Origin of the sequence: Streptomyces avidinii (assembly GCF_045161815.1) — a bacterium.
GTDB lineage: Bacteria > Actinomycetota > Actinomycetes > Streptomycetales > Streptomycetaceae > Streptomyces > Streptomyces avidinii.
Genome location: NZ_CP108863.1, coordinates 4,790,001 through 4,847,074, shown reverse-complemented (window position 1 = coordinate 4,847,074; position 57,074 = coordinate 4,790,001). Strand labels below are relative to the sequence as shown.

At 69.2% G+C, this 57,074-nt stretch carries 49 protein-coding genes, 5 rRNA genes and 1 pseudogene (1 of these 55 only partly in view); 24 read left to right on the top strand and 31 right to left on the bottom strand.

All coding sequences use genetic code 11. The features are described from left to right. Positions 1-51: 51 nt before the first annotated feature. The 3 genes from OG373_RS21695 to OG373_RS21685 all read right to left on the bottom strand — a co-directional run bounded on the left by OG373_RS21695 (position 52) and on the right by OG373_RS21685 (position 2,593). Entirely contained in the window at positions 52-768 is a 717-nt protein-coding gene (locus OG373_RS21695) for a DUF2993 domain-containing protein (RefSeq protein ID WP_405439774.1), read from the bottom strand. 63 nt (positions 769-831) lie between these two features. Continuing rightward, a complete protein-coding gene (locus OG373_RS21690) occupies positions 832-2,328 on the bottom strand; it encodes a hypothetical protein (protein ID WP_405439772.1) in 1,497 nt (498 codons plus the stop codon). Between the two features lie 10 nt (positions 2,329-2,338). Next, positions 2,339-2,593: a MoaD/ThiS family protein gene (locus OG373_RS21685; RefSeq protein ID WP_397738833.1), complete on the bottom strand. Its 255-nt coding sequence runs from the start codon at positions 2,591-2,593 to the stop codon at positions 2,339-2,341. A 461-nt stretch (positions 2,594-3,054) separates the two neighbouring features. Here OG373_RS21685 and OG373_RS21680 point away from each other — a divergent pair, with 461 nt between their 5' ends. Both OG373_RS21680 and OG373_RS21675 read left to right on the top strand, forming a co-directional pair. Beyond that, on the top strand, positions 3,055-3,891 hold the full coding sequence (locus OG373_RS21680) for a response regulator transcription factor (protein WP_405439770.1): 837 nt from the start codon (positions 3,055-3,057) through the stop codon (positions 3,889-3,891). A gap of 24 nt (positions 3,892-3,915) precedes the next feature. Continuing rightward, positions 3,916-4,938 (top strand): LacI family DNA-binding transcriptional regulator, encoded by a 1,023-nt coding sequence (locus tag OG373_RS21675; protein WP_030728501.1) that lies wholly within the window; start codon positions 3,916-3,918, stop codon positions 4,936-4,938. 36 nt (positions 4,939-4,974) lie between these two features. Here OG373_RS21675 and OG373_RS21670 read toward each other — a convergent pair whose 3' ends face one another. Next, complete coding sequence (locus tag OG373_RS21670) at positions 4,975-6,054, bottom strand: MerR family transcriptional regulator (protein WP_405439768.1); 1,080 nt, start codon at positions 6,052-6,054, stop codon at positions 4,975-4,977. Between the two features lie 141 nt (positions 6,055-6,195). On the opposite strand from OG373_RS21670, the gene OG373_RS21665 reads away from it, so the two are divergent. The 3 genes from OG373_RS21665 (at position 6,196) to OG373_RS21655 (ending at position 9,707) form a co-directional block, all read left to right on the top strand. Continuing rightward, positions 6,196-7,443 (top strand): S1C family serine protease, encoded by a 1,248-nt coding sequence (locus tag OG373_RS21665; RefSeq protein WP_405439766.1) that lies wholly within the window; start codon positions 6,196-6,198, stop codon positions 7,441-7,443. Positions 7,444-7,542: 99 nt separating this feature from the next. Then, positions 7,543-8,274: a response regulator transcription factor gene (locus tag OG373_RS21660; protein ID WP_405439764.1), complete on the top strand. Its 732-nt coding sequence runs from the start codon at positions 7,543-7,545 to the stop codon at positions 8,272-8,274. Beyond that, on the top strand, positions 8,271-9,707 hold the full coding sequence (locus tag OG373_RS21655) for a sensor histidine kinase (protein WP_405439762.1): 1,437 nt from the start codon (positions 8,271-8,273) through the stop codon (positions 9,705-9,707). The genes OG373_RS21660 and OG373_RS21655 overlap by 4 nt, the downstream gene beginning before the upstream one ends. On the opposite strand, the gene OG373_RS21650 is transcribed toward OG373_RS21655, so the two are convergent. Both OG373_RS21650 and OG373_RS21645 read right to left on the bottom strand, forming a co-directional pair. Continuing rightward, positions 9,687-10,571 carry a phosphatidylinositol-specific phospholipase C gene (locus OG373_RS21650; protein ID WP_405439760.1) on the bottom strand — a complete coding sequence of 295 codons (885 nt, stop codon included), beginning with the start codon at positions 10,569-10,571 and terminating at the stop codon, positions 9,687-9,689. The two genes, OG373_RS21655 and OG373_RS21650, sit on opposite strands and share 21 nt — an antisense overlap. A gap of 75 nt (positions 10,572-10,646) precedes the next feature. Continuing rightward, entirely contained in the window at positions 10,647-11,216 is a 570-nt protein-coding gene (locus tag OG373_RS21645; protein WP_405439758.1) for a TetR/AcrR family transcriptional regulator, read from the bottom strand. 122 nt (positions 11,217-11,338) lie between these two features. Between OG373_RS21645 and OG373_RS21640 the strand changes: the two genes are divergently transcribed. Further along, positions 11,339-12,121, top strand: coding sequence for an alpha/beta fold hydrolase (locus tag OG373_RS21640; RefSeq protein WP_405439757.1), 783 nt, complete (start codon positions 11,339-11,341; stop codon positions 12,119-12,121). A gap of 89 nt (positions 12,122-12,210) precedes the next feature. Here OG373_RS21640 and OG373_RS21635 read toward each other — a convergent pair whose 3' ends face one another. Continuing rightward, positions 12,211-14,028, bottom strand: a complete 1,818-nt coding sequence (locus OG373_RS21635; protein ID WP_405439756.1) for a bifunctional metallophosphatase/5'-nucleotidase — start codon at positions 14,026-14,028, stop codon at positions 12,211-12,213. Positions 14,029-14,198: 170 nt separating this feature from the next. Between OG373_RS21635 and mshD the strand changes: the two genes are divergently transcribed. The 7 genes from mshD (at position 14,199) to pstB (ending at position 23,037) form a co-directional block, all read left to right on the top strand. Then, positions 14,199-15,125, top strand: a complete 927-nt coding sequence (mshD, locus tag OG373_RS21630) for a mycothiol synthase (protein ID WP_397738849.1) — start codon at positions 14,199-14,201, stop codon at positions 15,123-15,125. Between the two features lie 289 nt (positions 15,126-15,414). Further along, the gene (locus OG373_RS21625; protein WP_405439755.1) at positions 15,415-17,691 is read left to right on the top strand and encodes an RNA degradosome polyphosphate kinase; all 2,277 of its coding nucleotides are present in this window, start codon (positions 15,415-15,417) and stop codon (positions 17,689-17,691) included. Beyond that, complete coding sequence (locus OG373_RS21620) at positions 17,672-18,646, top strand: CHAD domain-containing protein (protein ID WP_405439754.1); 975 nt, start codon at positions 17,672-17,674, stop codon at positions 18,644-18,646. The genes OG373_RS21625 and OG373_RS21620 overlap by 20 nt, the downstream gene beginning before the upstream one ends. Before the next feature lie 247 nt (positions 18,647-18,893). Continuing rightward, entirely contained in the window at positions 18,894-20,030 is a 1,137-nt protein-coding gene (pstS, locus tag OG373_RS21615; protein ID WP_405439753.1) for a phosphate ABC transporter substrate-binding protein PstS, read from the top strand. Between the two features lie 128 nt (positions 20,031-20,158). Continuing rightward, positions 20,159-21,148, top strand: a complete 990-nt coding sequence (pstC, locus tag OG373_RS21610) for a phosphate ABC transporter permease subunit PstC (protein WP_405439751.1) — start codon at positions 20,159-20,161, stop codon at positions 21,146-21,148. Beyond that, positions 21,148-22,230, top strand: coding sequence for a phosphate ABC transporter permease PstA (gene pstA / locus OG373_RS21605; protein WP_405439750.1), 1,083 nt, complete (start codon positions 21,148-21,150; stop codon positions 22,228-22,230). Before pstC ends, pstA begins: the two co-directional genes overlap by 1 nt. Before the next feature lie 30 nt (positions 22,231-22,260). Beyond that, positions 22,261-23,037, top strand: coding sequence for a phosphate ABC transporter ATP-binding protein PstB (gene pstB / locus OG373_RS21600; RefSeq protein ID WP_052875692.1), 777 nt, complete (start codon positions 22,261-22,263; stop codon positions 23,035-23,037). Between the two features lie 139 nt (positions 23,038-23,176). Here pstB and OG373_RS21595 read toward each other — a convergent pair whose 3' ends face one another. Both OG373_RS21595 and OG373_RS21590 read right to left on the bottom strand, forming a co-directional pair. Next, complete coding sequence (locus OG373_RS21595; protein WP_405439749.1) at positions 23,177-24,175, bottom strand: anion permease; 999 nt, start codon at positions 24,173-24,175, stop codon at positions 23,177-23,179. A 5-nt stretch (positions 24,176-24,180) separates the two neighbouring features. Then, positions 24,181-24,801, bottom strand: coding sequence for a DUF47 domain-containing protein (locus OG373_RS21590; protein WP_008742369.1), 621 nt, complete (start codon positions 24,799-24,801; stop codon positions 24,181-24,183). A gap of 194 nt (positions 24,802-24,995) precedes the next feature. Between OG373_RS21590 and OG373_RS21585 the strand changes: the two genes are divergently transcribed. Continuing rightward, the gene (locus OG373_RS21585) at positions 24,996-25,322 is read left to right on the top strand and encodes a metal-sensitive transcriptional regulator (RefSeq protein ID WP_405439748.1); all 327 of its coding nucleotides are present in this window, start codon (positions 24,996-24,998) and stop codon (positions 25,320-25,322) included. Between the two features lie 129 nt (positions 25,323-25,451). Here the strand turns inward: OG373_RS21585 and OG373_RS21580 are convergent, their stop codons facing one another. Both OG373_RS21580 and OG373_RS21575 read right to left on the bottom strand, forming a co-directional pair. Beyond that, positions 25,452-25,598 (bottom strand): hypothetical protein, encoded by a 147-nt coding sequence (locus OG373_RS21580; RefSeq protein ID WP_162498481.1) that lies wholly within the window; start codon positions 25,596-25,598, stop codon positions 25,452-25,454. Between the two features lie 180 nt (positions 25,599-25,778). Continuing rightward, positions 25,779-26,624, bottom strand: a complete 846-nt coding sequence (locus OG373_RS21575; RefSeq protein ID WP_405439747.1) for a hypothetical protein — start codon at positions 26,622-26,624, stop codon at positions 25,779-25,781. A 131-nt stretch (positions 26,625-26,755) separates the two neighbouring features. Between OG373_RS21575 and OG373_RS21570 the strand changes: the two genes are divergently transcribed. Both OG373_RS21570 and OG373_RS21565 read left to right on the top strand, forming a co-directional pair. Beyond that, a complete protein-coding gene (locus tag OG373_RS21570) occupies positions 26,756-26,971 on the top strand; it encodes a hypothetical protein (protein WP_405439746.1) in 216 nt (71 codons plus the stop codon). 76 nt (positions 26,972-27,047) lie between these two features. Next, on the top strand, positions 27,048-27,260 hold the full coding sequence (locus tag OG373_RS21565; protein ID WP_405439744.1) for a hypothetical protein: 213 nt from the start codon (positions 27,048-27,050) through the stop codon (positions 27,258-27,260). Positions 27,261-27,442: 182 nt separating this feature from the next. Here OG373_RS21565 and OG373_RS21560 read toward each other — a convergent pair whose 3' ends face one another. The 5 genes from OG373_RS21560 to OG373_RS21540 all read right to left on the bottom strand — a co-directional run bounded on the left by OG373_RS21560 (position 27,443) and on the right by OG373_RS21540 (position 32,700). After that, the gene (locus OG373_RS21560; RefSeq protein WP_397738869.1) at positions 27,443-28,171 is read right to left on the bottom strand and encodes a phosphatase PAP2 family protein; all 729 of its coding nucleotides are present in this window, start codon (positions 28,169-28,171) and stop codon (positions 27,443-27,445) included. Between the two features lie 201 nt (positions 28,172-28,372). After that, positions 28,373-29,380, bottom strand: a complete 1,008-nt coding sequence (locus OG373_RS21555; RefSeq protein ID WP_405444146.1) for an NlpC/P60 family protein — start codon at positions 29,378-29,380, stop codon at positions 28,373-28,375. A 76-nt stretch (positions 29,381-29,456) separates the two neighbouring features. Continuing rightward, positions 29,457-31,163, bottom strand: a complete 1,707-nt coding sequence (locus OG373_RS21550; RefSeq protein WP_405439742.1) for a serine/threonine-protein kinase — start codon at positions 31,161-31,163, stop codon at positions 29,457-29,459. Positions 31,164-31,235: 72 nt separating this feature from the next. Further along, entirely contained in the window at positions 31,236-32,039 is an 804-nt protein-coding gene (locus tag OG373_RS21545; RefSeq protein ID WP_405439740.1) for a thioesterase family protein, read from the bottom strand. Between the two features lie 52 nt (positions 32,040-32,091). Then, positions 32,092-32,700 carry a LysE family translocator gene (locus OG373_RS21540; protein ID WP_397738874.1) on the bottom strand — a complete coding sequence of 203 codons (609 nt, stop codon included), beginning with the start codon at positions 32,698-32,700 and terminating at the stop codon, positions 32,092-32,094. 81 nt (positions 32,701-32,781) lie between these two features. Between OG373_RS21540 and OG373_RS21535 the strand changes: the two genes are divergently transcribed. Beyond that, positions 32,782-33,621, top strand: coding sequence for a pentapeptide repeat-containing protein (locus OG373_RS21535; protein WP_405439738.1), 840 nt, complete (start codon positions 32,782-32,784; stop codon positions 33,619-33,621). A gap of 316 nt (positions 33,622-33,937) precedes the next feature. Here the strand turns inward: OG373_RS21535 and OG373_RS21530 are convergent, their stop codons facing one another. Continuing rightward, positions 33,938-35,092 (bottom strand): alpha/beta fold hydrolase, encoded by a 1,155-nt coding sequence (locus OG373_RS21530; protein WP_405439736.1) that lies wholly within the window; start codon positions 35,090-35,092, stop codon positions 33,938-33,940. 297 nt (positions 35,093-35,389) lie between these two features. On the opposite strand from OG373_RS21530, the gene OG373_RS21525 reads away from it, so the two are divergent. From OG373_RS21525 to OG373_RS21500, 6 genes are all read left to right on the top strand, one after another. Next, a complete protein-coding gene (locus tag OG373_RS21525) occupies positions 35,390-35,698 on the top strand; it encodes a hypothetical protein (RefSeq protein ID WP_008742356.1) in 309 nt (102 codons plus the stop codon). Between the two features lie 102 nt (positions 35,699-35,800). After that, positions 35,801-36,637 (top strand): hypothetical protein, encoded by an 837-nt coding sequence (locus OG373_RS21520; RefSeq protein WP_405439735.1) that lies wholly within the window; start codon positions 35,801-35,803, stop codon positions 36,635-36,637. After that, positions 36,627-37,940, top strand: coding sequence for a hypothetical protein (locus OG373_RS21515; protein WP_405439732.1), 1,314 nt, complete (start codon positions 36,627-36,629; stop codon positions 37,938-37,940). The genes OG373_RS21520 and OG373_RS21515 overlap by 11 nt, the downstream gene beginning before the upstream one ends. Next, on the top strand, positions 37,937-39,499 hold the full coding sequence (locus tag OG373_RS21510; RefSeq protein ID WP_405439731.1) for an SCO6880 family protein: 1,563 nt from the start codon (positions 37,937-37,939) through the stop codon (positions 39,497-39,499). The genes OG373_RS21515 and OG373_RS21510 overlap by 4 nt, the downstream gene beginning before the upstream one ends. A 19-nt stretch (positions 39,500-39,518) precedes the next feature. Further along, a complete protein-coding gene (locus OG373_RS21505; RefSeq protein ID WP_030390875.1) occupies positions 39,519-40,934 on the top strand; it encodes an ATP-binding protein in 1,416 nt (471 codons plus the stop codon). A gap of 2 nt (positions 40,935-40,936) precedes the next feature. Further along, on the top strand, positions 40,937-42,421 hold the full coding sequence (locus OG373_RS21500) for a type VI secretion protein (RefSeq protein WP_405439730.1): 1,485 nt from the start codon (positions 40,937-40,939) through the stop codon (positions 42,419-42,421). Here the strand turns inward: OG373_RS21500 and OG373_RS21495 are convergent. The 5 genes from OG373_RS21495 to OG373_RS21475 all read right to left on the bottom strand — a co-directional run bounded on the left by OG373_RS21495 (position 42,418) and on the right by OG373_RS21475 (position 49,584). Beyond that, positions 42,418-42,990, bottom strand: coding sequence for a GNAT family N-acetyltransferase (locus OG373_RS21495; RefSeq protein WP_405444145.1), 573 nt, complete (start codon positions 42,988-42,990; stop codon positions 42,418-42,420). The two genes, OG373_RS21500 and OG373_RS21495, sit on opposite strands and share 4 nt — an antisense overlap. Positions 42,991-43,127: 137 nt before the next feature. Then, positions 43,128-43,244 (bottom strand): 5S ribosomal RNA (gene rrf, locus OG373_RS21490). A gap of 76 nt (positions 43,245-43,320) precedes the next feature. After that, a 23S ribosomal RNA gene (locus OG373_RS21485) occupies positions 43,321-46,443 on the bottom strand. A 282-nt stretch (positions 46,444-46,725) separates the two neighbouring features. Continuing rightward, positions 46,726-48,250 (bottom strand): 16S ribosomal RNA (locus OG373_RS21480). The 16S, 23S and 5S rRNA genes sit together here, the layout of an rRNA operon. Positions 48,251-49,071: 821 nt before the next feature. Further along, complete coding sequence (locus OG373_RS21475; protein WP_405439729.1) at positions 49,072-49,584, bottom strand: Imm21 family immunity protein; 513 nt, start codon at positions 49,582-49,584, stop codon at positions 49,072-49,074. Positions 49,585-49,700: 116 nt separating this feature from the next. Between OG373_RS21475 and OG373_RS21470 the strand changes: the two genes are divergently transcribed. Further along, on the top strand, positions 49,701-50,222 hold the full coding sequence (locus OG373_RS21470) for a putative immunity protein (protein WP_405439728.1): 522 nt from the start codon (positions 49,701-49,703) through the stop codon (positions 50,220-50,222). Positions 50,223-50,256: 34 nt separating this feature from the next. On the opposite strand, the gene OG373_RS21465 is transcribed toward OG373_RS21470, so the two are convergent. From OG373_RS21465 to OG373_RS21425, 9 genes and pseudogenes are all read right to left on the bottom strand, one after another. Further along, entirely contained in the window at positions 50,257-50,718 is a 462-nt protein-coding gene (locus OG373_RS21465) for a hypothetical protein (protein ID WP_405444143.1), read from the bottom strand. A gap of 1 nt (position 50,719) precedes the next feature. Further along, positions 50,720-50,848, bottom strand: coding sequence for a hypothetical protein (locus tag OG373_RS21460; RefSeq protein ID WP_405439727.1), 129 nt, complete (start codon positions 50,846-50,848; stop codon positions 50,720-50,722). 184 nt (positions 50,849-51,032) lie between these two features. Continuing rightward, positions 51,033-51,458: pseudogene (locus tag OG373_RS21455) on the bottom strand (DUF4259 domain-containing protein); the annotation flags it as partial. A 56-nt stretch (positions 51,459-51,514) separates the two neighbouring features. Then, entirely contained in the window at positions 51,515-51,922 is a 408-nt protein-coding gene (locus tag OG373_RS21450; RefSeq protein WP_405439725.1) for a transposase, read from the bottom strand. Continuing rightward, a complete protein-coding gene (locus OG373_RS21445) occupies positions 51,807-52,394 on the bottom strand; it encodes a hypothetical protein (RefSeq protein ID WP_405444387.1) in 588 nt (195 codons plus the stop codon). Before OG373_RS21445 ends, OG373_RS21450 begins: the two co-directional genes overlap by 116 nt. Positions 52,395-52,448: 54 nt before the next feature. Beyond that, a complete protein-coding gene (locus OG373_RS21440) occupies positions 52,449-52,922 on the bottom strand; it encodes a nuclear transport factor 2 family protein (RefSeq protein WP_405439723.1) in 474 nt (157 codons plus the stop codon). Between the two features lie 293 nt (positions 52,923-53,215). Continuing rightward, positions 53,216-53,938 (bottom strand): alpha/beta hydrolase, encoded by a 723-nt coding sequence (locus OG373_RS21435; protein WP_405439721.1) that lies wholly within the window; start codon positions 53,936-53,938, stop codon positions 53,216-53,218. Between the two features lie 782 nt (positions 53,939-54,720). Beyond that, a 5S ribosomal RNA gene (gene rrf / locus OG373_RS21430) occupies positions 54,721-54,837 on the bottom strand. A 76-nt stretch (positions 54,838-54,913) separates the two neighbouring features. Beyond that, positions 54,914-57,074, bottom strand: a 23S ribosomal RNA gene (locus OG373_RS21425) (it continues 962 nt past the right edge of the window).

Below are 57,074 nucleotides of genomic sequence, written 5' to 3'. Positions count from 1 at the left end.
CCCCGGGACTCGTCGTACGGCCCGTCCTTCTGCGGATCGGACCGCGCTGTCTCACGATCCGGCCACCACCACGTTCGCGCCGCCCAGCGTGAGGTGCACACCGGCCTCGTCCGAGGTCAGGGACGAGAGGTGCAGTCCGGCCGGCATGCCGGCGTCGAGATTGCGGTCGAAGTCGGTCTTCCGGCGGATCAGCTTCTCGACCCCGGGAACGCTCCCGCCGGGCACCTCGTCGGCGCGGACCCGGACGATCTTGCCGCCCTTTCCGTCCGGCGCGTCCTCCAGGGTGACGGTCGACACCACGCTGTGCGTCAGCGTCTTGCCGAGCACCTCCACCGACGCGGTGACCTTCACCTTGCCGGGCGCCCCGCCGTAGGAGAGGGTCGCGCCGGTCTGCGAGGCCGCCGTCAGGTCGGCGTACGTGATGAGCGCGGTGCCCTCGGCCCGCGTCGCGGTGCCGCCGCTGTAGTCACCGTTCAGCTTCACGCCGCGGAAGCTCGCGTCCAGCTCCGAGAGCCGCGTCTTGCGGCCCTCGGCGGCGACCTCCACGCCCCGGAGCTTCAGGTCGACCCGCTCCAGGTCGCGGCCGGCCAGCTGGGTGAGGAAGGGGAACCCGTCGATCTCCACCTCCGAGGAACCGGCCAGGCCCTGCCGTGCCTGTATTCGGTCGGCCAGCCGGTTCTCGACGTATCCGACCGCCCAGCGGTCCACGCCCACGAACAGGGCTCCCAGCACCACTCCGATGATCACAACGACGCGCAGGAAACGCACGTTCCCTCCCCCTACTAGTCGGTACGTGCGTTCTAGTTGACCATGCCCCCTGTCGGGCAGGGATCAGCCCACCACCCGGCCGATCAGGTACACGGCGGGCGCGGCGGCGGCGAGCGGCAGCGCCACACCGGCCGTCATGTGCACGAACTTAGACGGGTAGTCGTACGCGGCCACCCGCAGCCCGACCAGGGCACACACCCCGGCGACGAGACCGATCAGGGCCCCGCCCACACCGACCGAGGTCATCCCGCCGACCGCGATACCGGCGCCGGCGGCCGCGGCCAGCGAGACGACGACCGAGGGGACCGTGGGCAGCGGCAGCGCACGGGCGAAGACGGCGACCGCGACGGCCGCGGCGCCGACCGTGGCGGCGGCGGAGTCGGCCGCGAGGTAGCCCGCGCAGATGATGGCGAGGGCGGCCGAGGCCACCGAGGCCATCAGCCCGTACATCCGCTCGTCGGGATCGGCGTGGCTGCGCAGCTGGAGGACGAGCGTGAGCAGCACCCAGGCGCCGAGGGTGCCGACGATCGCGCCGGGTCCGTACGGGGAGTCCACCGCGAGCACGGCCGCGTCGGCGACGACGGCTCCGGCGAAGGCGAGGGCGATGCCCTGGCGGGCCGGCCACATGCCGTTGAGGCGGAACCAGCCGGCCGCGGTGAGGCCCTGGAGGGCGATCAGCGGCAGCAGCAGGACGTACTGCCCGAGGGCGGCGGCCCCGGCGAGCAGCAGCCCGAGGACGGCGGTCAGTATGGCGGACTGCGGGCCGGGGTCGATGATCGGCGACCGGCCCTCGGCACGGGCCTGGGCGGGGTCGACGGCGCGCAGGGTGTTGCCGGCGAGGGTGGGCGGGGACCAGGAGGTGATCTCCTGCGGCTGACCGGGGGCCTCGGCCGGGTCCTCGCCCGGGGCGGCGGCCGCCTGGGGCGGGAGGTAGGCGGTCTGCTCGGCGGCGGGCAGCTCCTCGATCACCGGCGGCAGATACGCGGTCTGCTCGACCGGCGGCGACTGCTGCTCGGCGCCGGGGCCGGGGTACGGCGGCAGGTAGGCCGTCTCGGCGCCCTGCGGCCAGTCCTGCACCGGCGCGGGGGCGGGAGCGGGGGCCTCGTCGCGGAACCAGCCCTCGGGCGCGACCGGCTGCTGCGGGTACGCCTCCTGCACCGGCTCCGGCGCGTAGCCCTGCCACGGGGCCGGGGCGGGCGCGGGGGCCGGGGCCGGGGCCGGGGCCGGGGCCGCCGGAGCCTCTTCGCGGAACCAGCCCTCGGGCGCGACCGGCTGCTGCGGGTACGCCTCCTGCACAGGCTCCGGTACGTAGCCCTGCCACGGGGCCGGGGCGGGCGCGGGGGCCGGGGCAGCGGCCTCCTGGGCCTCGTCACGGAACCAGCCCTCCGGAGCCACCGGCTGGCCGGGCACCGCGCCCAGCGGCGGGTGCACCGGCTGGTAGCTGGTGTCCCAGGTGTCGGACTGCCAGGTCTGGGTCCCGTACGGATCCTGCGCTTGCTGCTGTTGCTGCTGTTGCTGCTGGGCGTACTGCTGTCGCTGCTGTTCCTCAGGCGTACTCATCGGCTCCCGCTCACCCGCCCGCGAACGGCGGGAGCACCTCTACGGTGCCCCCCTCGGTCAGCGGGACGGAATCATGCGGGCGCTTGCCCACAGGCTCGTCGTTCACGAGGAAGGAGCAGCGCAGCAGGACCCGGGTCAGCTCCCCGGGGTGGCGTTGCCGCACGGCGTCGAGCGCCTCGGCGAGTGTGCCCGCCGAGTACGGCTCCTCCGCCGTCTTGGCCGCGGCCTTGGCCGCCGCCCAGTAGCGGATGGTTCCGGTTGCCACTGCAGCTCCTATCGTCGGCTCTCTACCGTCGGCCTCCATGATGGCCCCTCCCGCCGATGAGCCCGGCGTGCCCCGACGCGCCGGGTGTGCGCCCGGGTGACCCCGCGGTGCCGCTCGGCGGGCCCCCGATCCGGTGAAACCCGGGCATACGCAGGTCGGGAGCGTGGCACGAACCACAGAAGCGGAAGAGGAAGAAGCCTCGGCCACGCATCGACGGGTGGGCTATTCTGCTTGGCGAGAGGATCCGGGCAACGTTGCCCCCGGGTCCTTTTGTGCTTTCAGCGCGTTGAACGAACCGAGAACAGTGGTATCCATACGGACCCCAGGGCGCGGGGACCGCAGGGACACCGGGCAAGCCGTACGAAGCATTACCGCGCACGTCCTCGACGGGACCGAGGAGGAACCGACGTGATGGACCAGCGAACCGTGCACCACCGTCCGACCCGGGCAGGTGGTCGGTCGTGAGCTCACTCCTGCTGCTCACCAACGCCCTGCAGCCGTCCACCGAGGTGCTGCCCGCCCTCGGCCTGCTGCTGCACAACGTCCGGGTGGCCCCGGCCGAGGGCCCCGCCCTGGTGGACACCCCGGGCGCCGATGTCATCCTCGTGGACGGCCGCCGCGACCTGCCGCAGGTGCGGTCGCTGTGCCAGCTGCTCCGCTCCACGGGACCCGGCTGTCCGCTGATCCTCGTCGTCACCGAGGGCGGCCTGGCGGCCGTCACGGCCGACTGGGGCATCGACGACGTCCTGCTGGACACCGCCGGCCCCGCCGAGGTCGAGGCGCGGCTGCGGCTGGCCACCGGCCGTCAGCAGCTCGGCTCGGACGACTCCCCGATGGAGATCCGCAACGGCGATCTGTCGGTGGACGAGGCGACGTACTCCGCCAAGCTCAAGGGGCGGGTGCTCGACCTCACCTTCAAGGAGTTCGAGCTGCTCAAGTACCTGGCCCAGCACCCGGGCCGGGTCTTCACGCGCGCCCAGCTGCTGCAGGAGGTCTGGGGCTACGACTACTTCGGCGGCACCCGGACGGTCGACGTGCACGTACGGCGGCTGCGCGCCAAGCTCGGCCCCGAGCACGAGTCCCTGATCGGCACGGTCCGCAACGTCGGCTACCGCTTCGTCACGCCGGAGAAGGTCGAGCGGGCGGCGGCGGAGGCCGCGGCCCAGGCGGCTGCCAAGGTCGCCGCCTCGGCCGCCTCGGCTGCCGCGCAGCCGGCCGACGGGACGGCCGCGTCCGTCACCCGATCGGCCGAGGACACTGTGAGGATCCACTCGGCCGGACGCCCTGCCCAGAGGTAGGTCACCCCGCGTAGACTGCCGCGCGTGGCCAAGGTGACGCGGGATGACGTTGCACGACTTGCGGGTACGTCTACCGCCGTCGTGAGCTACGTCATCAACAACGGACCCCGGCCGGTCGCCCCGGCCACGCGCGAGCGTGTCCTCGCCGCGATCAAGGACCTGGGCTACCGCCCGGACCGGGTCGCCCAGGCGATGGCCTCGCGGCGCACCGACCTCATAGGCATGATCGTCCCGGACGCCCGTCAGCCGTTCTTCGCGGAGATGGCGCACGCGGTCGAGCAGGCCGCCGCCGAGCGCGGAAAAATGGTGCTCGTCGGCAACTCCGACTACCGGGACGAGCGCGAGGTCCACTACCTGCGGGCCTTCCTCGGCATGCGGGTGTCGGGCCTGATCCTGGTCAGCCAGGGCATGAGCGAGCGCGCGGCGTCGGAGATCGAGGCCTGGGACGCGCGGATCGTGCTGCTGCACGAGCGCCCGGAGGCGATCGACGACGTCGCCGTCGTCACCGACGACATCGGCGGCGCCCAGCTCGCCACCCGCCACCTGCTGGAGCACGGGCACGAGTACGTGGCCTGCATCGGCGGCGTCGAGAACACCCCGTCCGTCGGCGACCCGGTCGCCGACCACGTCGAGGGCTGGCGGCGGGCCATGCAGGAGGCCGGCCGCTCGGTCGAGGGCCGGCTCATCGAGGCCCCGTACAACCGCTACGACGCGTACACGGTCGCCCTGGAGGTCCTTGCGCGGCCCGACCGCCCGACGGCCATCTTCTGCGCCACGGACGACCAGGCGATCGGTGTGCTGCGGGCCGCGCGCGAGCTGCGCATCGACGTGCCCGGGGAACTGGCCGTCGCGGGCTTCGACGACGTCAAGGAAGCCGCCCTCACGGACCCGCCGCTGACCACGATCGCCTCGGACCGCCCGGCGATGGCCCGCGCGGCCGTGGACCTGGTTCTGGACGACGGCCTGCGCGTGGCCGGCTCCCGACGGGAACGGCTGAAGCAGTTCCCGTCGGCGCTGGTGATCCGCCGCTCCTGCGGCTGCCGCTGACCCCGGATCCACACCGGGTCGGGCGGGTCGGGCGGGTCAGGCGTCGAGCGTGCAGGGCATCAGCAGGGAGAAGGCGTCCTCGGTGCCCGGCCGCAGCAGGACGAGCGGGGCCCTGGGGCCGACGTACTCCAGCTGCATCTCCTCCCCGGCGGCGAGCGCGTCGAGGAGGAAGGCGGGGTTGACCCCGACCCGGTCGCCCGCGGCACCGACCCCCTCGGCCGCCCCGATGCCGTCGCTGTCGTCGGCGGCGGCGACGGTCACGGTGTCCGTCAGGACGAGCGCGCACCGTTCGCCTTCCTGCCCGGCGAGGGCCCGCCGCAGGGCCGGCACGTCCAGCGTGATGCGGCGCCCCTCCGGAAGCCTCGTCAGACGGCGGTAGTCGGGGAACTCCTCGCCGAGGCCCTGCCCGGCGACCCGGCGGCCCTGGGTCTCCAGTTCGACCGCGTCGCCGTCCACGGTGAGGACGGCCTCGCAGCCGTCGGCCAGCAGGGCCCGCATGGCATCGGCCAGCGGGGTGGGCACGGTCGTCCGGACCCGCTCGCCGGCGTGGCCTTCGGTGGGCGCGCAGGCCACCGCCATCCGGTAGCGGTCGGTGGCCACGAGGTGCAGGTCCGCCCCCTCCACGTCGAAGAGGATCCCGCCGAGCACCGGCAGCTCGGGGTCGTTGCCGACGGCGAACCGTACGGCGTCCAGCGCGGCCGCGAACTCCGTGGCGGGCACGGTGAGCCGGGCGGTGCGGGTCGGGGTGGTGGTCGTGGTCATGCTGCTCTCCTTGTGTTCCAGTAGCGCGCGGACCGTGGAGAGCGCCCCACGCGCATCGGCGAGCTCGCGTTCGAGCCGTCGCAGGTGGCCGTCCAGCAGCCGGGGCACCAGACCGGTGTCCCCGGAGTCCGCGCCGGCCCAGCCCGCCAGGACGAGCCGGACGTCCGCGAGCGGCATCCCCGCCTGCCGGAGCCGGGCCAGCAGCCGGGCCTCGTCGAGCTGTTCGGGCGCGTACCAGCGGTATCCGGTCACCGGATCCACCCGGGCGGGCACCAGGACGCCGGCGCGGTCGTAGAACCGCAGCGCGCTCACGCCCAGCCCGCTGTCCCGGCCCATCTCGCCAATGCTGTGCATCTCGCTCTCCACGCCCGTGACTCTGCGACCTCCACCAGGTCGAGGGTCAAGGCCGGTCCTTATATCGGTCATACGCGGTTCTGTCGGGCTTCTCAGGCCGGACTCAGGAAGCTCTCATGATCGGTGGACAGAGTCGTAGTCATGACCGAGAGCTTCCGCCGCGAAGGCGAGTACCCGCAGGAGAACAGCCCGGCCCAGCACGCGCCGTTCGGCGAGGACTGGCAGCGCGGGCGGGACCGGCTGGCGCACGAGACCGGGGTCGGGGCAGCCGCCCCGACCCCGGCCCGGGCCGGGGCCTACCCGCCGCCGCCCGCGTACCCGCCCGCCGCACCCGGGTGGCACGAGGCGCACCGGCCGCCGGTCATCCGGGGCGAGACGGTCCCGGGAGCGACCGCCACGGGCGGCGGCGGAGAGGGCGGCGGCCCGCACCAGCCCGCCCACGCCGCCCCCGCACCCCGCGCCAAGCGGCCCGTCACCCTGCTGGCCGCCGTCGCGCTCGCCGCGGCCCTGGTCGGCGGGGGCACCGCGGCCGCCGTCCAGCAGCTGATGGAACGGCAGGCCGGCACCTCCGGCGGGGTCAACGGCACCAACGTCTCGCAGTCCAGCAGCGGTACCGTCGCCGGTGTCGCCGAGCAGGTCAGCCCCTCGGTCGTCCGTATCGACGTCCGCACCGGATCCGGTCAGGGCACCGGGTCCGGCATCGTCATCACCGCCGACGGCGAGATCGTCACCAACAACCACGTGGTGAGCGGCGCCTCCGAGATCCAGGTGACGATGAGCGACGGCAAGAAGCACTCCGCCAAGATCGTCGGCACCGACCCCGACAAGGACCTCGCACTGATCAAGCTCCAGGGCGCGTCCGGGCTCACCCCCGCCGAGCTGGGCAGCTCCGGCGGCGTCAAGGTCGGCGACCAGGTCGTCGCCATCGGCTCCCCCGACGGCCTCACCGGCACCGTCACCAGCGGCATCGTCTCCGCGCTGAACCGCGAGGTGAAGGTGCCGAAGTCGGAGCAGCAGTCCCCGCAGAACCGGCAGCAGGGCGAGGACAGCTGGCCGTTCTCCTTCGACGGCCGCCAGTTCAACGGGGACACCGGTTCCGACACCACCTCGTACAAGGCGCTCCAGACCGACGCCTCGCTCAACCCCGGCAACTCCGGCGGCGCCCTGGTCAACATGAACGGCGAGATCGTGGGCATGCCCTCCGCGATCTACTCGCCCTCGACCGGCAGCTCCGCCGCCGGCAGCGTCGGCCTCGGCTTCGCCATCCCGGTCGACACGATCAAGGCCGACCTGGACTCCCTCCGCAAGGGCGGCCCGGGCGGGGCGGGCTCCTCGAACACCGGCACCGGCACCGGCGGCGCCGCGAACGGCTTCGGCACCGGCTTCTAGGCCGTCAGCGGGCCCGTCCGGCCGCCCGTCCGTGCGAGTCTGGAGGCGCCGTCCTGTGCCGCACCCGCCGGCCGACCACCACCCCTGGGAGACCCATCCATGAACCCCGCCGAAGGCGAAGCGCGGATCCTCGTCGTGGACGACGAGCCGGCCGTACGCGAGGCCCTGCGCCGCAGCCTCGCCTTCGAGGGGTACGCCGTACAGACCGCCGTCGACGGGATCGACGCCCTCGACCGGGCGGCCTCGTACGCCCCCGACCTGATCGTCCTGGACATCCAGATGCCCCGGATGGACGGGCTGACGGCCGCCCGTCGGCTGCGGGCGGCCGGCAGCGTCACACCGATCCTGATGCTCACCGCACGGGACACCGTCGGCGACCGCGTCACCGGCCTCGACGCGGGCGCCGACGACTACCTCGTCAAGCCGTTCGAGCTCGACGAGCTCTTCGCCCGCGTCCGCGCCCTGCTGCGCCGCAGCTCCTACGCGGCCCCGCAGACCGGCACCGAGACCCCGGAGGACGCCCTGACCTTCGGCGACCTGCGCATGGACCTCGCGACCCGCGAGGTCACCCGGGCCGGACGGCCGGTGGAGCTGACCCGGACCGAGTTCACCCTGCTGGAGATGTTCCTCGCGCACCCGCGCCAGGTCCTGACCCGCGAGCAGATCCTCAAGACCGTCTGGGGCTTCGACTTCGAGCCCAGCTCCAACTCCCTGGACGTGTACGTGATGTACCTGCGCCGCAAGACCGAGGCGGGCGGCGAGCCGCGCCTGGTCCACACCGTGCGCGGGGTCGGCTACGCCCTGCGGGCCGGCGAGGGCGGGCCCGAGTGAGCCCGGCGGCCAGATTCCGCACGCTGCCGCTGCGCTCCCGGCTCGCCCTGCTGGTCACGGTGGCGGTGGCGCTGGCCGTCGCGGGCGTGGCGGCGGTGTCCTGGGTGATGGTCCGCACCCAGCTGCGCGACCAGCTGGACAGCTCGCTGCGCGCCACCAACGCGGAGGCGCAGGCCAACCAGGTCTACCGCTCGCTCGGCTGCGTGTCCGTGACGGGCGCGCTCCCGGAGCGGCCCGCCAACAACCTCAGCGCCCAGGTGCAGATCGTGCGGCCGGACGGCAGCCACTGCTGGGTCGACGGCCGCAGCACCCTGCGGATCAGCGCCACCGACCTGGAGGTCGCCCAGCGGCGGCGCGGAGCCGCCCTCTACGACGCGACCACCTCCGACGGGGTGGCGGTCCGCGTCTACACCCAGCCGGCCCTGCTCGACGGGCGGGCCGCCGCGCTGACCGTGGCCAAGCCGCTCGCCGACATCGACAAGCCCCTGTCCACCCTGGCCTGGGTGCTGCTCCTGGTCTGCGGCATCGGTGTGGTCGGCGCGGGCGCGGCCGGCCTGTGGGTGGCCCGTACGGGGCTGCGGCCCGTCGACGAACTGACCGGCACCGTCGAGCACATCGCCCGGACCGAGGACCTGACCGTACGGATCCCCGACGAGGGGGACGACGAGATCGCCCGCCTGTCGCGGTCCTTCAACTCGATGACGGCGGCCCTCGCCTCCTCCCAGGAGCGCCAGGCCCAGCTGATCGCGGACGCCGGGCACGAGCTGCGCACCCCGCTGACCTCGCTGCGCACCAACATCGAACTGCTCGCGCGCAGCGAGGAGACCGGCCGGGCCATCCCGCCCGACGACCGGCGGGAGCTGCTGGCCTCGGTCAAGGCGCAGATGACGGAACTGGCCTCGCTGATCGGCGATCTGCAGGAGCTGTCCCGGCCGGACGCGGCCTCCCCCGGCCCGCTCGGGGTGGTCGCCCTGCACGAGATCGCCGGGTCCGCGCTGTCCCGGGCCCGGCTGCGCGGTCCGGAGCTCCGCTTCGAATCGGACCTGCGGCCCTGGTTCGTACGGGGCGAGGCGGCCGCGCTGGAGCGGGCCGTGGTCAACGTCCTGGACAACGCGGTGAAGTTCAGCCCGCCGGGCGCCGCCGTCGAGGTGACGCTGCGGGCGGGCCGGCTGACCGTACGGGATCACGGCCCGGGCATTCCGGCCGAGGAGCTGCCGCACGTCTTCGAGCGGTTCTGGCGGTCCCAGTCGGCCCGCGCGCTGCCCGGCAGCGGCCTGGGCCTGTCGATCGTGGCCCGTACGGTGGCGCGCGCGGGCGGCAGCGCCGAACTGCGGGCGGCGGCCGACGGCGGGGCGGGTACGGAGGCGGTGCTCCGTATTCCGGGGGCGCCGATGCCACCGCCCTCCGATCCGTCAGTTGTGCCGGATCAGTGAGGCGACCAGGCCGGAGCGGGTGTTCGGGAAGTCCATCGCGGCGATGCCGAGCCCGGTCCGGCCGGCCATTTCCCCGCCGTCGACGAAGCCGTGGACCTGCGGGCCCAGGCGGTCGGAGTTCCAGCGCGGCGGCATGTACGCCGAGGTGCTGACGTAGTTGACGAAGAGCTTGCCGGGCTGCTGGACGGCCTTGCGGAAGTGGTTCTCGATCAGGCCGCGCTTGGCGAAGGGCTCGGCGTTCCAGTCGTCCTGGATGTCGAAGACGTTGCCGTCGCCGTAGCGCAGGCCCGGCAGGCCGCCGTTGTCGGCGAGCAGGACCACCTTGCCGCGGGCCTGTCCGAGGGTGGGCAGGGAGTCGGCGATCCGGAACAGCGGGCGCCAGCCGCGGTTGTTCAGGTAGTCGTCGAAGACGGCGCGGAAGGCGGCGTCGCTCTCCCCGGAGTACTCCTGCTTGAGGCGCATCAGGACGGTCTCGGAGGGGTGCGCGGCGAGGAAGTTCCAGCAGGCGACGAGGACGTCGCCGAACATCAGGTCCTGGTAGAAGGACCCGTGGTGGATGGCGAAGGAGCCGCCGGTGACCCGGCAGCGGACGTCGAGGAAGCGGATTCCGGAGTCGAGCTGCTGGGCGATCGAGGTGTTCTGGCAGGCGACGTAGAGGCCTCCCTTGGTGGCGCCGGAGTCGTGGGTGCCGGGGATGGTCATCCGCTGGAGGGCGGTGGAGTCGCCGAGGCCCGCCATCCAGTCCTGGGTGCCGAGTGCCGCCGCCGAGGCGGGAGCGGCTCCCAGCCCGACGGCCGCGCCCGCGGCCAGTGCTCCGGTCAGAAACGCCCGCCGGTCCATGCCCGTGCCCATGCCGATGCCCATGCCCGCCCCTTTGCCGACCCGATGATGGCCGGATTATGGCGTGCACACGTCAGCTTTGCTACCTGTCGGTAAGGGTCAGCTTTCGAGCAGCTCGACCATGGACCGCAGCCCCTGCAGGAGCTCGCGGCCATCGGGTGCCTGCCCCGGATCGGTCAGGGCCTGCACCATCACCCCGCTGAGCAGCGCGATGTGCATCGAGCCGAGGGAGCGTACGTCCGCCTCGGAGACCTCCTCCGGCGGCACCCCGCGCAGGGCCGCGGCCACCGTCCGGCGGTTGCGGCGCTGCCCCTCGGCGAGGATCGCGAGCAGCTCGGGCGAGGACTGGGCGTGAACGAAGGCCTCGACGGAGGCCAGCCAGAGCCAGCGCATCTCCCCGAAGTCGCGGATCTTGCGGTCCCAGGTGTCGGCGTAGCGCTCCCCCGCGCTCTCGCCCTCACCGGCGAGACGGCCGGACCCCGCGGCCCACTCCTCCATGGCGGCGAACAGGGCCTGGTTGAGGAGGGCGTCCCGGGATCCGAAGTGGTAGCCGATCGCGGCCATGCTCACCCCCGAGGCCGTGGCGATGTCGCGCACGGTCGTGCGCAGGTAGCCCTTCTCCTCCAGGCAGCGCCGGGCTCCGGCCAGCAGGTCCTCGCGATTTCCCATGCGGGGATCGTAGCCGCGCAGGCATTTGGGCAAGCGCGCAAGACAGATGTATTGCGCGCTTGCCCAACTCCTGGCAGGCTTCAGCCATCGGAAGATCCGCGGGACAACGGGAGGCAAGAGCCATGCGCCACGAGCTGAAGACCGACGACCGGACCCTCTCCTACCTGGACTTCGGCGGCCCCGGCCGCCCGCTCCTCGCACTGCACGGCGGCATGTCCGAGGGCGCCGCCTTCACCGGCCTCGCCGAGACCCTGCGCGGCCGGTGGCGGGTCATCGCCCCCGACCAGCGCGGCCACGGGGACTCCGACCGCGCGCCCGACTACCGCCGCGAGGGCTACGTACGCGATGCCGTCGCCCTGCTCGACCACCTCGGCCTCGACGCGCCCGTCGCCCTCCTCGGCTACTCCGTCGGCGGGCTCAACGCCTACCACCTGGCCGCCGCCCACCCCGACCGGATCTCCGCACTCATCGGCGTCGACGCCACCGTCGAGATCCGCATCCCCACCGGACCGCACTGGTACGACTTCCTCGACGGCCTCCCCTACACCGCCGCCACCCGCGAGGAACTCCTCGCCGCCGCCGGGCCGGCCGCGCCCTTCGTCGCCGACGGAATGCGACCGCTCCCGGACGGGAGCGGCTGGCGCCTGGCCTACCACCCGCAGGACATGCTCGACTCCATCCGCGCCTGCGAGGGCGACCACTGGGACACCTGGCTCGCGAGCACCTGCCCGGCCCTGCTGATCCACGGCACCCGCAGCCAGGCCCTCGGCCGGGCCGTGGCCGACGCGATGACCGCCCGGCGCCCGAAGACCTCGTACACGCCCCTCGACGGCGACCACTTCGTGCCGTTCACGGACCCGGAGGGCTTCCACGGGGCCGTCAAGGGGTTCCTGGCCACCCTCTGATCCCCGTGCCACGGGGGTGCACGGGGAAATGCCGGAGGGGCGGTGGGCCGACCGGCCCACCGCCCCTCCGGGCTTACCGCACGCGCGTGTTACTTGATGACGGTGATCCGGTTCGCCGCCGGCGGGGCGATCGGGGACGCCTGCGAGGAGTTGTTCGTCAGGTAGGCGTTGAAGCAGTCCAGGTCGGACGCGCCCACGAGCTTGTTCTTGTGCTCCTTCAGGACGGTGAAGCCGTCACCGCCGCCCGCGAGGAACTCGTTCATCGCGACCCGGTAGGTCTTGGCGGGGTCGATGGCCGCGCCGTTCAGCTTCACCGAGTCGACGACGATGCGGTCGACGCCCGCCTTCGTCATGTCCAGCGTGTACGTGAAGCCCTTCGACACCTGCAGGATCTTCGGGTTCGCCCCGTTGACCGGGCCGCTGACCTGCTGCTGGAGCGCGGTGATGAGCTGCGCGCCGGTCAGGTCCACGATGTTCATCATGTTGGTGAACGGCTGGACCGTGAAGGACTCGCCGTAGGTCACCACACCGTCGCCCTCGCTGCCCGAGGCCTTGTAGGCGAGGTCCGAACGGATGCCGCCCGGGTTCATGACGGCCAGCTGCGCGCCGCCCTTGTCCGCCGGGGCGAGCGCTTCGAGCTGCGCGTCGGCGATCAGGTCACCGAGCGGCTTCTCGGGCGCCTCGGAGCCGCGGCCGGGGATGTCGGCCGAGATGAAGCCCTGCGGGCGGTTGGCGATCGGGGCCGCCAGCGCGTTCCAGCGCTGGATCAGCTCGGTCATGTCCGCGGCCTTGGGCTGGTCCCGGGTGACGACCTTGTTGACCGGCTTGGGCGAGGTGATCGGCGTACGGACGATGTCCTTGGTCTGCCGGTCGTAGGTGAGCGTGGTGTCGGTGAACAGGCGGCCGATGGAGGCGGCCGAGGTCACCGTACGCGGGTTGCCCGCCGGGTCGGGGATGTTGCAGGCGTAGGCCTGGTGCGTGTGACCGGTGACCAGCGCGTCGACCTTGGAGTCCACGTTCTTGGCGATGTCCACGATCGCGCCCGAGATGCCGGCGCCGGCGCCCGGGACGTTGCAGTCGTAGTTGTACGCGCCGTTGGCGGGCAGGCCGCCCTCGTGGATCAGCGCCACGATCGACTTCACGCCCTGCTTGTTCAGCTCGGCGGCGTACTTGTTGATCGTCTCGATCTCGTCGCCGAACTTGAGGCCCTTGACGCCGTCGGCGGTCACGACGTCCGGAGTGCCCTCCAGGGTGACGCCGATGAAGCCGATCTTCACGTCCCCCTTCTTCCAGACGTACGTGGGCGACATCAGCGGACGCTTGGTCTTCTCGTCCGTGACGTTGGCGGCCAGGTACTGGAACTGGGCGCCCGTGAAGTCCTTGCCGAACTCGAAGCAGCCCTCGACCGGGTGGCAGCCGCCGTACGCCATGCGGCGCAGCTCGGTCTTGCCCTCGTCGAACTCGTGGTTGCCGACACTGGACACGTCCAGGCCCAGCTTGTTCAGCGCCTCGATGCTCGGCTCGTCGTGGAAGAGCCCGGACAGCATCGGGCTGCCGCCGATCATGTCACCGGCCGCAGCCGTGACGGAGTACTCGTGACCCTTGCGGGCCTCGCGCAGGCCGGTCGCGAGGTACTCGACCCCGCCCGCGGGTATGGACTTGGTGGTGCCGTCGGCCTGACGCTCGGTCACGTTGCCGGAGGACCCCTGCGGGGGCTCCAGCGTGCCGTGGAAGTCGTTGAACGACAGCATCTGCACATCGACGGTCCGGCTCTTGGCCGCACCGCCACCACTCGCGGCACCGGCCGGAAGTGCGGCCGCGACCATCGCCCCGGCCCCGGCCGTGACGGCGAGAGCGGCGAGGGTCAACCGGCGGGTTCGGCGGTGCCGTTGTGGCGTCGCTGACATTTAGTCCCCTTATGTGACAGCGGTAGGACATGGGAAGTCCGCCGAAGCCTATGGTCAACGCGCGTAGCTCTACCAGGGGGTAACGGGTATCGCGTTGGTTACGTGCAGAAGAAGCACCGACCACGCGCCCGCACTCCGCCCCTTTCCCACGGCGGTCGTAGGCTCGTGCCATGACTGACGCAGCAGCGGCCCTGGAACCGGGACGGCAGATTCAGACCCTCGACGAGCTGACGGGGGAACAGGCGAGCGCCGTACTCGAACTCATCGAGGACGCGGCACGTACGGACGGCACCACCGCCGTGTCCGAACAGGGACGGCTCCAGCTGCGCGGCGGACCGCGCGAGGGGATCCGGCACTTCCTGCTCACCGAGGGCGGCCGGCTCGCGGCCTATGGCCAACTGGAGGACACCGACCCGGTGGAGGCCCCGGCCGCCGAGCTCGTCGTACACCCGGCCCTGCGCGGGCGCGGGCACGGGCGGGCGATGGGCACGGCCCTGCTGGCGGCCTCCGGCAAGCGGCTGCGGGTATGGGCCCACGGCGGCAAGTCGGCCGCCCGGCACCTCGCGCAGGTCCTCGGCCTGACCCTGTTCCGCGAGCTCCGCCAGCTGCGCCGGCCACTGGCCGGCGGCGACCCGCTGCCGGAGCCGGTGCTCCCGCCCGGCGTGAGCGTACGGACCTTCGTGCCCGGCACCGACGACGCCGCCTGGCTCGCGGCGAACGCGGCCGCCTTCGCCCATCACCCCGAGCAGGGCTCGCTCACCCAGCGCGACCTCGACGACCGGATCGCGCAGCCGTGGTTCGACCCCAAGGGCTTCTTCCTCGCGGAGCGCGACGGGGAGCTCGTCGGCTTCCACTGGACCAAGGTCCACGCTGCGGAGCGGCTGGGCGAGGTCTACGTGGTCGGCGTCCGCCCGGGCGCCCAGGGCGGCGGCCTCGGCAAGGCCCTCACGGCGATCGGCCTGCGCCACCTGGCGGCCCAGGGCCTCCCGACGGCGATGCTCTACGTGGACGCCGACAACCCGGCGGCCCTCTCCGTCTACGAGGGCCTCGGCTTCAGCACCCACGAGGTCGACCTGATGTACCGCACGGAAAGCTGACCCGTCCCGACCCCGCCGGCGTTCGAGGCGCGGGTCCGGGCAGCGCCCGGCGGGGGCCCGGGGGCGGAGCCCCCGCAACGGCTCCGCACCCGCGCACGCCGGGGCGCAGGGGCCCCCGCCACCCCCGCCGGGGAGGCGGTTCGTGCACCACGCCGGACCCGGGAAGCCACACGCCATTAACCGGGCATTCAGAAGCGCTTGCGACTCTCCCCCAATGCAGCCCCGACTCCGACTGACGGCCGACTCGTCCGACGTGCCTGTCCTCCCGCGTGCGCGGAAGAATGGAGTCATGAGCCACCAGCCCAGCGCAGGTCCCACCGAGGTCCCCGCCCAGCACCCGTCTCACACCCCCGGCAGCCCCTCCGGCGCCGCCCCCGGCCGGGCCGTCACCGGAGCCCATGCCCGCATAGGCTCCATCTCCGCGCACCGCCCGCACGTCGACCTCGAACCCGATCTCGACGCCGATCTGGACGCCTACGACGACAAGGACGGCGACGAGCTGCCCCCGGGCCGCTTCCTCGACCGGGAGCGCAGCTGGCTCGCCTTCAACGAGCGGGTGCTGGAGCTCGCCGAGGACCCGACGACCCCGCTGCTGGAGCGCGCCAACTTCCTGGCGATCTTCGCGAGCAACCTCGACGAGTTCTTCATGGTCCGCGTGGCCGGCCTCAAGCGGCGCATCGCGACCGGTGTCGCCACCCGTTCGGCCTCGGGCCTGCAGCCCCGCGAGGTGCTGGACCTCATCTGGACGCGCTCGCGCGAACTCATGGCCCGGCACGCCGCCTGCTTCCAGCAGGACATCTCCCCGGCACTCGCCGAGGAGGGCGTGCACCTGATCCGCTGGCCCGATCTCACCGAGAAGGAGCAGGCCCGCCTCTTCACCCTGTTCCGCAACCAGATCTTCCCGGTGCTGACCCCGCTGGCCGTGGACCCCGCGCACCCGTTCCCGTACATCTCCGGCCTCTCCCTGAACCTGGCCGTGGTCGTCCGGAACCCCGTCAGCGGTCACCGCCACTTCGCCCGGGTCAAGGTCCCGCCGCTCCTCTCCCGCTTCCTGGAGGCCTCCCCCCAGCGCTACGTCCCGCTGGAGGACGTCATCGCCGCGCACCTGGAGGAGCTGTTCCCGGGCATGGAGGTGCTCGCGCACCACATGTTCCGCGTGACCCGCAACGAGGACCTGGAGGTGGAGGAGGACGACGCCGAGAACCTGCTCCAGGCCCTGGAGAAGGAGCTCATGCGGCGCCGCTTCGGCCCGCCCGTGCGCCTGGAGGTCGAGGAGTCCATCGACCCCGGCGTACTGGACCTGCTGGTGCAGGAGCTGAAGGTCAACGCCTCCGAGGTCTACCCGCTGCCCGGGCCGCTGGACCTGACCGCCCTCTTCGGGATCGCCTCGCTGGACATCCCGGAGCTGAAGTACCCCAAGTTCGTCGCCGGCACCCACCGTGACCTCGCCGAGGTCGAGTCCGCGTCGGCGCCCGACATCTTCGCCGCCCTGCGCGAGCGGGACGTCCTGCTGCACCACCCGTACGACTCCTTCTCCACCTCGGTGCAGGCCTTCCTGGAGCAGGCCGCCGCCGACCCGGACGTCCTCGCCATCAAGCAGACGCTCTACCGCACCTCCGGCGACTCCCCGATCGTGGACGCCCTGATCGACGCGGCCGACTCCGGCAAGCAGGTCCTCGTACTCGTCGAGATCAAGGCCCGCTTCGACGAGCAGGCCAACATCAAGTGGGCGCGCAAGCTGGAGGAGTCCGGCTGCCACGTCGTCTACGGGCTCGTCGGCCTCAAGACCCACTGCAAGCTGTCGCTCGTCGTCCGCCAGGAGGGCGACCAGCTGCGCCGCTACTCGCACGTCGGCACCGGCAACTACCACCCCAAGACCGCCCGGCTCTACGAGGACCTCGGCCTGCTCACCGCCGACCCGCAGGTCGGCGCGGACCTCTCCGACCTCTTCAACCGGCTGTCCGGCTACTCGCGCCGCGAGACCTACCGCCGGCTGATGGTGGCGCCCCGCTCGCTGCGGGACGGACTGATCGCGCGGATCGACAAGGAGGCCGCCCACCACAGGGCCGGCCGCCCCGCGTACGTCCGGCTCAAGATGAACTCGATCGTCGACGAGGCCCTGATCGACTCGCTCTACCGGGCCGCCCAGGCGGGCGTGCCCGTCGACATCTGGGTGCGCGGGATCTGCGCGGTGCGCCCCGGAGTCCCCGGGCTCTCGGAGAACATCCGGGTCCGTTCGATCCTCGGCCGCTTCCTGGAACACTCCCGGGTCTTCGCCTTCGGCAACGGCGGCGAACCCGAGGTGTGGATCGGCAGCGCCGACATGATGCACCGCAATCTCGACCGCCGTATCGAGGCACTGGTCAGGGTCACCGACCCGGCCCACCGCGCGGCACTGGACCGAATGCTGGAAACCGGCATGTCCGACGCCACCTCCTCCTGGCACCTGGGCCCGGACGGCGAGTGGACCCGGCACAGCACGGACGCGGACGGCCTGCCGCTGCGGCACGTACAGGAGACGCTCATAGACGCCCGGAGGCGCCGGCGTGGCTCAGCCAAACCATGACCCGATTACGGCGACGGCGGACGCGGGTGACGTGCTCGGCGCGTACCTGCGTGCCCAGGCCACCGCATTCCTGCGCGCGCTGCGCCTGCACGGTGAAAGCGCAGCGAGCGGTGCGGAAGCCGCCGAAGGAAGCGATGCGGCGCGCAGCCTGCGGGGGGCTGCGCGCCGCATCAGCGGATCCCTGGCCACCTTCCGGGTGGTGACCGAGTCCTCCTGGGCCGACGGGCTGCGCACCGAGCTGGTGTGGCTGTCCTCGACCCTGGCGGACGAACACGCGTACGCCGCCCGGCTGACCCGGCTGGTGAACGCCCTGCACCGGCTGTCGGGCTCCCCGGAACTGCCGACTCCGCGCGGCTCGGCCGGTGCGGCCGGCTCGCTGACGGTGGGCTCGGCGCGGGCGGGCGCCCTGCTGGAGCGCCAGCTGACCCTGGCCCGTACCCGCGCCCACTCGGCCACCCTGCAGGCGCTCGGCTCCTCCCGCTTCCACGCGGTGGCGGACGCGGTGGCGGTGCTGGCCTCGGAGGTTCCGCTGGACGCGGTCGCGGCCCGGGGGCGGGTGGCGGACGTACTGGTTCCTCTGGCGGCCGTGGCCGAAACCCGGCTGTCGGCGGCGGTCTCGGCGCTGCCCCCGGTCGACGCCGCCCACCCGTACAACGCGGACCACGACGGGCCCTGGCACGAGGTACGCCGCCTGCTGCGGGTCCACCGGTACGCGCGGGAGGCACTGGGCGAGGACGTGACCCGGCCGGCGGCCGCGGGCGATGCCCTGGACCGCCACCGTGACGCGGCCGAGGCGGCCACCGCCTCGGCGACGGCGGCCCGCACCCCGCGGATCGCCCCGGCCACGGCGTACGCCCTCGGCGTCCTGCACGCCGACCAGCGCCACGAGGTCGAAGCCGCGCGGCTGGATTTCCACCACATCTGGCTTCCCGAGCCCGCGGTCACGCCGCGATAACGTACGGATAACGGATGATGACGCCTGTGTGCGATCGGCCGGGGGCGCACCGGGTCGTCCGCCACGGTTCACCGCCCGTTCACTTGGCCCGGTCGGCTGCTTCACCTGTTCTGCCTAATTTCGGTGATGCACGGAGCGAGTCGCTAGCAGACGGAGCAGCTCAGCCGCGCACCACCGACGCAGTCCTCTTCGCACGCCGCCCCGACACAGAAAGCGGCCGGCGGCTTCTGGAAGGAACACCCGAAAAGTGAAGCTTCAGCGCAAGAACATGCTTCGTGCCTCCGCCCTCGGGGCGCTTGTCGTGTCCGGCGCCCTGGTCCTCACGGCGTGCGGCTCGGACGACAACACCAAGGGCGCCGACGGCTCGGCGAAGCCCTCCGCGGCTGCCGCGGGCGACATCAAGTGCGACGACGCCAAGGGCAAGCTCCTGGCGTCCGGCTCCTCCGCGCAGAAGAACGCGATCGAGCTGTGGATCAAGAACTACATGGCCGCCTGCTCCGGCGTCGAGGTCAACTACAAGTCCTCCTCCTCCGGTGAGGGCATCGTCGCCTTCAACCAGGGCACCGTCGGCTTCGCCGGCTCCGACTCGGCGCTGAAGCCGGAGCAGGTCGAGGAGTCGAAGAAGATCTGCACCGGTGGTCAGGGCATCGACCTCCCGATGGTCGGCGGCCCCGTCGCCCTCGGCTTCAACGTCGCCGGCGTGGAGAAGCTGAACCTCGACGCCGCCACGATCGCCAACATCTTCAACGACAAGATCAAGAAGTGGGACGACGAGGCGATCAAGAAGCTGAACCCCGGCGTCACGCTTCCCTCCACCGCCATCCAGGCCTTCCACCGCTCCGACGACTCGGGCACCACCGAGAACGTCACCAAGTACCTCAAGGCCGCCGCCCCCGACGCCTGGCCGCACGAGGCCGCGAAGAAGTGGGCCGCCCCCGGTGGCCAGGCCGCCTCCGGCTCCGCCGGTGTCGCCGCGCAGGTCAAGCAGGTCGACGGTGCGATCGGCTACTTCGAGCTCTCCTTCGCCAGCGCCCAGGGCATCAAGACCGTCGACCTGAACACGGGCGCCGCCGCCCCGGTCAAGGCCACCGGTGAGAACGCCTCCAAGGCCATCGCCGCCGCCAAGATCTCCGGCACCGGCTCCGACCTGGCCCTGAAGCTCGACTACACCACCAAGGCCGAGGGCGCCTACCCGCTCGTCCTGGTGACCTACGAGGTCGTCTGCGACAAGGGCAACAAGGCCGAGACCCTCCCGACCGTGAAGTCCTTCCTGAACTACGCCGCCTCGGACGCGGGCCAGAAGGTCCTCCTCGACAACGGCTACGCGCCGATCCCGGCCGAGATCAACGCCAAGGTTCGCGAAGTCATCAACACCCTCGGCTAAATCCTGACCCCCGAGGTGTCGGCCGCCCCCGTCCGGGCACCGACACCTCGGGGACCCTTCCCCTTCACCCGGGGGAATCCGGTGCACCGCCGCCAGGGGGCCTGCCCCCCACACAGACCGGAAAGACCATGGCTTCCACCACACCCACCCAGATAGACACGGCTCCGCCTGTCGCCAAGAGCGGAAGGTCCACCGGCCGCGCCGGTGACAAGATCTTCTCCGGGCTCTCCAAGGGATCCGGCATCCTGCTCCTGGTGATCATGGCGTCGATCGCCGCCTTCCTCACCTACCGCGCCACGATCGCCCTGTCGAAGAACGAGGGGAACTTCCTCACCACCTTCGACTGGAACGCGTCGGCCAACCCGCCCGTCTTCGGCATCGCCGTCCTGCTCTTCGGCACCGTCGTCAGCTCGATCATCGCGATGGCCATCGCGGTTCCGATCGCTGTCGGCATCGCCCTGTTCATCTCGCACTACGCGCCGCGCAAGCTGGCCGCGCCCCTCGCGTACGTGGTCGACCTGCTGGCCGCCGTGCCGTCGATCATCTACGGCATCTGGGGCGCGCTCTTCCTCGTCCCGCAGCTGAACGGCCTGAACCTCTGGCTGGACGAGTACCTCGGCTGGACGTACGTGTTCGAGAAGACCCAGGTCGGCGTCGCCCGTTCGCTCTTCACCGTCGGCATCCTGCTCGCGATCATGATCCTGCCGATCGTGACCAGCGTCAGCCGCGAGGTCTTCCTCCAGGTCCCGCGCATGAACGAGGAGGCCGCCCTGGCCCTCGGCGCGACCCGCTGGGAGGTCATCCGGATGTCGGTGCTGCCCTTCGGCCGCTCCGGTGTCATCTCCGCCTCGATGCTCGGTCTCGGCCGCGCGCTCGGCGAGACCATGGCCGTCGCGACCGTCCTCTCCCCGAGCTTCCTGATCTCCGGCCACATCCTGAACCCGGGTGGCGGTACCTTCGCGCAGAACATCGCCGCGAAGTTCGACGAGGCCAACGAGTTCGGCCGGGACGCGCTGATCGCCTCCGGTCTCGTCCTCTTCCTGCTCACCCTGCTGGTCAACGGTGCAGCTCGCCTGATCATCGCTCGCCGCAAGGACTTCTCGGGGGCGAACGCCTGATGAGCCACGCAATCCAGGACCAGCGGCCCACCCGGGCCCGTAAGTCCGCCGCCCCCGCCAGCCTCACCCGCGGCGGCCTGCCCCGCTGGGCGCCGGCCGCCGTCGCGGCCCTCGCGATCGCACTCGGCTGCGGCCTCGGCCTCGTCTTCGACCTGCACAGCAAGGTCCAGTGGGGACTCATCGCGGCCCTGCTGTTCATCGGCATCACGTACACCGCCAGCGCGATCGTCGAGAACCGCCGCCAGGCCAAGGACCGGGTCGCGACCTCCCTCGTGTGGGTCTGCTTCGTCCTCGCGGTCATCCCGCTGCTCTCGCTGATGTGGACCACGATCAGCCGCGGCCTGGAACTGCTGAGCGGCAACTTCCTCAGCCACTCCATGAACGGTGTGACCAGCTTCGACGAGGGCGGCGGCGTCTACCACGCCCTGCTCGGCACCATCGAGCAGGTCGCCCTCGCCACGCTGATCGCGGCCCCCATCGGCCTGCTGACCGCCGTCTACCTGGTCGAGTACGGCAAGGGCCGCCTCGCCCGGGCCGTCACCTTCTTCGTCGACGTGATGACCGGCATCCCCTCCATCGTCGCGGGTCTGTTCATCCTGACGACCTGGAACCTGATGCTCGGCTTCGGCCCGTCCGGCTTCGCCGGCGCGATGGCCCTGTCGATCCTGATGATGCCGGTCGTGGTCCGCTCCACCGAGGAGATGCTCAAGCTCGTCCCGAACGAGCTGCGCGAGGCCGCCCTCGCCCTCGGTGTGCCGAAGTGGCGCGTGATCCTCAAGGTCGTGCTCCCCACCGCCATCGGCGGTATCTCCACCGGTGTGATGCTGGCCGTCGCCCGCATCGCCGGCGAGACCGCACCGATCATGCTGCTGGTCTTCGGCACCCAGCTGATCAACGGCAACCCCTTCGAAGGCGCCCAGTCCTCGCTCCCCCTCTACATCTGGGAGCAGTACAAGGTCGGCAGTGAACCCTCCTACGACCGGGCATGGGCCGCAGCGCTCGTCCTGATCGCCTTCGTCATGATCCTCAATCTGGTGGCCCGCGGCATCGCCCGCTGGAAGGCCCCGAAGACCGGTCGCTGACGCGACTGTATGAAAGCGAAGTGACCCCTCATGGCGAAGCGAATCGACGTCTCCGGACTGTCCGCCTTCTACGGAACCCACAAGGCCATCGATGACATCTCGATGACCGTGGAGCCCCGCTCCGTGACGGCCTTCATCGGCCCCTCCGGCTGCGGCAAGTCCACCTTCCTGCGCACCCTCAACCGCATGCACGAGGTCACCCCCGGCGGCCGCGTCGAGGGCAAGGTCCTGCTGGACGACGAGAACCTGTACGGCGCCGGCGTCGACCCGGTCGCGGTCCGCCGCACCGTCGGCATGGTCTTCCAGCGCCCGAACCCCTTCCCCACCATGTCGATCTTCGACAACGTGGCGGCGGGCCTGCGACTGAACGGCAGCTTCAAGAAGTCCGAGCTCGCGGACATCGTCGAGAAGTCGCTCCAGGGCGCCAACCTCTGGAACGAGGTCAAGGACCGCCTGAACAAGCCCGGCTCCGGCCTCTCCGGCGGTCAGCAGCAGCGTCTGTGCATCGCCCGCGCCATCGCGGTCGAGCCCCAGGTCCTGCTGATGGACGAGCCCTGCTCGGCCCTCGACCCGATCTCCACGCTGGCGATCGAGGACCTGATCGGCGAGCTCAAGGAGCGCTTCACGATCGTCATCGTGACGCACAACATGCAGCAGGCGGCCCGCGTCTCGGACCGCACCGCCTTCTTCAACCTCTCGGCCGTCGGCCAGCCCGGCAAGCTCATCGAGCTCGACGACACGGACCGGATCTTCTCCAACCCGTCCGTCCAGGCGACCGAGGACTACATCTCGGGTCGCTTCGGCTAAACCCGGGACAGGCGTCCTGCGGTGCTGCATGGCGGTGCCACCGCAAGGCGAAAGAAAGAAAAAGGGCCGGCTCCCCCTGGGTGGGGGGAGCCGGCCCGCTTTCGTACCCCGCTGCGCCCGGCGGCGGGGCGGGGTCCCGCTAGCCGAAGGCCAGGTTCACGATCCAGAAGCTGAGCGCGGCGACCAGCGCCGCGGCCGGCATCGTGATGAACCAGCCCAGGATGATGTTCTTGGCGACGCCCCAGCGGACCGCGTTCACACGCTTGGTCGCGCCCACGCCCATGATCGCCGAAGTGATCACGTGGGTGGTGGAGATCGGCGCGTGGAAGAGGTACGCCGAGCCGAACATGATCGAGGCACCCGTGGTCTCGGCCGCGAAGCCCTGCGGCGGGTCCAGCTCGATGATCTTGCGGCCGAGCGTACGCATGATGCGCCAGCCACCCGCGTACGTACCCAGCGACAGCATCACGGCACACACGACCTTGACCCAGACCGGAATCGGCGCGTCGGCGCTCTGCACGTCGGCGATGACCAGCGCCATCACGACGATGCCCATCGTCTTCTGCGCGTCCTGGAGACCGTGACCCAGCGCCATGCCGGCCGCGGACACGGTCTGCGCGATACGGAAGCCGTGCTTGGCCTTGTGCGGGTTGGACCGGCGGAACATCCACAGGATGACCACCATGACCAGGTAACCGACGACCAGACCGACGACCGGCGAGACGAACATCGGGATGACGACCTTGTCGATCACACCCGACCAGATCACCCCGGTACCGCCCGCCAGCGCCGCGCCCACCATGCCGCCGAAGAGCGCGTGCGAGGAGGACGAGGGCAGGCCGAAGTACCAGGTGATCAGGTTCCAGACGATCGCGCCGACCAGCGCCGCGAAGAGGATCCACATGCCGGTGGGGCCCGTGGGCGTCTCGATCAGGCCCTCGCTGACCGTCTTGGCGACCCCGCTGCCCAGGAAGGCGCCGGCGAGGTTCATCACGGCGGCCATCGCGAGGGCCGCGCGCGGGGTCAGCGCCCGCGTCGAGACGGAGGTCGCGATCGCGTTCGCCGAGTCGTGGAAACCGTTCGTATATGTGAAGCCGAGCGCGACACCGATGGTCACGACCAGAGCAAAGGTGTCCACGAGGTTCAGGACTCCTTGACCGCGATGGTCTCCACCGTGTTCGCGACGTGCTCGAACGCGTCGGCCGCCTCTTCGAGCACGTCGACGATCTGCTTGAGCTTCAGCACCTCGATGGCGTCGTACTTGCCGTTGAAGAGCTGGGCGAGCAACTTGCGGTGGATCTGGTCGGCCTGGTTCTCAAGGCGGTTGACCTCGATCCAGTACTCGGTGAGGTTGTCCATCGTCCGCAGGTGCGGCATGGCCTCGGCGGTCAGCTCGGCCGCGCGCGCCAGGACCTCGATCTGCTGCTCCACACCCTTGGGAAGCTCCTCGACGTTGTAGAGGACGACGAGGTCGACGGCCTCCTCCATGAAGTCCATGATGTCGTCGAGCGACGAGGCCAGGTTGTAGATGTCCTCGCGGTCGAACGGCGTGATGAAGGAGGAGTTCAGCTGGTGGAAGATCGCGTGAGTGGCGTCGTCCCCCGCGTGCTCCGCTGCCCGCATCCGCTCCGCGATCTCGGCCCGGGCGGAGGAGTCCGCTCCGAGCAGTTCCATCAGGAGCTTGGAGCCCGTGACGATGTTGTCCGCGGATGCGGCGAACATGTCGTAGAAGCTCGTCTCCCTGGGGGTCAGACGAAATCGCACGTGAGGTCCTCGGGGTGCATTGGATTCGGTCAGGCTGATGCTAGGCGCATCCCCCGGCCACGGCTAACCGGCCGTTCCCCAGTGTCCTCCATCAGGCAGAGTGAGGACCACGGACCCCTGCCCTGTGCGGCGGGGCCCGGTATTCTATACCCACGAGGGGTATGCATCCCTCGTTCCGGACCACGGGAGGACGTATGACGACCATCGAGGCGGAGGGCTCCGCGGAGGGCTCCGGGACCGTCCACGGCTACCACCACCAGAAGGACGAGCACCTCAAGCGACTGCGCCGGATCGAGGGTCAGGTCCGCGGCCTCCAGCGGCTCGTCGACGAGGACGTCTACTGCATCGACATACTCACCCAAGTCTCCGCGAGCACGAAGGCACTGCAGTCCTTCGCCCTCCAGCTGCTGGAGGAACACCTGCGGCACTGCGTAGCCGACGCGGCGGTCAAGGGCGGCACGGAGATCGACGCCAAGGTCGAGGAAGCCACCAAGGCCATCGCCCGCCTCCTGCGCACGTAACCGCCCCGGCCGATCCCAGCCCCGCCGGCGTTCGAAGCGCGGGGTCCGGGGCGGAGCCCCGGCACCGGCGGGCAACGGCGAGCAGCAGCATGCCCTGCGCCACCCCGCCGGGAGGCGAGCGGCGAGCGGCTACTGCCCGAGCAGGACCTCGTCGATGCGGTCCAGGCTCAGCCGCTCCTCGACCGCCGCCGACGCGGCGATGATCAGCTCACCGCACAACTCGATCTCGGCGAGAGCCACGTGGTCCTGCACCGTCGTACCGCCTGCGGGAGTCACGCGTGTCACCTCAATCTGCCACCGGCCACCGGCCGTCTTCGGTCATACCGCACCGCACCACGCGCCGGCGCCCGACTTCTCAGCGTAGGGAGCCCGCGCCTCCCCCCGCATGACACGGATGGACCATTTCCGGATACCGGGCCATGGCCCGATCGCGCCGCCCCTCCCCCACCATCCCCACTAGTCGGCGATCTTCCCGGCGTAAATGTCCCCGCTTGCGGGCAATACGACGGTCACCGGCGTCCCGAACCCGTAGAGCAGCGTGGTCGACGACACATCGATCACGCCATTGTTGACGTACGTGAACCGGTGCCTGACCTTCCGCAGGCGCCCCTCCTCGTCCAGGTAGGCGTCGAACGGCACGGCGTCCTTGCTGAACCCTTTCGCCGCAGCCTCCAGCGCCCCCCGTACTCCCGGCGACGCGCTCGCCGCCGCCCGCCCGATGTCCGTGGTCCCCCGGTAGTGGCGCACCCTGGTGCCCGCCACCTCGGTCTCCCCCACGTACGTCACCTGCTGCACGCCCCGCAGCAACTCGGCCGCGACCACCGGATCGGTGGCCCCGCCCGTGACGAGGTTCCCGTCGCTGAGGGTCGTCGTGTCGACCCGGACCCACTTGTCGTCCGGGACGCCCGCGCCGCGGTTCTTCATGTACAACGCGCCCGGCACGAGCAGCTCGGTGATGGGCCGGTGCTCGGCCTTGCCCTTCACATCGGCCGGGAGCATCACCAGGAGCTGCCCCATCCGGTTCTTGAAGTCCACCCCGCCCTCGCCGCGGATCGTGACCCGGGTCCCGCCCGTGGCCATCTCCATGGCCGTACGGGCCCGGGCGCTGCCGGCCCTCGCCAGTGCGTCGGCGGCCCCGCGGACCACCGCCGCCGCGTCTGCCGCCGCATCCGCCGCCGGGGGCCGGTCGTCGTTCCCGCCGCCCGCGCACCCGCTCATCGCCGTGACCGCCAGGGCGACGCCGGCGGCGAGCACCGCCTCACCCGCACGCCCGCGTCGACGCCTGTGCTGGTGAACCACCATCGCCTGCCAACCCCCAACGCATGACCGCTGCTTGCCCGAGGCCCCCACCCGCTCCGCTTAACGAGGTCCGGGGTTTCCCGTCACGGGGACGCGCCCTCCCCGCCCGGCGCCCGCCCCGGTACCGTGGAGATGTGGAACCGCACACCGACGCGACACCGGTCCGTCCGCTTGACTCCCTGCCGCTCCCGCGGCCGCACACGCAGCCGGAACCACCGACCGGGCACACCACATCCACCGCCGACCGCGGATCGTTCTGTCTCGCCGTCTGCACCTGCGGCTGGAGCGGTCCGGCCCGCCGCTCGCGCGACCTGGCCCGCAAGGACGCCGCCCGCCACCCGGCGCCGTAGGGGACGGGCCGTGTCTTCCTAGGCCGTTCGGACCGCCCGGCTGGCAGGGGTCCGCCGCAGCCGCTGCCCTGGACTCATGCCAGGATCCGCAGCCCGCCTCGCGGCCCTCCTCTGGGCCCTGCTCATCGCGCTCACCCCGGCCGCCGCGGCCTGGGCCCGACCCCTGGGCTCGGCGGACAGCCCGGCCGACGTGGCCCTGGCCGTCGGACTCACCTCCGCCGCGGCCGTGGCCACCGGCTGGTGGCTGCGCGCCCGGTACCGCCGCGACGCCGACGGCGGCGATCCATGACGCCCCGACCCCGACCCCGACTTCGGCCTCGGCTCCGGCCACGGCCCGCGCAGCGGCCGCGGTCCCGGCCGACGGCGGTCCGGATGTGCTTCGGGGCGGCGGTGCTGTGCCTGCTGGCGGCCGTGCTGCTCGCCGTGTGGAACTCGTACGCGCAGACCTGAACCCGGCCCGCCGCCTTCACATCAGGCGGCGAGGTCGCTCTCGTGCGTACGCTGCCCCGCGGGCGGGGTCTGCGCCTGCGGCAGATCGACCGGCCGGGGCAGCGCGCGGCCCTTGGCGCGTACGAGCCGGCCGGCGCGCCGGGACCGGGCCACCGCCCGCACCGCCGGGTTCAACGCCGCCATCGCGAGCGGCGCGAGCAGCAGCACCACGGCGGTGCCGAGCGCGAAGGCCCCGATGACGTCGGTCGGGTAGTGGAGGCCCATGTAGACGCGGCAGAGGCCTTCGGCGAAGGCCAGCCCGATCCCCAGGAGGCCGAACTTCCGGTTGGCCACGAACAGGCCTACGCCCAGGGCCATCGCGAGGGTGGTGTGGCCGCTGACGAAGGAGAACTCGGTGTGCCCGAGCCCCGAGCCGAAGCCGGGATCGAGCACCTGGAGGCCCTCGTGCTGCATGAACGGCCTCGGCCGGCCCACGAACTCACGCAGCGGCACATTCACGAGCAGCGCCAGCCCGGCGGCCAGCGGGGCCCAGACGAGCGCGGCGAAGGACTCGACGGCGACGGCCTCGTCCTGCCGGCGGGCACCGTGCCAGCACCACAGGACCAGGAGCACCAGGGCGAGCAGGATCCCGTACTCCCCGACCAGGCTCACGACCCGGTCCAGCCACGCCGGAGCCTGCCGGGCGGCTCCGTTGATCTCGTACAGCAGGCTGACATCCACGTTCGGCCCACCTGTTGTGAGTCCAGCCATGGTGATGCGGCCCCTTGCCTTGCCGTGGTCCCCTGCGGACGCACCCCTGTGTGCGCCCCTTCGCCCCCGCTTGATCAACCCCCGCGTTCATGGAACGCCCGTTCTGGCTCCTACGTTCCATTCTCCACGCAATGATCACTCCAACGTTATCGAAGAGTGACTCATCGTCGCAGCTCAGGGCCTTTGCATTACGGTGAGTTACTACGAGGCCCGACCAGCGGCGGGGCGCTCCGGAAGGGCCTCCGCACCATCCTTGGTCACACGCGTCGCGCCGAAGTAGTCGGGGGTGTCGATCTTGTCGAACCGGATGACGGCACCGGTATAAGGGGCGTTGATCATGTACCCGCCGCCCACGTACAGCCCGACGTGCCGGATCTCCCGGGAGTTCGTCAGATCGTCGGAGAAGAAGACGAGATCACCGGGCAGGAGTTGATCGCGGGAGGGGTGCGGGCCGGCGTTGTACTGGTCGTTGGCCACCCGCGGCAACTCGATCCCCACGGTCTCGTACGCGGCCTTGGTCAAGCCGGAACAGTCGAACCGCCCGTCCTGGTCGGGCGTCCCGTTCCCACCCCACAGATACGGCGTCCCGAGCTGCTTCTGCGCGAAGTAGATGGCCCCTGCGGCCTGTTGCGAGGGCGCCACCCGCCCGACGGGCCGCTCGAAACTCTTGGCCAGGGTGGCGATGGCCTTCACGTACCCCTGGGTCTCCTTGTACGGAGGCACCCCGCCGTACTTGATGACCGCATAGGCCCCCGCGTTGTAGGCCGCGAGCATGTTGGACGCGTCGTCCCCCGGCACGCTCGCCACGTCCTTGGCCAGCTGGCAGTCGTAGGAGGCCGCCGAGGGAATCGCGTCGTTCGGGTCCCAGATGTCCCGGTCCCCGTCCCCGTCCCCGTCAATGCCGTGGCCCGCCCAAGTTCCCGGAATGAACTGCGCGATGCCGCGCGCGTCCGCCGGACTCACGGCGCTCGGGTTCCAGCCGCTCTCGGAGTACAGCTGGGCAGCGAGCAGGGCCGGATTGATGGCCGGGCAGAGGTTGCCCCACTTCTCAACCAGCGCCTGGTACTTCGCGGGGACGGCGCCCTTCGCCAACCCCACCGCACGACCACCCGCGCCGGACCCCACGAGTCCCGCCGCCGCCGAGTACGTCCCCACGACGAGGAGCGCCACGAACGTCAGACACAGCCCGAACCCGATCCCGCCGACCATCCAGAATCTGCGCACCCGTCAACCCTCCCCCATCCCTGTCACTTCAACGTGCGAATCGGCCGTGTCGCATGTCCTACTACCCCACTCGGAAGCCGGAACAGGCGATGCTCGCGTACTTCGTAGGATCATCCTCGACGTGGTAGAAGACGACCGTCCAGTCCCCGGGGTCGGCGGACAGGGGCACAGCGGGCCACGTCCTGCCCGCGGCGTGCATCGTGAAGTCGTCCGGGTAGGTGAGCGTCACGTCGCCACCCGACTTCCAGTGCGTATAGATGTCGACGGGCTTGCTCGTATAGCCGACGGCCCGGTTGTCCATGGGAAAGGGCTTGCCCGTGGACGGCTCGATGTCGTGGGGGGACTTGACCGCCACGGAGACGTAGTACGGATCCGGCGCGGACTGAGCCATCTCCGCGTACTTGATCCGCATCTTGACGGACGCTGACCTGCCCGGCTTCCCATTGACGCTGGTGGTCGACACGGCCGACTGGAAGCCCGCACCAGGAGACTTCTCTTCGGCGGGCTGGTTGCACTGACCCACCCCCTGCACGGCCAGGTCCAGGTCGGGGGAGCCCGTCCACACATAGCGCGAGATCTGGTTGTTGTCGATGTACTCGGCCGGTGGCTTGGCAGCACCCTTGGAGCCGGTTGCCTCGGGGGCCCGCCCGCCCTGCGCCGCAGGAGGGGTACTCGCGGCACCACCCTTGTCGGCCCCGCCCCGCGCCGCGCCCCCGCTGCTGCCGCCGTTTCCGCTGCCGTCGAACGGGAGCAGCTTCCACGCCGTCAGGGAGAGCGCCGCCGCCACGGCCACCACCGCACCGACCCGGGCCCCGCGTCGCAGCCGCGCTCCCCGGGCGGCCTGCGGAGCCTGCTCGGGAGCCGTCGGGACGTACGGGTAGCCGGGGCCCTCGGTGCGCATCTCGTGCACCGGAACCGGGTCGCCGAGCACGCCCAGTGCCGAATACACCGGATCGTCGATCAGCGCGTCCCGCACCCCGCAGCGCCGGATGACCTCGGCCGGATCCGGCCGCACCGCCGGATCCTTCGCCACGCACGACTCGATCAGCCCCGCCAGCCCCGGCTCCACCCCGGCCACGTCGATCGGCTCGTGCACCGCCCGGTAGCTCACCGTCGCCGCCACGCCCGTCCCGAACGGCGGCCGCCCCGTCGCCGCGTACGCCAGCGTCGCGCCCAGCGCGAAGACGTCCGCCGCGGCCCCGGCCTCCGCGCCCAGCAGCACCTCCGGCGCCGTGTACCCCGGCGTCCCCGGAGCCTGCCCGTCCTGCGTGAGGGCCGTCTCGCCCACGCCCCGCGCGATGCCGAAGTCGATGAGCTGCGGCCCCTGCGCGCCCAGGATGACGTTCTGCGGCTTGAGGTCCCGGTGCGTCACCCCGTACGCGTGCACGCTCGCCAGCCCCTCCGCGAGGGCCGCGAACAGCCGCCGGCAGGTGTCCACCGGCAAACCACCGCGCTCCGCCACCGCATGACCGAGCGTCGGCCCCGCCACGTACTCGGTCGCCAGCCAGTACGGCGCCGCTGCCAGCGAGGCGTCGATCAGGTTCGCCGTGTACGCCGACCGCACCGCACGCACCGTCTCGGCCTCACGCCGGAACCGGGCCAGCGCCTCCGGATGCCCGGTGATCTCGTCGCGGATCACCTTCACGGCGACCAGGCGCCCACCGGGCGACCGCCCGAGATACACCTGTCCCATCCCCCCGGCGCCGAGCCGGGCCAACAGCGCATGCGCCCCGATCTGCGCGGGGTCGACGTCTCTCAGGGCCTCCACCGGCACGAGCCTGCCACACCGACTCCCGTGCCACGGAGGCGGGTTGAGATGCGGCCGGCCGGCAGGACACTCCTAGGAGCGCGGCGCCACGTACAGACTCTGCGCGCTCCGCCCGATGGGCCCCTTCTCGTCGTGCAGCAGCGCGTCCGCCAGCCCGATCCCGGCGGCGTCCACACTCGTACGGGCCTCCACGCACGCCCACTCGCCCACCGGGTGGCGGTGGAGGTGCACGGTCAGGTCACCGTTGATGAAGACGTACCGGCCGAAGTCCATCACCGAACTGATCCCGTTGCCCGAGTCTGCGGCGATCAGCACCCGGTCCAGCGGCCTGGTCTCCTCCCCGGCGACGAGCGGCACCCTCATCCGCATCCAGCAGGTGCCGGGGCCCAGTTCGACGAAGGCGCCCTCGGTGAACCGGGTCTCCATGGCCGAGTGGTAGCCGGTCTCCCACGGCACGGGGAAGAACGGCGTCACCTCCACCTCCCCGGGCGGCGGCAGCTGCGGTCCCGGGACCACGGCGGGCACGGCCTCCTCGGCGACCCGGATCCGCAGGGCCCGCGCGAGCATCACGGGCGCACCGCCCGCCGGGGCGAGGGCGGCCTCGACCACCTCGGTACCGCGCCCGGCCCGCAGTACGGCGGTGGTGATCTCCAGCTCGCCGATCGGGACCGGGCGCAGGATCTCGTACGTGATCCGTGCGATCCGCATGTCCGTCCGCGCACCCGCCCGATCCTCGACGGCCCGCCCGAGCAGCGCGGCCGGCGGCCCGGCATGCTGCGAGCCCGGGTCCCACGGCCCCCGCGTGTACTCGGTGGCCAGGAACCGCCCGGCGTCGATCCGCTCGAAGAACCCCTCGTACCCTTCGCCAGCACCCATACCGCTCACGCTACCGACAGGTAACCGCGGCCACCACCCCCTGACCACGCACTCAACGGGCGAACCCCAGCCCCACCCCCAGCCCCACCAGCACCGACCCGATGGCCCGGTTCAGCGCCTTCTGCGCCTTCAGCATCCGGTCGCGCAGCCGGGAGACGGAGAAGAACAGCGCGACCGCCCCGAACCAGCCCAGGTGCGCCGCCGACATGAACAGCCCGTAGCCCGCCTGCTGCCACACCGGGGTCTCCGGGTTCACCACCTGCGTGAAGGTCGACACCACGAACAGCGTCGTCTTCGGATTGAGCACATTGGTCAGGAACCCCGACCGCATCGCCCCCAGCCGGGTCAGCTGCGGCTTCGACTCCAGGTCGACGGTCACCTCCGCCCGCGCCCGGAAGGTCCGTATCCCGATCCACACCAGATACGCCGCACCCGCCAGCTTGATCACGGTGAACAGGGTGGTGGAGGACGCGATCAGCAGACCGACGCCGAGCATCGTGTAGGAGACGTGGACCAGCACGCCGGCCGCGACCCCGGCGGCGGCGAACAGCCCGGTGGGGCGCCCGTAGAGATAGCTGTTGCGGACCACCATGGCGAAGTCGGCACCGGGACTGATCACGGCGAGGAGAGTAATAACAGCGACTGCGATCACTTCTGTCATACGGGGATGCTCACCGCCGCCGCCCCCTGGATCAAGACCCCCGTGGATCAAGTCCCCGGGGACCCGACGCGACGGGGGACAATGGACAACGTGCCGAACCACCCCGCCGCCGCCCTCCCCCCGCTCCCCGTCCTGCAGGCCGACTGCGCGAACTGCTTCGCGCTCTGCTGCGTGGCGCTGCCCTTCGCCAAGTCCAGCGACTTCGCCGTGAACAAGCCCGCCGGAACCCCCTGCAAGAACCTCCGGCAGGACTTCCGCTGCGGCATCCACACCCGGCTGCGCGACAAGGGCTTCCAGGGCTGCACGGTCTTCGACTGCTTCGGCGCGGGCCAGCAGGCCTCCCAGGTCACCTTCGGAGGCCGCGACTGGCGCACGCACCCGGGCACGGCCGCCCAGATGTTCGAGGTCTTCCCGGTGCTGCGGCAGCTGCACGAGCTGCTCTTCTACGTCAGCGAGGCCCTGACCCTCCCGGCCGCCGCCCCGGTCCACGCCGAGCTGCGGCGGGCCCTGACGGAGACCGAGGAACGGACCCGCGCCGACGCGCAGGCCCTGGCCGACCTGGACATCGGCCCCCTCCGCCAGCAGATCGACACGCTGCTCCTGAAGACCAGCGAACTCGTACGGGCGAAGGTGCCGGGCCGCAAGAAGAACCACCGCGGCGCCGACCTGATCGGCGCGCGCCTGTCGGGGGCCGACCTCCGCGGCGCGAACCTCCGCGGCGCCTACCTGATCGCCGCCGACCTCACCCGCGCCGACCTGCGCACGGCGGACCTGATCGGCGCGGACCTCCGCGACACCGACCTCCGCGGAGCGGACCTCCGCGACGCCATCTTCCTCACCCAACCCCAGCTGAACGCGGCCCAGGGCGACCCCACCACCCAATTCCCCCCCACCCTCACCCGCCCCACCCACTGGACCTGACCCGACTCCCCCTCGTTCCCCCAGCGCCGCCGACGCTTGAGGCCGCGGGGTCCGGGGCCGAGCCCCGCTCTTTCAGCCCCACCGACGTTCGAGGCGGCCTCCCGACCCCATGGGCGTTCGAGGCGGCCTCCCCAGCCCTGGCGACGCTCGAGGCGCTACCCCCAGCGCCGCCGGCGCTTGAGGCCGCGGGGTCCGGGGCCGAGCCCCGCTCTTTCAGCCCCGCCGGCGTTTGAGGCGCGGGGTCCGGGGCGGAGCCCCGGCAACGGCCCCGCACCCGCCCCACCCACCGGCCCACCCACCCGGGCGGCGACGGCCCTCACACCCGCGCCAAAAACCCCCGCACGGCAGCGAAGTACCCCTCCGGGTCCCCGACCCGCACCGCATGCCCCGCCGGCAATTCGACCAACCGCACCCCCGCCCTCCGCACCGTCATCTCCCGCGCATGCTCCGCCGACAGCACCCCGCTCCGATCCCCCCGCACCAGCAGCGTCGGCTGCCGCACCCGCAGCCAGTCCCCCCAGTGGTCCCCGTTCAGCCCGCGCTGGGACTCCACCATGTCCTCCACCTCGAACGCGGTCCCCCACCCGTCCGGGTACTCCCGCAGGGACCCCTCCAGGTGCGGCGCGGCACTGCCCACCCCCGCCAGGAACTCCTCCCGCGTCGCGGCCCTCCTCGGCCACTCCCGTGCGAACGACACGTCGCCGTCGACCACCGCCCCGATGTCCTCGACCACCACCGCCCGCACCAGATCCGGCCGCCGCGCCGCGAGCTGGTAAGCATTCACCCCGCCCAGCGAATGCCCCAGTACCACCGCCGGCCCCAGCCCCAGCTGCTCCAGCAGGGCCGCCGCATCCGCCACGTACCCCTCCCGCGAGTACTCCCCCGCACGGTCCGATTCCCCGTGCCCCCGCTGGTCCAGGGCGATCACCCGCCACGCCGGACCCACCTCCCGGGCCAGCCGCCCGAAGGCCGTCGTCCCCGACCCGAAGTGCCCGTGCAGCGCCAGCAGCGGAGCCCCCGGCCCACCGAAGTCCGTATGGGCGAGCCGCCGCCCGTCCTGCGTCAGCATCACCCCCGGCAACGGCCCCAGCTTGTCGATGACCCGCTGCCGCAGCAGCTGGTACTCCTCCCACCGCCTCCGCAGCCGCCCACCCGGCCGCTTCACGACCCGCCCCGGCGTAACCGTCTCTCCCCGCCGGAACTGTTCCCTCGTCAGATCGATCCGGATGCCGCCGGGCAGCAGGTTCCACCAGTGGTAGCCCTCCTGCCGGCCGTCGTGGAAGACCTCGCCCAGCACCAGGTCCCCACCCACGAGGTCCTGCACCACGAGAGCGGTGATGTCACAGTGCCCCCAGCCGGGATTCTCCGGAGTCCAGGGGATCTTCGTGATGTCGGAGGGCTCGCAGGTCTCGGCCGACCACCCCGCCCGGATGGCCGCCTCGAGGTCCGCGAGAGTCCATACAGTCGTCATGGTCCCCAGCGTGCCGCACCCCACTGACAACGCCGTCGCCCGCGCCACCGCGCACCCACAAGACGACAATCATTGCCCGGCGTCACCCCCCGTGATACACAGAGTGACCGGAAGTTCTCGCGCGTACACCCCGCCCCTGCCCAGGTCAGAGCGCGGAATCGGAGCGCGGGCCGCGAGATCGGGTAAAGAGAGCCGTCAAGTCGACGACGGCGGCGGTTTCATCAGCGAAGATAGTGCGTAACCCCTGCCGTCGGGCAAGGGCCTTCCGGAACTACCCATACAGGGGCGGTGAGTTACATGATCCTGGCAGCCGAAAAGGGCGACATCACCACCATCATCGGCGGAATCGCCCCGAACTGGGGGCCTTTCGGCAGTCTCGGCAACGAAGCGAAGGTCATGATCGAGGTGGTCATGGCCGTGGCGATCCTGCTCTGCCTGGGCATCGCCATCTGGGGGGCGGCCAAACAGCGCATCGGCGCGACCGCCCTGCGCGACACGTTCAGCGCCGAACAGGGCAAGGGCCTGATCGTGGCCGGCCTCACCGGAGTCTTCATCATCGGCTCCCTCGGGACGCTGTTCACGATCGTCTACGGGATGGCCGTCTAGCCGGGTCGCGCGCCGGAACCCGTAGCTGATGACGCATCACCACACCACATCCACGCGGGAACCAGCGCTACCGTCGTACGACGCGGAGGGGGCGAACAGGGAATGAGCAACGACGACCAGTACGGCGGCGCCGGCGGCTACGGCGAGGTCGGCGGCACCGGCCAGACCCGCACCCGCCTCCCGGACTCCCCGGCCGACCCCTACGGCCCCACCCGCCGCACCCCACGCACCTCCCGCAGCCTGATCACGGTGGTCGGCGTGGTGGTCCTCCTGATCGCGGCCATCGCCTTCGCCAACTCGGGCCCGGACACCCCCTCGGACCCCGCCTCGGACAAACCCCCGGCCACCTCCTCCACGGCCGCCACGGGCACGGACCCGGTCACGGGCAAATCCGCAGGCATCCCCAAGGGCTTCGCCCACGACGAACAGGGCGCGCAGTCGGCCGCCGCCAACTTCGCGGTGGCGCTGGGCTCTGACGGCATGTTCAACACCAGCCGAAGAGGCCCCATCGTCCAGGCGGTGTACGCACCGGACGTCGCCGCCGCGCGGCAGAGCGACCTGGACCGCGCCTACACCGATCCGCAGTTCCTGGCGCGCATCGGGCTCGACGCCGCCGGAAAGGCCCCCAAGGGTCTGACCTTCATCTCCCGCACGAACCCCGTGGGGACCAAGGTCGAAAAGTACAGCGCGGACACCGCGACCGTGTCGGTCTGGTACTCGACCCTCTTCGGCCTCGCCGGCGAAGGCTCGAAGAGCCCAGTCACGGAAAGCTGGTACACGAACACGTTCGAGCTGCGCTGGATCGACAACGACTGGCGCATCGCCGACTTCACCCAGAAGGACGGGCCGGCCCCCGTGGGCCAGGACCAGCGGGCTGCCACCGCCGAGGAGATGGCCGCTGCCGTATCGCAGTTCGGGGGGCTCACCTATGCACGCTAGCCGTCGCGGCTTGTCCTTCGCGGCCGTCCTGGCCGCAGTACAGGCGACCGCGGTCCTGCTGTCCACGCGCGCGGTGGCCGCGCCCACGCCTGCACCGACCCCTGAGGCGACCAACAATCCCTGCGACCTGATCCGAGGTCCGGCCAAGGAATACTGCGAGCGCGGCAACGGCGGCGGAACCGGCGGAGCCCCCGGCCTCGCGCCCAGCGACCCGGCCGACGCCCTCAACCCCCTCGCCTCCCTGGCCCGCGGCTGCGCAGACGCCGCAGCCTGGATCGTCACCAAGCTCAGCGAAGCGGTCAAGGGCTCGGCCGAGGTCGACTTCACCAACCCCGCCTTCCTCAAGCAGTACGCCGTCGTCTTCGCCGCCTCCACCATCCTCACCCTCGTCCTCTGGCTCTTCGCCGTCGCCAAGCGAGCCGTCCGCGGCGTCCCCCTCACCACCGCCATGTCCGAAGCCATCGGCTTCCTCTGGCTCACCGTCCTCGCCTCCGCCTTCACCCCCCTCATCCTCTACACCGTCGTCTCCGCCACCGACGGCGTCACCGAGGTCATCGCCTCCGCCGCCGGCGGCCAGACCGACGTCTTCTTCGGCTCCTTCTCCGAAGCCCTCAAGAAGGGCGACGACATCGGCGGCGGCCCGATCATGCTGATCGTCGTCGCACTCGTCACCGTCCTCGCCGCCGGCGTGCTCTACCTGGAGCTGTTCATCCGGGCCGCCCTCCTCTACGTCGGCGCCCTCCTCGGCGTCGTCGTCTACTCCGGGCTCGTCGACCGCAACCTCTGGGGCCACGTCCGCCGCTGGGCCGGCATCATGATCGCCGTCATCCTCGTGAAGCCGGTCATCGTCATCGTCCTCGGCCTCGCCGGCGCCCTGACCGGCGAGAAGGGCCCCAACGCCTTCTCCGCCGTCGTCACCGGCCTCGCGATCATCCTCCTGGCGATCTTCGCCTCCGCGATGATCTACCGCTTCGTCCCCGGCTTCGGCGACGAGATCGCCTCCGCCCGCGCGGGCCGCAGCAAGGCCACCGACGGCGCCCAGGCGGCCGCCGTCATCAGCTCCCCGGCCTCCCTCGTCTCACAGGGCATCAAGACCCACAGCAGCCGCGGCGCCCACCGCGGAGGCGACGGCGGCGGCGGCAACAGCGCGCCCCGCCCCGCCAACCCCCTCTCCGGAGGCGTGGCCGCCCACAGCAGCCGACCCACCTCCGGCGGCGGGGCCGGCGGCGGATCTGTCCCCTCCGCCGCACCCCCGCCCCGCACGAGCTCGAGCACGAGGAACACAGGAGGTGACGGGCGTTGACGACCCAGTCCCACCAGATGCACCCGGTCGCGCCCCGCCGCACGTATCTCATCGGCCGCGCCCGGCCGAACGCGATCGTCGGCAAGAACCGCGAGACCGGCGAGATCTCCCTGATCATCGCCGGGGCGTTCTTCGGCATGATGAGCGGACTGCTCGTCCCGGACCTCACCCTGCGCATCGTCAGCCTCGCAGGCTTCCCCATGCTCGCGCTCGCCGCCGTGTACGTCCCGTACAAGGGCCGCACCTTCTACCGCTGGTTCGAGATCAGCCGCAGCTACAAGAGGACCCTGCGCCGCGGTACGACGTACCGCTCCGGCGCCATGGAAGCCGGCATCCGCGGCTCCGACGGCCGCGAGGTCGAGGTCGGCCCGCCCCCCGGCATCGGCCGCATCAACTGGCTCGCCGCCCCCTTCGGCCCCGACGAGATCGCCGTCCTCCTGCACGCCGACCGCCGCACCGTCACCGCCGCCATCGAGATCGAGGGCCCCGGCGTCGGCCTGCGCGACAGCGAGGACCAGGAGGCCCTCGTCGACCGCTTCGGCACGCTCCTCAAGCACGTGGCCAACGGCGACGGCTTCGTCACCCGCCTCCAAATGCTCGCCCGCACCCTCCCCGCCGACCCCGACGCGCACGCCAAGGACGTGGCCCAGCGAGGCGACACCCAGTCCCCCGGCTGGCTCCGCGACTCCTACGACCAGCTCCAGTCGATGGTGTCCACCTCCTCCGAGCAGCACCGCGCGTACCTCGTCGCCTGCATGCACTACACGCGCGAACTCGCCGCCGAGGCCAACGCCATCGCCCGCGCCGGCACCCCCCACAAGGGCCGCAAGCTCGACCGCGACGCCGGCCTCGCCATCGTCATGGCCCGCGAACTCACCGACATCTGCGCCCGCCTCGCCGAGGCCGACATCCGCGTCCGCCAGCCGCTCGGCCAGGGCCGCCTCTCCTCCCTCGTGCACTCCATGTACGACCCGGACCACCCCATCGACCACATCCAGGCCATGACCAAGCGCAACGCCTGGCCGGCCGAGCTCGACGCGGTGGAGCCCACCTTCCTCCAGGCCAAGACCCGCGAGTCCTCCACCCGCGCCCCCTGGTGCCACGCCACCGCCTGGGTCAAGGAGTGGCCGATGACGCCGGTCGGCGTCAACTTCCTCGCGCCGCTGCTCGTCCACACCCCCGACGTGATCCGTACGGTCGCCGTCACCATGGACCTGGAGCCCACCGAGGTGGCCATCGAGCGCATGCTCACCGAGAAGACCAACGACGAGGCGGACGCCTCCCGCGCCGCCAAGATGAACCGGACCGTCGACCCGCGCGACATCGCCGCCCACGGCCGACTCGACCAAAGAGGTGAAGATCTCGCCAGCGGTGCGGCGGGAGTCAACCTCGTCGGGTACATCACGGTGTCCTCGCGTTCGCCGGAGGCACTCGCCCGCGACAAGCGGACGATCCGCGCTTCCGCCGGCAAGTCCTACCTGAAGCTGGAATGGTGCGACCGCGAGCACCACCGCGCCTTCGTCAACACCTTGCCGTTCGCCACCGGCATCCGACGCTAGCTGGAGGGAAGTGCCGCCCATGCGAGATCCCATGTCCGCCCTGACGGACGCCTTCACCAGCTTCCTCTTCGGCAAAGTCGAAACCACGCGCCTGCCCGTCCGCACCTCCACCGGGCAGGCGCAAGCCGTCTACCTGCCCACCGCCGCCCCCGGACTCGGCGACTCCGGCGTCATCATCGGCCGCGAGGTCTACAGCGGCAAGGGCTACATCTACGACCCCTTCCAGCTGTACGGACAGCAGCTCCCGGCCCCCCACTGGCTGGTCCTCGGCGAATCCGGAAACGGCAAGTCCGCCCTGGAGAAGACCTACGTACTGCGCCAGCTCCGCTTCAAGGACCGCCAGGTCGTCGTTCTCGACGCCCAGGGCGAGGACGGCGTCGGCGAGTGGAACCTGATCGCCCAGCAGCTGGGAATAACCCCCATCCGCCTGGACCCCATCGCCGCCAATGACGACGGGATCCGCCTCAACCCGCTCGACCCGGCCATCACCGCGACCGGACAGCTCGCCCTGCTCCGGACCATCATCGAGGTGGCCATGGGCCACGGCCTCGACGAGCGCGCCGGCTTCGCCCTGAAGGTCGCGCACGCCTACGTCGTCGACACCATCCGCGACCGCCAGCCCGTCCTCACCGACATCGTCGAGCAACTGCGTCACCCCGAAGCCGAATCCGCCCTCGCCATGAACGTCGACATAGACGATGTCCGGGCCTGGGGTCTCGACGTCGCGCTCGTCATCGACCGCCTCGTCGACGGCGACCTGCGCGGCATGTTCGACGGCCCGACCACCGTCGGCATCGACCTCGACGCCCCGCTGATCGTCTTCGACCTCTCCCACATCGACCGCAACTCCATCGCGATGCCGATCCTCATGGCGATCGTCGGCGTCTGGCTGGAGCACACCTGGATCCGGCCCGACCGCAAGAAGCGCATCTTCCTCGTCGAAGAGGCCTGGCACATCATCAACAGCCCCTTCGTGGCCCAGCTGTTCCAGCGCCTGCTGAAGTTCGGCCGCCGCCTCGGCCTGTCCTTCGTCGCCGTCGTCCACCACCTCTCCGACGTCGTCGACGGCGCCGCCGCACGCGAGGCCGCGGCCATCCTCAAGATGGCCTCGACCAGAACCATCTACGCCCAGAAGGCGGACGAGGCCCGAGCCACGGGCCGGGTCCTCGGCCTGCCCCGCTGGGCGGTGGAAATCATCCCGACCCTCACCCCCGGCATCGCGGTCTGGGACGTCAACGGCAACGTCCAGGTGGTCAAACACCTGATCACCGAAGCCGAACGCCCCCTCGTCTTCACCGACCGCGCCATGACCGAGTCCTCCGCCCCCACCCGCCTCCCCGCCGACATGCTCGCCGCCGAACTGGAGGCGGAGGAACGGGCCCTGTCCATCGAACGCCGCCGCGGCGGCCCGGGATCCGCGACCACGGTGGCCTGACCATGCACGACGCACGACGTACGGAGACCCCCGCACGCGGCGGCGGCATCCCGGACGGCCTGCTGGTCGGCCTCCTGGCCTTCCTCCTCGGCCTGGCCGTCCTGGTCTGGTCGGCCACCGGCCTGGCCGCCGTCGCCGCCAAGGGCGCCTGGCCCGACACGGTCACCTTCACCCGGACCCCGGAGGCCGTCCGCGCCCTGATAGCGCAGCCGCACGACATCCCGGGCGCCTGGCCGGACACCGACCCGGCGGCCCTGTCGGGCTGGGGCCTGTTCTGGGGCCTGTTCGTCAGCCAGCTCCTGGTGCTGTTCGTCCTCACCGTCTTCGCCATCGGCGTGATCGCCCGCACGAAATCCCGCCGCGCGCTGACCAAACACCTCGCGGAGGCCGAAGCGGCAGCCCCGGCCGCTCACTCGGCCTCGCCGGCGTTCGAGGCGCGGGTCGCCGGGGGCAGCGCCCCCGGCGACCCGCCCACACCGGTGGCCACCGCACCGACGACCACCGCACCGTCCGACGAGGCCTACCGCTACGGCTCCGGCTACGCCCCCCAACCGGCGGCCGCCACACCGCAACCCACAGCCCACGGGGTCACCTTCGCCGGCCCCGACGACCGCCTCCGCGCCGCCGCCCACCGCATCGGGGAGACCGAGGGCGCCGCCCTCATCGTGACCTCCTCCCCCACCCTCTGGGCCGAGACCAAGGACGCACGCGCCAAACTAGGCCCGGTCCTCCTCTACGACCCTTCGCACCTGTGCGACACCCCGGCCCGCATGCACTGGAACCCGGCCGAGGGCTGCGCCGACCGCGAGACCGCAGCCGCCCGCGCCATCGCCCTGCTGGCTCCCGTACGGCCGCAGGCCCGTATGGACGCCGCCGTCGCCGACACCGCCGAAACCCTCCTGCGCAGCTGGCTCCAGGCCGCCGCCCTGGACGACCGCCCGTTCAAGCTGCTCCACCGCTGGGCCCAGGGCAACAGCGCCCAGGACCCGGTCCGCATCCTGCGCACCCACCCCCAGGCCGCCCCCGGCGCCGCCGGCGAGCTGGAGAGCGCACTCACCGCCCACCCCGAACGCCGAGAGCTCGCCCAGAGCCTGACGGCCCGGGCCCTGTCCTGCCTGACCTCGATCCACATCCGCGAGGCCTGCAATCCGAACCGAACAGAGGCCCTCACCTTGGCATCGTTCGTCACCGAAGGGGGCACCCTCTATCTGGTGGGCGAACCTCTGGAGGATCCCCGCACCCACCCGGGTGCGATGCCCCTGCTCACCGCACTCGCCTCGCACGTGGTCGAGCACGGCCGTCGCATGGCCGCACGGTCATCCCACGGTCGGCTCGACCCACCACTTTCCCTGGTGCTGGACGACGTGGCTGCCGTGGCCCCGATCCCCCAGCTCCCGGAACTCGTGACCGAGGGGACGCTCCCCGTGCTCGCCCTGTGCCGCAGCCGCGAACAGGCCCGTTCCCGCTGGCCCCAGGGCGACTTCTAGACCGTCGCCGCCGCCGTCGCCGGCCGCTGGATCACGTACTCCAGCTCCTTGGCGTCCGCGCTCCCGGGCTTCGGCACGACCACGCCGCTCGGCCGGAACCCGTACCGCCGGTAGAAGGCCGCGGCCCGCGGATTGCCCTCGTGTACGAAGAGCCGTACGCGTTCCAGTGCCGGCTCCTCCAGCCCCCAGGCCCACTCCAGAGCGCCGGCGAACAGGGCCTCGGTCAACCCGGTCCCCCGCTCCCCGGCCCGCACGAACACGCCCACGACATGCCCCTGCGTCCGCTCGACCCCCTGGTCGAAGAAGTCGGTGCTCCCGCCCGCCTCGACGATCACAGCCACCGACCCGTCCCAGGTCCCGTCGGGCGCCTCGGCCACGAACTGCCGTACCGCCCGCCCCTGGGACGCCCCCTCCGTGCGCCCCTGCCAGAACTCATCGGGCTGCGCCTCGGCCTGCTCCACCGTCTCGAGGAAGGCCACCGGCGCCGCCGGGTCGTGCAGCGCGGCGATCCGCAGCTCCTTGACCTTCTCCCACTCGTCACCACGTACTGCACGTATCAAGTGCCGAATCTCGCTCATGCGGCAAGATCCTAACTACGGATCACGCGGGCTTCACCTGAAAATCCGCACGTCAAACCGGCCCTGAAACGCAGAAAAGCCCCGCACCGAACCCGTAAGGGCTGGTGCGGGGCTTTCCCACAATGATTGTTCGGCGGCGTCCTACTCTCCCACAGGGTCCCCCCTGCAGTACCATCGGCGCTGAAAGGCTTAGCTTCCGGGTTCGGAATGTAACCGGGCGTTTCCCTAACGCTATGACCACCGAAACACTATGAAATTTGAACGCTGGCATGGACACAGCTGTTCGTTATTTCAGAACTAACACAGTGGACGCGAGCAACTGAGGACAAGCCCTCGGCCTATTAGTACCAGTCAGCTTCACCCGTTACCGGGCTTCCACATCTGGCCTATCAACCCAGTCGTCTACTGGGAGCCTTACCCTCTCAAGGAGGTGGGAATACTCATCTTGAAGCAGGCTTCCCGCTTAGATGCTTTCAGCGGTTATCCCTCCCGAACGTAGCCAACCAGCCATGCCCTTGGCAGGACAACTGGCACACCAGAGGTTCGTCCGTCCCGGTCCTCTCGTACTAGGGACAGCCCTTCTCAATATTCCTACGCGCACAGCGGATAGGGACCGAACTGTCTCACGACGTTCTAAACCCAGCTCGCGTACCGCTTTAATGGGCGAACAGCCCAACCCTTGGGACCGACTCCAGCCCCAGGATGCGACGAGCCGACATCGAGGTGCCAAACCATCCCGTCGATATGGACTCTTGGGGAAGATCAGCCTGTTATCCCCGGGGTACCTTTTATCCGTTGAGCGACGGCGCTTCCACAAGCCACCGCCGGATCACTAGTCCCGACTTTCGTCCCTGCTCGACCCGTCGGTCTCACAGTCAAGCTCCCTTGTGCACTTACACTCAACACCTGATTGCCAACCAGGCTGAGGGAACCTTTGGGCGCCTCCGTTACCCTTTGGGAGGCAACCGCCCCAGTTAAACTACCCATCAGACACTGTCCCTGATCCGGATCACGGACCGAGGTTAGACATCCAGCACGACCAGAGTGGTATTTCAACGGCGACTCCACAACCACTGGCGTGGCTGCTTCAAAGTCTCCCACCTATCCTACACAAGCCGAACCGAACACCAATATCAAACTATAGTAAAGGTCCCGGGGTCTTTCCGTCCTGCTGCGCGAAACGAGCATCTTTACTCGTAGTGCAATTTCACCGGGCCTATGGTTGAGACAGTCGAGAAGTCGTTACGCCATTCGTGCAGGTCGGAACTTACCCGACAAGGAATTTCGCTACCTTAGGATGGTTATAGTTACCACCGCCGTTTACTGGCGCTTAAGTTCTCAGCTTCGCAACCCCGAAAGGTCACTAACCGGTCCCCTTAACGTTCCAGCACCGGGCAGGCGTCAGTCCGTATACATCGCCTTACGGCTTCGCACGGACCTGTGTTTTTAGTAAACAGTCGCTTCTCGCTGGTCTCTGCGGCCACCCCCAGCTCAAGCAGCAAGTGCTATCACCAGTGATGGCCCCCCTTCTCCCGAAGTTACGGGGGCATTTTGCCGAGTTCCTTAACCATAGTTCACCCGAACGCCTCGGTATTCTCTACCTGACCACCTGAGTCGGTTTAGGGTACGGGCCGCCATGAAACTCGCTAGAGGCTTTTCTCGACAGCATAGGATCATCCACTTCACCACAATCGGCTCGGCATCAGGTCTCAGCCTTAATGAGGGACGGATTTGCCTACCCCTCGGCCTACACCCTTACCCCGGGACTACCACCGCCCGGGCTGGACTACCTTCCTGCGTCACCCCATCGCTTACCTACTACAAGTCTGGTTCGTCGGCTCCACCACTTTCCTTTCCCCGAAGGGTCCGGAACGGCTTCACGGACTTAGCATCGCCTGATTCGATATTGGGCGTTTCAAAGCGGGTACCGGAATATCAACCGGTTGTCCATCGACTACGCCTGTCGGCCTCGCCTTAGGTCCCGACTTACCCTGGGCAGATCAGCTTGACCCAGGAACCCTTAGTCAATCGGCGCACACGTTTCTCACGTGTGTATCGCTACTCATGCCTGCATTCTCACTCGTGAACCGTCCACAACTAGCTTCCGCTGCTGCTTCACCCGGCACACGACGCTCCCCTACCCATCACAGCGGGCGTTGGCCCTATTGCTGCAATGACACGACTTCGGCGGTACGCTTGAGCCCCGCTACATTGTCGGCGCGGAATCACTTGACCAGTGAGCTATTACGCACTCTTTCAAGGGTGGCTGCTTCTAAGCCAACCTCCTGGTTGTCTCTGCGACTCCACATCCTTTCCCACTTAGCGTACGCTTAGGGGCCTTAGTCGATGCTCTGGGCTGTTTCCCTCTCGACCATGGAGCTTATCCCCCACAGTCTCACTGCCGTGCTCTCACTTACCGGCATTCGGAGTTTGGCTAAGGTCAGTAACCCGGTAGGGCCCATCGCCTATCCAGTGCTCTACCTCCGGCAAGAAACACACGACGCTGCACCTAAATGCATTTCGGGGAGAACCAGCTATCACGGAGTTTGATTGGCCTTTCACCCCTAACCACAGGTCATCCCCCAGGTTTTCAACCCTGGTGGGTTCGGTCCTCCACGAAGTCTTACCTCCGCTTCAACCTGCCCATGGCTAGATCACTCCGCTTCGGGTCTAGAGCGTGCAACTCAATCGCCCTATTCGGACTCGCTTTCGCTACGGCTTCCCCACACGGGTTAACCTCGCTACACACCGCTAACTCGCAGGCTCATTCTTCAAAAGGCACGCAGTCACGACCGTTGTTCCGAAGAACAACGGCGACGCTCCCACGGCTTGTAGGCACACGGTTTCAGGTACTATTTCACTCCGCTCCCGCGGTACTTTTCACCATTCCCTCACGGTACTATCCGCTATCGGTCACCAGGGAATATTTAGGCTTAGCGGGTGGTCCCGCCAGATTCACACGGGATTTCTCGGGCCCCGTGCTACTTGGGAGATTCTTAAGCAAGCCGCTGATGTTTCGTCTACGGGGGTCTTACCCTCTACGCCGGACCTTTCGCATGTCCTTCGACTACATCAACGGTTTCTGACTCGCCGACCGGCCGGCAGACCGATCAAAAGAATTCCCACAACCCCGCATGCGCAACCCCTGCCGGGTATCACACGCATACGGTTTGGCCTCATCCGGTTTCGCTCGCCACTACTCCCGGAATCACGGTTGTTTTCTCTTCCTGAGGGTACTGAGATGTTTCACTTCCCCTCGTTCCCTCCACACTGCCTATGTGTTCAGCAGTGGGTGACAGCCCATGACGACTGCCGGGTTTCCCCATTCGGACACCCCCGGATCAAAGCTCAGTTGGCAGCTCCCCGGGGCCTATCGCGGCCTCTCACGTCCTTCATCGGTTCCTGGTGCCAAGGCATCCACCGTGCGCCCTTAAAAACTTGGCCACAGATGCTCGCGTCCACTGTGTAGTTCTCAAACAACGACCAGCCACCCATCACCCTGACCCATACGGATCAAGTTCACTGGGGCCGGCACTGAAGACATGACCTTACGGCCGTACCTTCAGGACCCAACAACGTGCCAAGCACGATCCCTCATCAGTGAGTCACTTTCCACGCCGAAGCAGTACTTGTGATCCATCAGAAGAACCGTGCCAACTAATCAACGTTCCACCCATGAGCTGACCGTGCAGAACATTTGTCTGCAATCGGTACTGTGCTCCTTAGAAAGGAGGTGATCCAGCCGCACCTTCCGGTACGGCTACCTTGTTACGACTTCGTCCCAATCGCCAGTCCCACCTTCGACAGCTCCCTCCCTTACGGGTTGGGCCACCGGCTTCGGGTGTTACCGACTTTCGTGACGTGACGGGCGGTGTGTACAAGGCCCGGGAACGTATTCACCGCAGCAATGCTGATCTGCGATTACTAGCAACTCCGACTTCATGGGGTCGAGTTGCAGACCCCAATCCGAACTGAGACCGGCTTTTTGAGATTCGCTCCACCTTGCGGTATCGCAGCTCATTGTACCGGCCATTGTAGCACGTGTGCAGCCCAAGACATAAGGGGCATGATGACTTGACGTCGTCCCCACCTTCCTCCGAGTTGACCCCGGCGGTCTCCTGTGAGTCCCCATCACCCCGAAGGGCATGCTGGCAACACAGGACAAGGGTTGCGCTCGTTGCGGGACTTAACCCAACATCTCACGACACGAGCTGACGACAGCCATGCACCACCTGTATACCGACCACAAGGGGGGCACTATCTCTAATGCTTTCCGGTATATGTCAAGCCTTGGTAAGGTTCTTCGCGTTGCGTCGAATTAAGCCACATGCTCCGCTGCTTGTGCGGGCCCCCGTCAATTCCTTTGAGTTTTAGCCTTGCGGCCGTACTCCCCAGGCGGGGAACTTAATGCGTTAGCTGCGGCACCGACGACGTGGAATGTCGCCAACACCTAGTTCCCAACGTTTACGGCGTGGACTACCAGGGTATCTAATCCTGTTCGCTCCCCACGCTTTCGCTCCTCAGCGTCAGTAATGGCCCAGAGATCCGCCTTCGCCACCGGTGTTCCTCCTGATATCTGCGCATTTCACCGCTACACCAGGAATTCCGATCTCCCCTACCACACTCTAGCTAGCCCGTATCGAATGCAGACCCGAGGTTAAGCCTCGGGCTTTCACATCCGACGTGACAAGCCGCCTACGAGCTCTTTACGCCCAATAATTCCGGACAACGCTTGCGCCCTACGTATTACCGCGGCTGCTGGCACGTAGTTAGCCGGCGCTTCTTCTGCAGGTACCGTCACTTTCGCTTCTTCCCTGCTGAAAGAGGTTTACAACCCGAAGGCCGTCATCCCTCACGCGGCGTCGCTGCATCAGGCTTTCGCCCATTGTGCAATATTCCCCACTGCTGCCTCCCGTAGGAGTCTGGGCCGTGTCTCAGTCCCAGTGTGGCCGGTCGCCCTCTCAGGCCGGCTACCCGTCGTCGCCTTGGTGGGCCATTACCCCACCAACAAGCTGATAGGCCGCGGGCTCATCCTTCACCGCCGGAGCTTTCAACCCCCGCCCATGCAGGCAGGAGTGGTATCCGGTATTAGACCCCGTTTCCAGGGCTTGTCCCAGAGTGAAGGGCAGATTGCCCACGTGTTACTCACCCGTTCGCCACTAATCCACCCCGAAGGGCTTCATCGTTCGACTTGCATGTGTTAAGCACGCCGCCAGCGTTCGTCCTGAGCCAGGATCAAACTCTCCATGAATGTTTACCCGTAATCGGGTGCACACATCACTTAGAGCGGGCACGTCATGTCGGAATAAGACCGACGCGCCACAACGTCCTCGCTGTGTTGTTGCCTGCCAGTGCCCGAAGGCCCGACAGGTCTTTTTCAAAGGAACCTCATCCACCGAAGTGGACGAGGTATCAACTTCTGGCGTTGATTTTTGGCACGCTGTTGAGTTCTCAAGGAACGGACGCTTCCTTTGTACTCACCCTCTCGGGTTTTCCTCCGGGCTTTCGTTCTGTTCTTGCGTTTCCGACTCTATCAGACTCTTTCGTGTCCGACTTCCTCGGCGCTTTCCAGGTTTTCGCTTTCGCGTTTCCCTTTCCGGCGGTTCCGACTCTATCAGAAGTTCTCCACCGGATTTCCCCGGCTTCGGATTCTGAAGAATCGAGTGCACCCCGCACGGAATTGCATTCCTCAGGGGGTGGGGCTGCCGAACTTGTCCAGTTCGAGGCAACCGTTTGACTCTACAACCCGGCCTGGGGGGTGTCAAAACGGCCCGGGCAGCCCTGGTCGAGCCCAGGACAGACCTCCAGGCCGGGGCGCTGTTGCCGGGTGCCGGGTGCCGGTGTGTGTGGTTGCCGCGACCGAAGGAAGGACCGCAGCCACTCCGCGAGGTCGCTGGCAGGTTGCAAGGTGGCCACCACCCGCTCACGCATGACCGCCGGAGTGTCCGCCCGGGCCGCAATCGCGTTCCGGACGAAGATGCCCGGCCGGCAGATCCGGTGGTAGATGGTCGTCCATCGTGAGGAACCTCCGCACTGGGCCGCCGTACCTGTGCGCCGGTGCCGGCCCTCGCCCTATCGCAAGGGGAGCAGTTGGATCAGTTGGAACGCGGTATCGGGGCCGCGGTGGGCCAGGGCGGCCCGGACCTCGTACCGGCCGGCTGCCAGGTCCACCCGTCTGTGGTTGTCGGGCTCCACCTCGGAGCCGGGCCAGGCCGAGTCGAAGAGCACGACCGGCCCCGGTACGTCCCAAACCTGGCTGTCCTCCCAGACGACATCCGCCAGTGCCGCCCCGACGCTGCCCAGCAGGTCCGCTTCGGACTCGGCCGCCACCCATCGCACGAAGACCCCGTGCTCCGGGAGGAACGCCGTGGACGAGGGCTCGTCGCCCAGCACCAGCGCCTGCGCCGGACCCACTGCAAGCAGGCGGGCGTAGCCGGAGACAGTGCAAGCCCGGTCGTAGTCGGATTCGGGGCCGTCGCTGTCCGCCCCCTCCCACAGGTTCAGCACGGCAGCCGGCACCACCACGAACGGGCCGCCGCCGGACTCCACCCAGTCGACCAGCCCTGGATCCGCATATCTCGCCATGCCGGGAGGTTAGGGGACCGGGACGGCCCGCGGGGCCTCGTCCTGCGCGCTCCGGGGCCGCACCGCGCGCAACAACCTGGTCGCCCTGCTGAGCCGGCTCCGCGCATGATGGCCGGATGGACGAGGTGACCATCAGCGAAGAAGACCGCCGCCTGCTCGGGCGCTGGGCTGCCGATTGTGTGGAGCGGGCCCTCCCGCTGTTCGAGGCGAAGGCGCCCTCCGACAGCCGACCTCGCGAAGCGATCGAGGGCATACGGGCCTTTGTACGCGAGGGGAAACGGACAGCCCGGCTGCGCTCCCTGGCCTGGGCGGCACACGCGGCCGCTCGCGAGGTCGACGACCCGGCGGCCACCGCGGCGGCCCGCGCCGCGTGCCACGCGGCAGCGACCCCCTACATCCACCCGCTGGCCACCCCTCACCAGTCGAAGCACGTGCTGGGGCCCGCCGTGTACGGGGCACTCGCTCGGGAACTCGGCGCGGAGGATGACACGGCCGTCGGTGACGAGGAGATCCGATGGGCGATCGAGCACGCCCCGCCGGCGGTTCGCGAACTGCTGCGCCGGATGCCGGCTCGCCGCCCCGGCCGTAGCCGGCTGGACACGCTCTACTACGCGCTCGACGAGGCCCTGCGCCACTGACCGGCGCCGAACCTTCCAGGTCCGGCCGGGCCGCTCAGGTGTTCTCCAGAGGGCGGATCTTGTGCCAGGCATCCCTGAGGGCTTCGAGTTCGAAGCGGGGGAAGTGCTCGCCCCACTTACCGCGGTACCCGCTCTCACCGTACTTCCGCGCGACTTCGTCGAAGCAGCGGACCACCGCGCGAGCCACAGCGCCGATGCTTTGTTGGCTCGACCAGATTTCGGTTCCGGCGTTGTCGTGCTTGCTGCCGTCGGCCAGCTTCAGCACACGTATCCACACGTCGGTGCCCTCGCGGTAGAGGATCCAGCGGAACGCGGTGGGTTCCGCCTCGAACTGCACGCGTGTCTCCAACTCGCGGGTGACGAGGCGGGCCACCGCCGTCAGCAGGTCCTCGGGGGCTGCGGAGATGTCCGAGGCTGTGACCTCGACTTCCGCCTGGTGATCGGCGATGGCGCAGTCGGCCCATCCCGGCCCGCCGAGAGTCCAGACGAGCTGCATGTCAGCCACGGTGGCCGGCCTCCTGGCCGAGGAAGTGCGGGACATCGGCTGCGGGCGCGAACATCTGCTCGCCTGCGTCCAGCCGGGCGGTGACGGAAGCCGCGACGCGGGCAGCCTCTCGGGAGGTCATCCCGGGAACACTAGGTCAAGGACGTGGCATGCCTTCGGGCCGGTGTCCGCGAGACTCCGGTGCTGTGGACATGGGGATCTCTGGTTCGAGCCGTCCCGGCGGCTCCCGTTCTCGAACCGGCACTACCTGTACACGAGTTCGGGCTCCGGCTCAGGTTTTTGTGGCGGGTGACGCTCTCCCCTTGCTCGACATCGAACAACGGGATGGACGGTGATGGCGGAGCAAGGACTGTGCGAAGGCGGTTGAGGTCAGCTCGCCACTGCTTCCAGTCTTCCGGATCGACCCAGTTCGAGGCCGGCCCAGCCTCGTCGCTGATGATGCGAGCGAGGGCCTTGTCCGCGAGCGTCCGGAGATCGTCAGGGAAGGCGGGCATGGGTTCTTCAGGGCCGTAAGGTGTGTCGATTGGGCCGCCGCCAGGGCATTGCGCCGCAATCAGTGCGGCTGCGGCCACCGCTTCTTCTCCTTCGGTGAGCCAGCCGGTGGCGCCGACGGTGCGCGTGAGGACGCCACGGATCAGTGGCTCGCGTTCCTCGGGTTTGGCGTCGTCGAGAGCGTTGGCGAAGTCCGCGGCGGTGTCGTTGTCGAAGGGGCCAGTGCCCCAGGTGCCCATGTTGATCTCCTCGTGTCGTCGCGCCGGGATCCTCGCATCAGCCGCTGACATTGCGATCACTGTGCGAGCAGTACGCGCTTCCGCAGAAGGGCGAAGCCAGCACGCCCGAACATCTGACGCTTGAGCATCTTGATCCGGTTGGCATGTCCCTCGACCGCGCCCGAGCTCCAGGGCAGGGTGAGTCCAGTGGTGACGGCGTTGAGGTCGCGGTCGATGCCGGCGGCGAGGGTGTAGAGGCTGGGCAGGTCGTCCTGCCGGACAGCCTCGAGCCAGGCTGGCAGGTACTCGCCCTGGCGCTGGGTGAGCATGACCGCGAAGGAGCGGACGTGTCGGGTGAGGGCGTCGAGCTCAGGACAGTGGGTGCGGACGGTCTTGAGCTGGAGTTGTTCGGGCTCGGTTAGGGCCTCTGGGCGGCTGAGGATCCATCTGGAAACCGTTCGGGGCGACGGTGGCCGGGCGGTCACCGGTCGCGGTGAGGTGCGCTTCTGTGCGGGTAGGCACGGACGCGCTGGTAGCTGCCTTTGTAGCCGACCAGGCGTTGGTGAAACCCTCGTTCCACCGGTCGTCCAGGTAGGGCTTGTAGTCATCGAGGACCGAAGGCCGGTTCTGCCACTGGCCGGTGCACAGTTCCTCCGGGACCGCGGCCTCGGCAAGCTGCGTGACGGTCCGCCAGGTCATGGCGAGCTGACGCTGGATCGAGCGGCGGCTGTGCTCGGACTCCAGCAATGCGTGGACGGCGGCGTGCCGGGCCCTGGTGCAGTCGGCGAACCGTTGGCCGTTCGGCCAGGGTGAACCGGGCGGCTCCTCTTCTGGGGCGGGTTCCGGCTCGGGTTCGGGGACGGCGGGGACCAGGGCGCGCAGGCAGCGACAGTGCTGGGCGACGGCTCGTTCGGCGAGCCAGGCCGCCAGGCTGGATGCCTCCCGGTCCGGCAGCAAGTCGATGGGGCGGCGCGTTTCGATGTCGACCAGGACGTGCCCGTCACCTGAGCGTCACGACTGATCAGGTCCGTCGAGGCGTTCCGTGGGCCCGGCGAAGGAGAGGAACAGGGTCCGTGAGGTGAGCAGCCAGGTGTCGTCCACCTTGTGGAACGTGTCCTCGTAGTGCCCCACCTGAACCGGGGGCCGGGGCGGTACGAGGCCTTCGGTGTAGCCGTCGACTCGGTACGTGGTGAAGTAGGTGGTGGCGGAGGCCGTGTCCGCAGAAGCCACCGTGACCAGGATGTTGGTGCATATACGGCGTGACAGCCGGTCTGCGGGCCGATCGCCGAAGTAGCTGCGCAGAGCGTCGTGACCTGCGATGCGGCGATCGCCGGCGGGCCATTCCCAGGTCCCGTCCCGTGTGAACAGGTCCGCCACCGAGCCGGGATCCCCGAGGTCGAGCCGGTGGACGAACTCCACGATCAGCCGCTCACAGGCCCGCTCCGCCAGCAGACGCTCCATCGGGTCCAGAGTTTCAGCATTCATGATCAACTCATATCAGGTCACACATGGATGAGTGAGCCCCACCGGAATCACGGGAATCACGCCCCGGCTCTTGGGCTCGGGCTCTCCGGAGCCGTGCCCGTCCTCACATGCCGACCCGTAAAGCCCTGCCGGAATCGAGCAGTTCACGGCTTCGGGCAGCGCGGGCCCCTGCCCAACCTCTCGGCAGGAGCCCGCGGTGTGGAGAGCTGCGGAGGGCGGCCAGGACCTGGTCGCGAAGAACGGCGTCCTGGCCGCCACCGCTTACCGTCTGGTGTCGGCCTGACGGCCCGGCCTCACTTCAGGTGCCGGTCGTAGAACCGGCTCCCGTCCTCCACCTCGAACCACGGGGTGCCGGTGTGTCCGCCCAGATTGGCGTGCAGCGTCTTCTCCGTGGCGCCGAAGGCGTCGAACAGGTCCAGGGCCCGTTGCCGGGGGTTCCCTTCGTCGTCCCACTGCAGCAGGAACAGCAGCGGAACACCGACCTGGCGGGCCTCCTCGCGCTGGGCGCGGGGTACGTAACCGCCGGCGAAGAAGCCGGCAGCCTCGATGCGCGGCTCGACCACCGCAAGGCGGATGCCTACGGCGGTCCACCCCGAGTACCCGACCGGGCCGCCGATCTCGGGCAGCGCGAGGAGGGCATCCAGGGTGGTCCGCCATTCCGGGACCGCCTTCTCGACCAGAGAGCCGACGAGGGACTCGAAGATCTCGTCGACCGGCTCGCCGGCCTGCATCGCCCGGCGGAGGTCGGCGCGAGCCTGCTCGTCGGCGGCCGAACGGGGGCGGTCACCGCACCCGGCGGCGTCGATGGTGGCCACGGCGTAGCCGGCCGCCGCGGTGTGCCGGGCCCGGGCCACCAGCCGGGCTGCCGCCTTGGGCAGGCCGTTGTTGTGGGCCATCAGGATCAGCGGGACCGGTACGGCGGATTCGGGCGTCCACAGGGTGCCGGGGATCTCGCCGAGGGTGAATTCGCGTTCGACGACGCCGTCGTCGAGGCGCTGTTCGGAAGTGAATCGCATGGTCGTGCCTTTCGGGAGTGCTCGTGAACGGCGCTCCCGGACGACCTGCCTATCGTCCGACCGTGACCCCGGAGGGGAGCACCCATGTCGATACTGCGTTCACGGGTACCACCTCCTCGTTCTCTCGCACGGCCTCCGGAAACGTAGCAGTGGCCGCCGTGTCCGCCAACGGGTTTCTTACACGGGCCCCGTCGAACACGACGCACCGCCGACCGCGCCCGAACTTGCGTACAGGCGCCGCCGGTTGTCAGGCTCTGGCTCAACTTCTGGATGCTGTTGGTGATCTCGTCGCAGCCTGTTTGCGCGGAAGTGTTCCACCTCGTGGGGCTGCCGGACTTGCAGCCGATGGGCGTGCCCTCGGCTGCCCTCGGCCAGCAGTCCGGCTCAACCGCGTGTCGCGCGACCAGCGGCTATTCGCACGCACCGTGGTTCCACCTGAAGATCACCAACAGCATCACTTCTGTGGAGCTGTGGCGTGCGCACTGGTGCAGGCGGCGGAACAACCCTCCGGCCTGTCGTCTCGGCCCACGGCGTCCGGCCGCCCGATGCGGTCCGCGCGCAACGGCAGACTGCACACCGTACAGACGCAGCCTCTGCTCGGCCCAAGTGCCGGCGCACCAGATGTCGGACTCCTGGTGGTGGCCTCCGTGGTCGAACCTGTGCAGCACGACGAAAAGCCGCTGGTGCTCCTCGAGGCCGGCGGTCAACCTACTGCCCCTGAAACGCAGAAAAGCCCCGCACCGAACCCGTAAGGGCTGGTGCGGGGCTTTCCCACAATGATTGTTCGGCGGCGTCCTACTCTCCCACAGGGTCCCCCCTGCAGTACCATCGGCGCTGAAAGGCTTAGCTTCCGGGTTCGGAATGTAACCGGGCGTTTCCCTAACGCTATGACCACCGAAACACTATGAAATTTGAACGCTGGCATGGACACAGCTGTTCGTTATTTCAGAACTAACACAGTGGACGCGAGCAACTGAGGACAAGCCCTCGGCCTATTAGTACCAGTCAGCTTCACCCGTTACCGGGCTTCCACATCTGGCCTATCAACCCAGTCGTCTACTGGGAGCCTTACCCTCTCAAGGAGGTGGGAATACTCATCTTGAAGCAGGCTTCCCGCTTAGATGCTTTCAGCGGTTATCCCTCCCGAACGTAGCCAACCAGCCATGCCCTTGGCAGGACAACTGGCACACCAGAGGTTCGTCCGTCCCGGTCCTCTCGTACTAGGGACAGCCCTTCTCAATATTCCTACGCGCACAGCGGATAGGGACCGAACTGTCTCACGACGTTCTAAACCCAGCTCGCGTACCGCTTTAATGGGCGAACAGCCCAACCCTTGGGACCGACTCCAGCCCCAGGATGCGACGAGCCGACATCGAGGTGCCAAACCATCCCGTCGATATGGACTCTTGGGGAAGATCAGCCTGTTATCCCCGGGGTACCTTTTATCCGTTGAGCGACGGCGCTTCCACAAGCCACCGCCGGATCACTAGTCCCGACTTTCGTCCCTGCTCGACCCGTCGGTCTCACAGTCAAGCTCCCTTGTGCACTTACACTCAACACCTGATTGCCAACCAGGCTGAGGGAACCTTTGGGCGCCTCCGTTACCCTTTGGGAGGCAACCGCCCCAGTTAAACTACCCATCAGACACTGTCCCTGATCCGGATCACGGACCGAGGTTAGACATCCAGCACGACCAGAGTGGTATTTCAACGGCGACTCCACAACCACTGGCGTGGCTGCTTCAAAGTCTCCCACCTATCCTACACAAGCCGAACCGAACACCAATATCAAACTATAGTAAAGGTCCCGGGGTCTTTCCGTCCTGCTGCGCGAAACGAGCATCTTTACTCGTAGTGCAATTTCACCGGGCCTATGGTTGAGACAGTCGAGAAGTCGTTACGCCATTCGTGCAGGTCGGAACTTACCCGACAAGGAATTTCGCTACCTTAGGATGGTTATAGTTACCACCGCCGTTTACTGGCGCTTAAGTTCTCAGCTTCGCAACCCCGAAAGGTCACTAACCGGTCCCCTTAACGTTCCAGCACCGGGCAGGCGTCAGTCCGTATACATCGCCTTACGGCTTCGCACGGACCTGTGTTTTTAGTAAACAGTCGCTTCTCGCTGGTCTCTGCGGCCACCCCCAGCTCAAGCAGCAAGTGCTATCACCAGTGATGGCCCCCCTTCTCCCGAAGTTACGGGGGCATTTTGCCGAGTTCCTTAACCATAGTTCACCCGAACGCCTCGGTATTCTCTACCTGACCACCTGAGTCGGTTTAGGGTACGGGCCGCCATGAAACTCGCTAGAGGCTTTTCTCGACAGCATAGGATCATCCACTTCACCACAATCGGCTCGGCATCAGGTCTCAGCCTTAATGAGGGACGGATTTGCCTACCCCTCGGCCTACACCCTTACCCCGGGACTACCACCGCCCGGGCTGGACTACCTTCCTGCGTCACCCCATCGCTTACCTACTACAAGTCTGGTTCGTCGGCTCCACCACTTTCCTTTCCCCGAAGGGTCCGGAACGGCTTCACGGACTTAGCATCGCCTGATTCGATATTGGGCGTTTCAAAGCGGGTACCGGAATATCAACCGGTTGTCCATCGACTACGCCTGTCGGCCTCGCCTTAGGTCCCGACTTACCCTGGGCAGATCAGCTTGACCCAGGAACCCTTAGTCAATCGGCGCACACGTTTCTCACGTGTGTATCGCTACTCATGCCTGCATTCTCACTCGTGAACCGTCCACAACTAGCTTCCGCTGCTGCTTCACCCGGCACACGACGCTCCCCTACCCATCACAGCGGGCGTTGGCCCTATTGCTGCAATGACACGACTTCGGCGGTACGCTTGAGCCCCGCTACATTGTCGGCGCGGAATCACTTGACCAGTGAGCTATTACGCACTCTTTCAAGGGTGGCTGCTTCTAAGCCAACCTCCTGGTTGTCTCTGCGACTCCACATCCTTTCCCACTTAGCGTACGCTTAGGGGCCTTAGTCGATGCTCTGGGCTGTTTCCCTCTCGACCATGGAGCTTATCCCCCACAGTCTCACTGCCGTGCTCTCACTTACCGGCATTCGGAGTTTGGCTAAGGTCAGTAACCCGGTAGGGCCCATCGCCTATCCAGTGCTCTACC

Excerpts from the sequence above, each read along its gene's own strand:
- OG373_RS21690 (WP_405439772.1), bottom strand. The coding sequence starts at position 2,328 with ATGAGTACGCCTGAGGAACAGCAGCGACAGCAGTACGCCCAGCAGCAA.
- OG373_RS21670 (WP_405439768.1), bottom strand. The coding sequence starts at position 6,054 with ATGCACAGCATTGGCGAGATGGGCCGGGACAGCGGGCTGGGCGTGAGC.
- OG373_RS21665 (WP_405439766.1), top strand. The coding sequence starts at position 6,196 with ATGACCGAGAGCTTCCGCCGCGAAGGCGAGTACCCGCAGGAGAACAGC.
- OG373_RS21660 (WP_405439764.1), top strand. The coding sequence starts at position 7,543 with ATGAACCCCGCCGAAGGCGAAGCGCGGATCCTCGTCGTGGACGACGAG.
- OG373_RS21650 (WP_405439760.1), bottom strand. The coding sequence starts at position 10,571 with ATGGGCATCGGCATGGGCACGGGCATGGACCGGCGGGCGTTTCTGACC.
- OG373_RS21645 (WP_405439758.1), bottom strand. The coding sequence starts at position 11,216 with ATGGGAAATCGCGAGGACCTGCTGGCCGGAGCCCGGCGCTGCCTGGAG.
- OG373_RS21640 (WP_405439757.1), top strand. The coding sequence starts at position 11,339 with ATGCGCCACGAGCTGAAGACCGACGACCGGACCCTCTCCTACCTGGAC.
- OG373_RS21635 (WP_405439756.1), bottom strand. The coding sequence starts at position 14,028 with ATGTCAGCGACGCCACAACGGCACCGCCGAACCCGCCGGTTGACCCTC.
- mshD (WP_397738849.1), top strand. The coding sequence starts at position 14,199 with ATGACTGACGCAGCAGCGGCCCTGGAACCGGGACGGCAGATTCAGACC.
- OG373_RS21625 (WP_405439755.1), top strand. The coding sequence starts at position 15,415 with ATGAGCCACCAGCCCAGCGCAGGTCCCACCGAGGTCCCCGCCCAGCAC.
- pstC (WP_405439751.1), top strand. The coding sequence starts at position 20,159 with ATGGCTTCCACCACACCCACCCAGATAGACACGGCTCCGCCTGTCGCC.
- pstA (WP_405439750.1), top strand. The coding sequence starts at position 21,148 with ATGAGCCACGCAATCCAGGACCAGCGGCCCACCCGGGCCCGTAAGTCC.
- pstB (WP_052875692.1), top strand. The coding sequence starts at position 22,261 with ATGGCGAAGCGAATCGACGTCTCCGGACTGTCCGCCTTCTACGGAACC.
- OG373_RS21585 (WP_405439748.1), top strand. The coding sequence starts at position 24,996 with ATGACGACCATCGAGGCGGAGGGCTCCGCGGAGGGCTCCGGGACCGTC.
- OG373_RS21575 (WP_405439747.1), bottom strand. The coding sequence starts at position 26,624 with ATGGTGGTTCACCAGCACAGGCGTCGACGCGGGCGTGCGGGTGAGGCG.
- OG373_RS21565 (WP_405439744.1), top strand. The coding sequence starts at position 27,048 with ATGCCAGGATCCGCAGCCCGCCTCGCGGCCCTCCTCTGGGCCCTGCTC.
- OG373_RS21560 (WP_397738869.1), bottom strand. The coding sequence starts at position 28,171 with ATGGCTGGACTCACAACAGGTGGGCCGAACGTGGATGTCAGCCTGCTG.
- OG373_RS21555 (WP_405444146.1), bottom strand. The coding sequence starts at position 29,380 with ATGGTCGGCGGGATCGGGTTCGGGCTGTGTCTGACGTTCGTGGCGCTC.
- OG373_RS21545 (WP_405439740.1), bottom strand. The coding sequence starts at position 32,039 with ATGGGTGCTGGCGAAGGGTACGAGGGGTTCTTCGAGCGGATCGACGCC.
- OG373_RS21540 (WP_397738874.1), bottom strand. The coding sequence starts at position 32,700 with ATGACAGAAGTGATCGCAGTCGCTGTTATTACTCTCCTCGCCGTGATC.
- OG373_RS21535 (WP_405439738.1), top strand. The coding sequence starts at position 32,782 with ATGGACAACGTGCCGAACCACCCCGCCGCCGCCCTCCCCCCGCTCCCC.
- OG373_RS21530 (WP_405439736.1), bottom strand. The coding sequence starts at position 35,092 with ATGACGACTGTATGGACTCTCGCGGACCTCGAGGCGGCCATCCGGGCG.
- OG373_RS21525 (WP_008742356.1), top strand. The coding sequence starts at position 35,390 with ATGATCCTGGCAGCCGAAAAGGGCGACATCACCACCATCATCGGCGGA.
- OG373_RS21520 (WP_405439735.1), top strand. The coding sequence starts at position 35,801 with ATGAGCAACGACGACCAGTACGGCGGCGCCGGCGGCTACGGCGAGGTC.
- OG373_RS21515 (WP_405439732.1), top strand. The coding sequence starts at position 36,627 with ATGCACGCTAGCCGTCGCGGCTTGTCCTTCGCGGCCGTCCTGGCCGCA.
- OG373_RS21505 (WP_030390875.1), top strand. The coding sequence starts at position 39,519 with ATGCGAGATCCCATGTCCGCCCTGACGGACGCCTTCACCAGCTTCCTC.
- OG373_RS21500 (WP_405439730.1), top strand. The coding sequence starts at position 40,937 with ATGCACGACGCACGACGTACGGAGACCCCCGCACGCGGCGGCGGCATC.
- OG373_RS21475 (WP_405439729.1), bottom strand. The coding sequence starts at position 49,584 with ATGGCGAGATATGCGGATCCAGGGCTGGTCGACTGGGTGGAGTCCGGC.
- OG373_RS21470 (WP_405439728.1), top strand. The coding sequence starts at position 49,701 with ATGGACGAGGTGACCATCAGCGAAGAAGACCGCCGCCTGCTCGGGCGC.
- OG373_RS21465 (WP_405444143.1), bottom strand. The coding sequence starts at position 50,718 with ATGCAGCTCGTCTGGACTCTCGGCGGGCCGGGATGGGCCGACTGCGCC.
- OG373_RS21460 (WP_405439727.1), bottom strand. The coding sequence starts at position 50,848 with ATGACCTCCCGAGAGGCTGCCCGCGTCGCGGCTTCCGTCACCGCCCGG.
- OG373_RS21440 (WP_405439723.1), bottom strand. The coding sequence starts at position 52,922 with ATGAATGCTGAAACTCTGGACCCGATGGAGCGTCTGCTGGCGGAGCGG.
- OG373_RS21435 (WP_405439721.1), bottom strand. The coding sequence starts at position 53,938 with ATGCGATTCACTTCCGAACAGCGCCTCGACGACGGCGTCGTCGAACGC.